Annotated in this window: 55 protein-coding genes, 3 tRNA genes and 2 pseudogenes (1 of these 60 running past the window's edge); 36 read left to right on the top strand and 24 right to left on the bottom strand. The window is 63.9% G+C overall.

Translation table 11 applies throughout. The features are described 5' to 3' along the window. Both AC54T3_RS02005 and AC54T3_RS02000 read left to right on the top strand, forming a co-directional pair. On the top strand, window positions 1-491 hold the 3' portion of the coding sequence (locus AC54T3_RS02005; RefSeq protein ID WP_496621881.1) for a hypothetical protein. 28 nt of this gene lie to the left of the window's left edge; 491 of the gene's 519 nt are visible here — the last part of the coding sequence; its start codon lies off the left edge, out of view; its stop codon occupies window positions 489-491. 30 nt (window positions 492-521) lie between these two features. After that, window positions 522-755 (top strand): hypothetical protein, encoded by a 234-nt coding sequence (locus AC54T3_RS02000; RefSeq protein ID WP_496621880.1) that lies wholly within the window; start codon window positions 522-524, stop codon window positions 753-755. Window positions 756-965: 210 nt separating this feature from the next. Here AC54T3_RS02000 and AC54T3_RS01995 read toward each other — a convergent pair whose 3' ends face one another. Further along, complete coding sequence (locus AC54T3_RS01995; RefSeq protein ID WP_496621879.1) at window positions 966-1,217, bottom strand: type II toxin-antitoxin system prevent-host-death family antitoxin; 252 nt, start codon at window positions 1,215-1,217, stop codon at window positions 966-968. A gap of 359 nt (window positions 1,218-1,576) precedes the next feature. Here AC54T3_RS01995 and AC54T3_RS01990 point away from each other — a divergent pair, with 359 nt between their 5' ends. The 15 genes and pseudogenes from AC54T3_RS01990 (at window position 1,577) to AC54T3_RS01920 (ending at window position 11,176) form a co-directional block, all read left to right on the top strand. Continuing rightward, complete coding sequence (locus AC54T3_RS01990; protein WP_496621877.1) at window positions 1,577-2,074, top strand: DUF3782 domain-containing protein; 498 nt, start codon at window positions 1,577-1,579, stop codon at window positions 2,072-2,074. A gap of 100 nt (window positions 2,075-2,174) precedes the next feature. Continuing rightward, a complete protein-coding gene (locus AC54T3_RS01985; protein ID WP_496621875.1) occupies window positions 2,175-2,828 on the top strand; it encodes an RpnC/YadD family protein in 654 nt (217 codons plus the stop codon). A gap of 18 nt (window positions 2,829-2,846) precedes the next feature. Beyond that, a complete protein-coding gene (locus tag AC54T3_RS01980) occupies window positions 2,847-3,158 on the top strand; it encodes a DUF4351 domain-containing protein (protein ID WP_496621873.1) in 312 nt (103 codons plus the stop codon). After that, a pseudogene (locus AC54T3_RS01975) lies at window positions 3,149-3,352 on the top strand (hypothetical protein); the annotation flags it as partial. The gene AC54T3_RS01980 and the pseudogene AC54T3_RS01975, both read left to right, overlap by 10 nt. A gap of 129 nt (window positions 3,353-3,481) precedes the next feature. After that, window positions 3,482-3,658 (top strand): hypothetical protein, encoded by a 177-nt coding sequence (locus AC54T3_RS01970; RefSeq protein WP_496621872.1) that lies wholly within the window; start codon window positions 3,482-3,484, stop codon window positions 3,656-3,658. A 16-nt stretch (window positions 3,659-3,674) separates the two neighbouring features. Next, window positions 3,675-4,313, top strand: a complete 639-nt coding sequence (locus AC54T3_RS01965) for a DUF3782 domain-containing protein (protein WP_496621871.1) — start codon at window positions 3,675-3,677, stop codon at window positions 4,311-4,313. Between the two features lie 347 nt (window positions 4,314-4,660). Then, entirely contained in the window at window positions 4,661-5,173 is a 513-nt protein-coding gene (locus AC54T3_RS01960; protein WP_496621869.1) for an RpnC/YadD family protein, read from the top strand. 266 nt (window positions 5,174-5,439) lie between these two features. Then, window positions 5,440-5,838: a hypothetical protein gene (locus AC54T3_RS01955; RefSeq protein WP_496621868.1), complete on the top strand. Its 399-nt coding sequence runs from the start codon at window positions 5,440-5,442 to the stop codon at window positions 5,836-5,838. 94 nt (window positions 5,839-5,932) lie between these two features. Continuing rightward, a complete protein-coding gene (locus AC54T3_RS01950; RefSeq protein ID WP_496621866.1) occupies window positions 5,933-6,400 on the top strand; it encodes a hypothetical protein in 468 nt (155 codons plus the stop codon). Window positions 6,401-6,416: 16 nt separating this feature from the next. Then, entirely contained in the window at window positions 6,417-6,617 is a 201-nt protein-coding gene (locus AC54T3_RS01945; protein WP_496621865.1) for a hypothetical protein, read from the top strand. A gap of 61 nt (window positions 6,618-6,678) precedes the next feature. Beyond that, on the top strand, window positions 6,679-6,891 hold the full coding sequence (locus AC54T3_RS01940) for a hypothetical protein (protein WP_496621864.1): 213 nt from the start codon (window positions 6,679-6,681) through the stop codon (window positions 6,889-6,891). Between the two features lie 53 nt (window positions 6,892-6,944). Next, window positions 6,945-7,076 (top strand): hypothetical protein, encoded by a 132-nt coding sequence (locus tag AC54T3_RS01935; RefSeq protein ID WP_496621863.1) that lies wholly within the window; start codon window positions 6,945-6,947, stop codon window positions 7,074-7,076. A 41-nt stretch (window positions 7,077-7,117) separates the two neighbouring features. Beyond that, window positions 7,118-7,891 carry a SapC family protein gene (locus AC54T3_RS01930; RefSeq protein WP_496621862.1) on the top strand — a complete coding sequence of 258 codons (774 nt, stop codon included), beginning with the start codon at window positions 7,118-7,120 and terminating at the stop codon, window positions 7,889-7,891. Between the two features lie 86 nt (window positions 7,892-7,977). After that, on the top strand, window positions 7,978-9,753 hold the full coding sequence (locus tag AC54T3_RS01925) for a type I secretion system permease/ATPase (protein WP_496621860.1): 1,776 nt from the start codon (window positions 7,978-7,980) through the stop codon (window positions 9,751-9,753). Between the two features lie 79 nt (window positions 9,754-9,832). Continuing rightward, window positions 9,833-11,176: an HlyD family type I secretion periplasmic adaptor subunit gene (locus tag AC54T3_RS01920; RefSeq protein WP_496621858.1), complete on the top strand. Its 1,344-nt coding sequence runs from the start codon at window positions 9,833-9,835 to the stop codon at window positions 11,174-11,176. A gap of 193 nt (window positions 11,177-11,369) precedes the next feature. On the opposite strand, the gene AC54T3_RS01915 is transcribed toward AC54T3_RS01920, so the two are convergent. The 3 genes from AC54T3_RS01915 to AC54T3_RS01905 all read right to left on the bottom strand — a co-directional run bounded on the left by AC54T3_RS01915 (window position 11,370) and on the right by AC54T3_RS01905 (window position 12,884). Continuing rightward, window positions 11,370-11,445: transfer RNA gene (locus AC54T3_RS01915), tRNA-Phe, on the bottom strand. A 130-nt stretch (window positions 11,446-11,575) separates the two neighbouring features. Beyond that, window positions 11,576-12,778: an exo-beta-N-acetylmuramidase NamZ family protein gene (locus AC54T3_RS01910; RefSeq protein WP_496621856.1), complete on the bottom strand. Its 1,203-nt coding sequence runs from the start codon at window positions 12,776-12,778 to the stop codon at window positions 11,576-11,578. Window positions 12,779-12,797: 19 nt separating this feature from the next. Next, window positions 12,798-12,884, bottom strand: a tRNA-Leu gene (locus AC54T3_RS01905). Window positions 12,885-12,955: 71 nt separating this feature from the next. On the opposite strand from AC54T3_RS01905, the gene queA reads away from it, so the two are divergent. Then, window positions 12,956-13,996 (top strand): tRNA preQ1(34) S-adenosylmethionine ribosyltransferase-isomerase QueA, encoded by a 1,041-nt coding sequence (gene queA / locus AC54T3_RS01900; protein ID WP_496621854.1) that lies wholly within the window; start codon window positions 12,956-12,958, stop codon window positions 13,994-13,996. Window positions 13,997-14,163: 167 nt separating this feature from the next. Here the strand turns inward: queA and msrA are convergent, their stop codons facing one another. Beyond that, window positions 14,164-14,802 carry a peptide-methionine (S)-S-oxide reductase MsrA gene (gene msrA / locus AC54T3_RS01895; RefSeq protein ID WP_496621853.1) on the bottom strand — a complete coding sequence of 213 codons (639 nt, stop codon included), beginning with the start codon at window positions 14,800-14,802 and terminating at the stop codon, window positions 14,164-14,166. Window positions 14,803-15,085: 283 nt separating this feature from the next. Here msrA and AC54T3_RS01890 point away from each other — a divergent pair, with 283 nt between their 5' ends. The 6 genes from AC54T3_RS01890 to AC54T3_RS01865 all read left to right on the top strand — a co-directional run bounded on the left by AC54T3_RS01890 (window position 15,086) and on the right by AC54T3_RS01865 (window position 20,967). Then, window positions 15,086-15,856, top strand: a complete 771-nt coding sequence (locus AC54T3_RS01890) for an HAD family hydrolase (RefSeq protein WP_496621851.1) — start codon at window positions 15,086-15,088, stop codon at window positions 15,854-15,856. After that, complete coding sequence (tgt, locus tag AC54T3_RS01885; RefSeq protein ID WP_496621849.1) at window positions 15,853-16,959, top strand: tRNA guanosine(34) transglycosylase Tgt; 1,107 nt, start codon at window positions 15,853-15,855, stop codon at window positions 16,957-16,959. Before AC54T3_RS01890 ends, tgt begins: the two co-directional genes overlap by 4 nt. 58 nt (window positions 16,960-17,017) lie before the next feature. After that, window positions 17,018-17,347: a preprotein translocase subunit YajC gene (gene yajC, locus AC54T3_RS01880; RefSeq protein WP_496621847.1), complete on the top strand. Its 330-nt coding sequence runs from the start codon at window positions 17,018-17,020 to the stop codon at window positions 17,345-17,347. A 130-nt stretch (window positions 17,348-17,477) separates the two neighbouring features. Continuing rightward, window positions 17,478-19,331 (top strand): protein translocase subunit SecD, encoded by a 1,854-nt coding sequence (gene secD, locus AC54T3_RS01875; protein ID WP_496621846.1) that lies wholly within the window; start codon window positions 17,478-17,480, stop codon window positions 19,329-19,331. 22 nt (window positions 19,332-19,353) lie between these two features. Further along, window positions 19,354-20,301, top strand: coding sequence for a protein translocase subunit SecF (gene secF, locus AC54T3_RS01870; protein ID WP_496621844.1), 948 nt, complete (start codon window positions 19,354-19,356; stop codon window positions 20,299-20,301). A 69-nt stretch (window positions 20,302-20,370) separates the two neighbouring features. Continuing rightward, window positions 20,371-20,967 (top strand): 2OG-Fe(II) oxygenase family protein, encoded by a 597-nt coding sequence (locus tag AC54T3_RS01865; RefSeq protein WP_496621843.1) that lies wholly within the window; start codon window positions 20,371-20,373, stop codon window positions 20,965-20,967. Window position 20,968: 1 nt separating this feature from the next. Here the strand turns inward: AC54T3_RS01865 and mepA are convergent, their stop codons facing one another. From mepA to AC54T3_RS01845, 4 genes are all read right to left on the bottom strand, one after another. Beyond that, complete coding sequence (gene mepA / locus AC54T3_RS01860) at window positions 20,969-21,865, bottom strand: penicillin-insensitive murein endopeptidase (protein WP_496621842.1); 897 nt, start codon at window positions 21,863-21,865, stop codon at window positions 20,969-20,971. 116 nt (window positions 21,866-21,981) lie between these two features. Next, window positions 21,982-22,665: a hypothetical protein gene (locus tag AC54T3_RS01855; RefSeq protein WP_496621840.1), complete on the bottom strand. Its 684-nt coding sequence runs from the start codon at window positions 22,663-22,665 to the stop codon at window positions 21,982-21,984. A gap of 236 nt (window positions 22,666-22,901) precedes the next feature. After that, the gene (locus AC54T3_RS01850) at window positions 22,902-24,689 is read right to left on the bottom strand and encodes an SLC13 family permease (protein ID WP_496621839.1); all 1,788 of its coding nucleotides are present in this window, start codon (window positions 24,687-24,689) and stop codon (window positions 22,902-22,904) included. 35 nt (window positions 24,690-24,724) lie between these two features. Then, window positions 24,725-25,447: a hypothetical protein gene (locus tag AC54T3_RS01845; RefSeq protein WP_496621837.1), complete on the bottom strand. Its 723-nt coding sequence runs from the start codon at window positions 25,445-25,447 to the stop codon at window positions 24,725-24,727. 74 nt (window positions 25,448-25,521) lie between these two features. On the opposite strand from AC54T3_RS01845, the gene AC54T3_RS01840 reads away from it, so the two are divergent. Continuing rightward, on the top strand, window positions 25,522-26,196 hold the full coding sequence (locus AC54T3_RS01840; protein ID WP_496621836.1) for a Fe2+-dependent dioxygenase: 675 nt from the start codon (window positions 25,522-25,524) through the stop codon (window positions 26,194-26,196). 36 nt (window positions 26,197-26,232) lie between these two features. Here the strand turns inward: AC54T3_RS01840 and AC54T3_RS01835 are convergent, their stop codons facing one another. The 3 genes from AC54T3_RS01835 to AC54T3_RS01825 all read right to left on the bottom strand — a co-directional run bounded on the left by AC54T3_RS01835 (window position 26,233) and on the right by AC54T3_RS01825 (window position 27,755). Then, window positions 26,233-26,646, bottom strand: coding sequence for a SufE family protein (locus tag AC54T3_RS01835; protein WP_496621835.1), 414 nt, complete (start codon window positions 26,644-26,646; stop codon window positions 26,233-26,235). A gap of 20 nt (window positions 26,647-26,666) precedes the next feature. Then, complete coding sequence (locus AC54T3_RS01830) at window positions 26,667-26,993, bottom strand: HesB/IscA family protein (RefSeq protein WP_496621834.1); 327 nt, start codon at window positions 26,991-26,993, stop codon at window positions 26,667-26,669. Window positions 26,994-27,083: 90 nt separating this feature from the next. Beyond that, window positions 27,084-27,755 carry an LON peptidase substrate-binding domain-containing protein gene (locus AC54T3_RS01825; protein ID WP_496621833.1) on the bottom strand — a complete coding sequence of 224 codons (672 nt, stop codon included), beginning with the start codon at window positions 27,753-27,755 and terminating at the stop codon, window positions 27,084-27,086. Between the two features lie 168 nt (window positions 27,756-27,923). On the opposite strand from AC54T3_RS01825, the gene AC54T3_RS01820 reads away from it, so the two are divergent. Next, a tRNA-Leu gene (locus tag AC54T3_RS01820) sits at window positions 27,924-28,008 on the top strand. A gap of 588 nt (window positions 28,009-28,596) precedes the next feature. Here the strand turns inward: AC54T3_RS01820 and AC54T3_RS01815 are convergent. From AC54T3_RS01815 to ubiK, 5 genes are all read right to left on the bottom strand, one after another. Further along, a complete protein-coding gene (locus tag AC54T3_RS01815; protein WP_496621895.1) occupies window positions 28,597-31,113 on the bottom strand; it encodes a glycogen/starch/alpha-glucan phosphorylase in 2,517 nt (838 codons plus the stop codon). A 62-nt stretch (window positions 31,114-31,175) separates the two neighbouring features. Next, a complete protein-coding gene (locus AC54T3_RS01810) occupies window positions 31,176-31,739 on the bottom strand; it encodes a DUF2939 domain-containing protein (protein ID WP_496621832.1) in 564 nt (187 codons plus the stop codon). Then, window positions 31,739-33,685 (bottom strand): ATP-binding cassette domain-containing protein, encoded by a 1,947-nt coding sequence (locus tag AC54T3_RS01805; RefSeq protein WP_496621831.1) that lies wholly within the window; start codon window positions 33,683-33,685, stop codon window positions 31,739-31,741. The genes AC54T3_RS01810 and AC54T3_RS01805 overlap by 1 nt, the downstream gene beginning before the upstream one ends. A gap of 3 nt (window positions 33,686-33,688) precedes the next feature. Further along, window positions 33,689-35,218, bottom strand: coding sequence for a YifB family Mg chelatase-like AAA ATPase (locus tag AC54T3_RS01800; RefSeq protein WP_496621893.1), 1,530 nt, complete (start codon window positions 35,216-35,218; stop codon window positions 33,689-33,691). Between the two features lie 52 nt (window positions 35,219-35,270). Beyond that, a complete protein-coding gene (gene ubiK / locus AC54T3_RS01795; RefSeq protein WP_496621829.1) occupies window positions 35,271-35,597 on the bottom strand; it encodes a ubiquinone biosynthesis accessory factor UbiK in 327 nt (108 codons plus the stop codon). A 310-nt stretch (window positions 35,598-35,907) separates the two neighbouring features. On the opposite strand from ubiK, the gene AC54T3_RS01790 reads away from it, so the two are divergent. From AC54T3_RS01790 to AC54T3_RS01780, 3 genes are all read left to right on the top strand, one after another. Further along, on the top strand, window positions 35,908-36,669 hold the full coding sequence (locus AC54T3_RS01790; RefSeq protein ID WP_496621827.1) for a TorF family putative porin: 762 nt from the start codon (window positions 35,908-35,910) through the stop codon (window positions 36,667-36,669). Between the two features lie 83 nt (window positions 36,670-36,752). Continuing rightward, complete coding sequence (locus tag AC54T3_RS01785) at window positions 36,753-37,091, top strand: P-II family nitrogen regulator (RefSeq protein ID WP_200346057.1); 339 nt, start codon at window positions 36,753-36,755, stop codon at window positions 37,089-37,091. Between the two features lie 23 nt (window positions 37,092-37,114). Beyond that, window positions 37,115-38,380 carry an ammonium transporter gene (locus AC54T3_RS01780; RefSeq protein WP_496621826.1) on the top strand — a complete coding sequence of 422 codons (1,266 nt, stop codon included), beginning with the start codon at window positions 37,115-37,117 and terminating at the stop codon, window positions 38,378-38,380. Between the two features lie 69 nt (window positions 38,381-38,449). On the opposite strand, the gene speE is transcribed toward AC54T3_RS01780, so the two are convergent. From speE to AC54T3_RS01760, 4 genes are read right to left on the bottom strand one after another with little or no spacing between them, the layout of a single operon-like run. Further along, a complete protein-coding gene (speE, locus tag AC54T3_RS01775; protein ID WP_496621825.1) occupies window positions 38,450-39,322 on the bottom strand; it encodes a polyamine aminopropyltransferase in 873 nt (290 codons plus the stop codon). Window positions 39,323-39,358: 36 nt separating this feature from the next. After that, window positions 39,359-39,694, bottom strand: a complete 336-nt coding sequence (locus AC54T3_RS01770) for an ArsR/SmtB family transcription factor (protein ID WP_496621823.1) — start codon at window positions 39,692-39,694, stop codon at window positions 39,359-39,361. After that, window positions 39,684-40,589 (bottom strand): response regulator, encoded by a 906-nt coding sequence (locus AC54T3_RS01765; RefSeq protein ID WP_496621822.1) that lies wholly within the window; start codon window positions 40,587-40,589, stop codon window positions 39,684-39,686. The genes AC54T3_RS01770 and AC54T3_RS01765 overlap by 11 nt, the downstream gene beginning before the upstream one ends. Then, window positions 40,586-43,054, bottom strand: a complete 2,469-nt coding sequence (locus AC54T3_RS01760; protein WP_496621821.1) for an ATP-binding response regulator — start codon at window positions 43,052-43,054, stop codon at window positions 40,586-40,588. Before AC54T3_RS01760 ends, AC54T3_RS01765 begins: the two co-directional genes overlap by 4 nt. A gap of 11 nt (window positions 43,055-43,065) precedes the next feature. Here AC54T3_RS01760 and AC54T3_RS01755 point away from each other — a divergent pair. Both AC54T3_RS01755 and AC54T3_RS01750 read left to right on the top strand, forming a co-directional pair. Next, window positions 43,066-43,455, top strand: a pseudogene (locus AC54T3_RS01755) (6-pyruvoyl trahydropterin synthase family protein); the annotation flags it as partial. 131 nt (window positions 43,456-43,586) lie between these two features. Continuing rightward, window positions 43,587-44,018, top strand: a complete 432-nt coding sequence (locus tag AC54T3_RS01750; protein WP_496621819.1) for an acyl-CoA thioesterase — start codon at window positions 43,587-43,589, stop codon at window positions 44,016-44,018. 108 nt (window positions 44,019-44,126) lie between these two features. Here AC54T3_RS01750 and AC54T3_RS01745 read toward each other — a convergent pair whose 3' ends face one another. Then, complete coding sequence (locus AC54T3_RS01745; protein WP_496621817.1) at window positions 44,127-45,725, bottom strand: class I adenylate-forming enzyme family protein; 1,599 nt, start codon at window positions 45,723-45,725, stop codon at window positions 44,127-44,129. A gap of 265 nt (window positions 45,726-45,990) precedes the next feature. Between AC54T3_RS01745 and bchI the strand changes: the two genes are divergently transcribed. The 3 genes from bchI to bchO are packed head-to-tail and all read left to right on the top strand — an operon-like array spanning window position 45,991 to window position 49,758. Further along, window positions 45,991-47,019, top strand: a complete 1,029-nt coding sequence (bchI, locus tag AC54T3_RS01740) for a magnesium chelatase ATPase subunit I (RefSeq protein ID WP_496621816.1) — start codon at window positions 45,991-45,993, stop codon at window positions 47,017-47,019. Next, complete coding sequence (locus tag AC54T3_RS01735; protein ID WP_496621814.1) at window positions 47,016-48,812, top strand: magnesium chelatase subunit D; 1,797 nt, start codon at window positions 47,016-47,018, stop codon at window positions 48,810-48,812. Before bchI ends, AC54T3_RS01735 begins: the two co-directional genes overlap by 4 nt. A gap of 43 nt (window positions 48,813-48,855) precedes the next feature. After that, window positions 48,856-49,758: an alpha/beta fold hydrolase BchO gene (gene bchO, locus AC54T3_RS01730; protein ID WP_496621812.1), complete on the top strand. Its 903-nt coding sequence runs from the start codon at window positions 48,856-48,858 to the stop codon at window positions 49,756-49,758. A gap of 63 nt (window positions 49,759-49,821) precedes the next feature. Here the strand turns inward: bchO and AC54T3_RS01725 are convergent, their stop codons facing one another. Then, complete coding sequence (locus AC54T3_RS01725) at window positions 49,822-50,238, bottom strand: YajD family HNH nuclease (RefSeq protein WP_496621810.1); 417 nt, start codon at window positions 50,236-50,238, stop codon at window positions 49,822-49,824. A 145-nt stretch (window positions 50,239-50,383) separates the two neighbouring features. On the opposite strand from AC54T3_RS01725, the gene AC54T3_RS01720 reads away from it, so the two are divergent. Further along, window positions 50,384-51,994 carry a peptidoglycan D,D-transpeptidase FtsI family protein gene (locus AC54T3_RS01720; protein WP_496621809.1) on the top strand — a complete coding sequence of 537 codons (1,611 nt, stop codon included), beginning with the start codon at window positions 50,384-50,386 and terminating at the stop codon, window positions 51,992-51,994. Then, window positions 51,991-53,445: an FtsW/RodA/SpoVE family cell cycle protein gene (locus AC54T3_RS01715; RefSeq protein WP_496621808.1), complete on the top strand. Its 1,455-nt coding sequence runs from the start codon at window positions 51,991-51,993 to the stop codon at window positions 53,443-53,445. Before AC54T3_RS01720 ends, AC54T3_RS01715 begins: the two co-directional genes overlap by 4 nt. Here the strand turns inward: AC54T3_RS01715 and AC54T3_RS01710 are convergent. Beyond that, window positions 53,439-54,626 carry a pyridoxal phosphate-dependent aminotransferase gene (locus AC54T3_RS01710; protein ID WP_496621892.1) on the bottom strand — a complete coding sequence of 396 codons (1,188 nt, stop codon included), beginning with the start codon at window positions 54,624-54,626 and terminating at the stop codon, window positions 53,439-53,441. The two genes, AC54T3_RS01715 and AC54T3_RS01710, sit on opposite strands and share 7 nt — an antisense overlap. Window positions 54,627-54,650: the final 24 nt, after the last annotated feature.

Genomic DNA, 54,650 nt, shown 5'->3' with positions numbered 1-54,650 from the left:
GGCTGGCCGAGCTGGAAGCCAGCGATAATGTCTTCGCCCTCGTGGTCATGGCCCAGATCCGCGCCAAGGTCACCAAAGACGCCGAACAGCTCAAGGGCTGGAAGTTTCGCCTGATGCGTCTGATGTACGAGCGCGGCTATGAGCAGGCCGTCATTCTCGAATTATTCCGGTTGATCGACTGGATGGTCCGTCTACCGGAAGCGCTGGAAGCGGACTTTCGTCAACAACTCTATACCTTTGAGGAGCAACAACGTATGCCGTATGTGACCACCGTTGAACAAGCCGGGATCGATAAGGGCGTGCAGCAGGGTTTGCAGCAGGGCTTGCAGCAGGGCGAAGCGATCCTCTTACTCGAGCAGTTGGATGAGAAATTCGGACCTGAGGTCGTCGACGCCTATCGCGAGCGCATCACGGCGGCTGAGCCCGAGCAACTGGTGCAGTGGTCCAGGCGCATCCTCCGCGCCGAGACGCCCGAGACCATCTTCCACTGAGGCATAGAGGCGGGCGGGGGCTTGCAACACATGGCCAAGCACCACGACACCGGCGACAAGGCTCTGTTCCGCCACCCGGAGTTCGTCCAGCCGCTGATCGAAGGCTTCGCCCCAGCGGAGATTGCTGCGCTGGGTGTGATGGGGCTGTGGGTCATTGGTGTCGCCGACTATGCGTTGGATGTTGATCCGCAACGCTATGAGTGTGCATTTCCCATGGCCACCGCCATCACCATGACGATCAGTACATCATCCTTCACGCGATAGACGAGACGCCAGCCTTGTTTGCGCAGTTTAATCTTGTAGCAGCCCTGTAAGTTGCCATGTCACTCTGAACCTGGAACGTGTGGCTGCTCCAGACGTTTTTTGAGCGCTTTGCGAAATGGTTCCTTGACACTGCCATCGAGCGCCTCCCATTCGGCCAGTGCTTGCGGCACAAACTTGAGCCGGTACCGATTAGGCGCTTTCTGATCGATGTCAGATAGTGTCAATGTCGACCTCGATGGCATTGTCTTCGTCAGCCAGGCGGTGACGCACCAGTTCTACCAGGTCGCGGTCGACCAGTTCTTCTACCATGGCCTCGTAGAGCTTTGGCGTGATCATGTAGAAGGCCGGGCGGTTGTGATTCAGCACCGCCACAGGCCTCTCACCGGCGGTGCGCAGAACCTGTGCCGGGTTGCGTTTGAATTCGGACATGCTGATGGAGTAATCGGCGTAGATGGTGTCCATAGTCGGCTCCTGGATCGTATCGGCTATAAATATAGCGCCAAACCTGGCGCTTTTTCAAGTAAAATGGGTCATCAAGCGGGTCAGGCAGGGCAATCGGGATATGAGGGACAGACCACGTTAACGTGATGATGAGGTGTGCAAGGCGCTCGGCAAAGCGCGTCGCTCGCCACAGCGGGGCTGAGGCGGGGTGTCGCAGCGATGCCGGCGCGATGTGCTAGGCTCGCTGCGGTGAGCCTGCAGGCTAGATTGGTAGAGGAATCTCTATGACCCAAGCGAACCCAACATTTGAGGATGTCTGGCGGATGTTTCAGGAAACGGACCGCCTGATGAAAGAATCAAGGCAGGACACCGAGCGCCTGATGAAAGAGTCAAGACAGGAAACCGACCGAAGGTTTCAAGAAACCGATCGCCTGATTAAACAACTCTCCAAGAACCTGGGCGATATCGGTAATCGCCTCGGCGAGTTCGTCGAACACATGGTCGCCCCGGCGGTGGTGCGCCTGTTTCGCGACCAAGGCATCGATGTGCATGCCGTTTATCCTGGCATTGCCGCCAAGCGCGACGGCGTGGCGCTGGAGATCGATCTGCTGGTGGTCAACGATGGGGCGTTGATCGCCGTCGAATGCAAGAGCAAGCTCATCGAGGATCATGTTGATGCCCATCTGGTGCGTTTGGCCAAGCTCAAACAGGTGTTGCCGCTTTACACACAGCATCGTGTCATGGGGGCGGTGGCCGGGATGGTGGTCAGCGAGGAGGTGGCCGAGTACGCGATGGCGCAGAGTCTCTATGTGCTGAGCCAGAATGGCGAACAGGTCGACATCCACAGCTCCACAGGCTTTGAGCCCAGAGTGTGGTAGCGTCTCCGCCGCCCTAGGTGGGTCATTCCAGGTTTAAACGGGGACGTACCACGGTTTCGGGTCGTGACACCTCAGATGCTGAATCCGCTACACTCGTTGCATGCCAGCCGACAAACACACTGCCGAGACCGCGTCGCCCAAGCGCGACGACGACAGCCCTTGGAAAGAGGCCCTCGAGCGCTTCTTCCCGGAGTTCCTCGCCCTGCTGTTCCCAACCATCCATGCCGAGATCGACTGGTCGCAAGGCGTGCAGTTTCTCGACAAAGAGTTCCAGCGGATCGTACGCGAGGCCAAGACGACCCGGCGCTACGCCGACAAGCTGGTCGGTGTCACCCGGCGCGATGGCACGCCGGTGTGGGTGCTGATCCATGTCGAAGTGCAAGGCGAACCTGAAACCGCCTTCGCCGAGCGCATGTACACCTACCACTATAAAATCCGTGACACCTACCAGGTGCCGGTCGCCAGCCTGGCGGTCCTTGCCGATGCTGACCGAGGCTTCCGCCCAACACAGTACAGCGCCGCGATCTGGGACTGCCGGATCGAGTTCCAATTCCCAACGGTCAAACTGCTCGATTATGCGGAACCCGAGCGTTGGGCCGAGTTGGAAGCCAGCGATAATGTCTTCGCCCTGGTGGTCATGGCCCAGATCCGCGCCAAGGTCACCAAAGACGCCGAACAGCTCAAGGGCTGGAAATTCCGTCTGATCCGGCTGATGTACGAGCGTGGCTATGAGCAGGCCGTGATTCTCGAGTGATTCCGGTTGATCGACTGGATGGTCCGTCTACCGGAGGCGCTGGAAGCGGACTTTCGTCAACAACTCTATACCTTTGAGGAGCAACAACGCATGCCGTATGTGACCACCGTTGAACAGGCCGGGATCGATAAGGGCGTGCAGCAGGGCTTGCAGCAGGGCGTGCAGCAGGGCGAAGCCAGGACACTGCTGCGCCTGCTCGATCAGAAATTCGGTCCCGAAACGGCGCAAGTGCATCGCGAGCGCATTGAAAACGCCGAGCTTGAGCAACTCGACACTTGGTTGGGCTACAAGGAACTGTTCAGCTACCCGGAGACAGCCCCATGGCCCTAGCCCAAGAAGACCTGCAACAAATCGGCGACTACGTCAAAGACCACATCAGCGACTGGATCGCCGAGCAAAGCCTCGGCAAACCGACGCTGGTCTACGAGATCGAACTGCGCGAGCGCATGGTGCGCGTGGAAGAAGAACTCAAGCACCAACACGAGCTGATGCGCGAAGGGTTCGAGCAGGTCGAGAAGCCCTTCATTGCCACGATGGCGGGACTGAGCATCACGGCGATTCGGTTCCTCTAAACCCTGTCCGGCAGGCTAGACGTCAACGGGCAGAGGAATACCCATGACCCAAGCGAACCCAACGCTCGACGATGTCTGGCGATGTTTCAGGAAACGGTTCTGGAACACTGGGCACAGCGTGAGCGTCAGGAAGGCGAGCGGATCGGGATCCAGAAAACTGCTCAGCGGCACTTGTTTGATCCTCTGCCAGAGCACCAGCGCGTGTTGCTCAGCTCAGCATCGCTGTCGATGATCAGCGGGGCGAAGACCCTGACATAGGGCGTTTTTTGGTTTGTTGCCAGGCAACATCAGTCAACATAAGAGCGTCATCATGTCTGTCACCTACGAAGAAATCCTCAATCTGTTTCGGGAAAACGATGCCCAAATCAAGCAACTTGTGCGCTCGCAACAAGACACTGACCGCAAGTTTCAGGAGACCGACCGTAAGTTTCAGGAGACTGACCGCAGGCTTCAGGACACCGACCGTCTGGTCAAACAGCTCTCGAAGAACCTAGGCGATATTGGCAATCGCCTCGGCGAGTTCGTCGAGCACATGGTGGCACCTGCCGTGGTGCGCCTGTTCCGTCAACAGGGGCTCGATGTGCATGTCGTCTATCCTGGGGTCGCCGCCAAGCGCGACGGCGTGGCGCTGGAAATCGATCTGCTGGTGGTTAACGATGGGGCGTTAGTGGCGGTCGAATGCAAAAGTAAGTTGATCGAGGACCACATCGACGCCCATTTGAATCGTCTGGCAACGCTCAAGCGGGTCTTGCCGATCTACCAGGACTATCGAGTCATGGGTGCGGTGGCCGGGATGGTGGTCGGCGAGGAAGTAGCCCAGTACGCGGCGGCGCGGGGGCTCTATGTGCTGAGCCAAACGGGCGAACAGGTCGATGTGCGCAATCCTGAAGGGTTCGATCCGGCGGTGTGGTAGCCGGGTCGTGCATCAACGCATCAACTTGAGTGTGGCCCAAGTCGAGGCCTGACGCGCGGACAAGTGATGCTGTCCGATTGATCCGTCTGGCAGCTCCCAGCCATTCACGCCGAGATCGACTGGTCGCAAGGGATACGGTTTCTCGACAAGGAATTCCAGCGGATCGTGCGCGAGGCCAAGACGACCCGGCGCTACGCCGACAAGCTGGTCGGGGTCACCCGGCGCGATGGCACGCCGGTGTGGGTACTGATCCATGTCGAAGTGCAAGGCGAACCCGAAACCGCTTTCGCCCCCAGCACTTCAGCGCCGCACTCTGGGATTGCCGCGTTGACCTCCGCCGCTTTCCGATGGTCAAACTGCTGGACTATGCCGAGCCGGAGGCTTGGGCTGAGCTGGAAGCCAGCGACAACGTTTTCGCCCTGGTGGTCATGGCGCAGATCCGCGCCAAGGTCACCGATGATGCCGAGACGCTCAAAGGCTGGAAATTCCGCCTGATTCGGCTGATGTACGAGCGCGGCTATGAGCAGGCACGGATTCTGGAGCTGTTCCGGCTCATCGACTGGATGGTCCGCTTGCCCAAGGCGCTGGAGGCCGACTTTCGCCAAACACTCTATGCCTATGAGGAGCAACAGCGTATGCCGTATGTGACGACCGTCGAACAAGCGGGGATCGAGAAGGGTGTCCAACTGGGCGTGCAGCAGGGCGAAGCTCTCATCCTGCTGACTTTGCTACAAGAGAAATTCGGCCTAGACAGCGTCAATGCCTACCGCGAGCGCATCACCGCCGCCGAGCCTGAGCAACTGCTGCAGTGGTCGAAACGCATCCTCAGCGCCGAGACGCCGGAGACGATTTTCCACTGAGGCATCACTAGCGGATAAAGGGGCCATTAAGCTTGCACCTGCCGCGCGCCTACAAGCAGGATGCGCGGCATTGGAGGTTTCCAGAAGATGCCTATAGATTACAATAGGTTAGCATCACCTTAAAAGGGCTGGTCGCGCAGCCCGCACTTCGACTGGGACGCCCCTAGCGGCGCGATATCGCCGAGCGCGTTAATCGCCGCAGCGGGGCTGAGGCGGGCGGTGTAGGATAACGCGCCTTGCCCCGCAAGCAACATGGAGACACCACCATGGCCCTGGCCCAGGAAGACTTGCAACAAATCGGCGACTACGTCAAAGACCACATCAGCGACTGGATCGCCGAGCAAAGCCTTGACAAACCCACCGTGGTCTACGACATCGAACTGCGCGAGCGCATGGTGCGCGTTGAGGAAGAACTCAAGCACCAACGCGAGCTGATGCGTGAAGGTTTCGAGCAAGTGGAAAAACGCTTTGAGCAAGTCGATAAGCGCTTTGAGCAGGTTGACAAACGCTTTGAACAAGTCGACAAGCGCCTGGATCTCATGAAAACCGACATGGACAAGCGTTTCGATGAGATGCTCAAGCGTCACGACACCCATTTTCTGTGGCTGATCGCCTTCATCGCCACGATGGCGGGACTGAGCATTACGGCGATTCGGTTTCTCTAAACCGCGCCTTCGAGCCAGCCCATCAGGTCTGGCGCCAACGGCTCCACCCTCAACGACGGGCAGATTGCCCAGGTGAATCCGCTACACTCCCCGCATGCCAGCCGACAGCCACAGTACCGATCAGGCGTCACCCAAGCGCGACGATGACAGCCCTTGGAAGAAAGCCTTGGAGCGCTTCTTCCCGGAGTTCCTGGCGCTGCTGTTCCCAGCCGTGCATGCCGAGATCGACTGGTCCAAAGGGGTGCAATTCCTCGACAAGGAATTCCAGCAGCTGGTGCGCGAGGCCAAGACCACGCGGCGTTATGCCGACAAGCTGGTCGGTGTCACGCTGCGCGATAGCACCGCCGTCTGGGTGCTGATCCACGTCGAAGTCCAAGGCGAGCCCGAAACCGCCTTTGCCGAGCGCATGTACACCTATCACTACAAGATCCGCGACCGCTATCAGGTGCCGGTGGCGAGCCTCGCGGTGCTCGCCGATACGGGTCAGCGCTTTCGCCCGCAGCAGTACGGCACAGCACTCTGGGACTGCCGCGTTGACTTCCGCCAAACACTCTATGCCTAATGAGGAGCAACAGCGTATGCCGTATGTGACGACCGTCGAACAAGCGGGGATTCAGCAGGGCGAAGCCCTCATCCTGCTGGTTCTGCTACAAGAGAAATTCGGTCCAGACAGCGTTGACGCCTACCGCAAGCGCATCACCGCCGCCGAGCCTGAGCAACTGCTGCAGTGGTCGAAACGCATCCTCAGCGCCGAGACGCCGGAGACGATTTTCCACTGAGGCTTGGGGTCAGCACTGAGCCAGCACCGCCCCGAGGCGGCTCTGCCAACCCACCGCACCGATGGCCAAGCATCACGACACGGGCTACAAGGCGCTGTTCAGCCATCCCGAGTTCGTCCAACAGCTCATCGAGGGTTTCGCCCCAGCGGAGATCGCCGCGCTGATGGACTTCTCGACGCTCGAGAACCACAGCGACCACTACACCCGCTCTCTCGATGAGGTGTTCAAGGCGCTCGGCAAAGCCCGTCACTCGGATGCCAGGGCCATGTGCTAGGCTGTTTTTAGCGCTTTCCGAATTCCCTGAGCAATCGATGAGGAGACCCTGCCATGGCCTTGGCTGAGGAAGACATCGCCTTCATCAAGCGCCACCTTGGCGAGTGGCTCACACACTTCTTATGGCTTGTCGGGTTTATCGCGACGGGCGTGATGGTGGTCATCGGCGCGATGCGTTATCTCTAGAATTTGCCACAGCACATCTCTCTGCTCACCGGAGGCCCTTCATGAGCCGTTATCTCCCTCTCAGTCCTCAGCGTTTCGGCGAACTGCGGTGGCAACGCTTTCGCGATTATCGGCATACGCTCGGCGTACATCTCACGCCGGTCGCGGCGCCGGAGGTGAGCGCTGCCGCCGCGCATCTGCCGCTGGCCTTCGCGCGCGATGCCCAGGGCCAGCGCTTGCTGTGCGCGCTGAGCGGCCTGCGCGAGGGGGTCAATCATTGCCTGGACGCGCGCCAGGCCTGGTTGGCGGGCTACACGCCGGCCTTGCTGCGCGCTCATCCGTTCCGGCTGCTGCCGCCGCCGCCGGAGAAAGGCGAGGCGCATCAGCGCGTGCTCTGCGTGGATGTCGACAGCCCCTGGGTGGGGCCGGACGGGGATCAGGCGTTCCTCGACGGCGAGCGCATGAGCCCGGCGGTGGAGGAGATCTTCCAGTTCCTCGGCCAGCTCGCGCAGCACCTGGCACGCACCGAGCAGGCAGTGGCAGCCCTGGAGACGGCGGGCCTGCTCATTCCTTGGAAGATCGAGGACGAGCAGGGTCAGCCCCTGCGCGGGCTACAACGGGTCGACGAGACCGCGCTGGCCAAGCTCGGCGCCGAGACCCTGGCCGAGCTGCACCGCCAAGGTGCCCTGGCGCTGGCCTATGCGCAGATGATCAGCACTCATCAGCTGCCGGCGCTGCAAACGCGCGCGCGCCAGCTTGAGCACCAAGCCCCGCGCGAGGATCTTGGTGACTTCTTTGGCGGGCAGTCGGATCTGCAATTTGACTTCAATCAATGAGGAGCCGCCAGCCTCACCGCCTATGCGGGCTGGGCCTTGGTGTCGTAAACTAGGGGATTACCCAAAGCGATCGGGACGAGAACGCCGTGCGTACCCCCATTAAACCTCAGGACGAACTCAAAGCCGCGCTCAGGGCCAGCCGCGGCTCGTTTCTGTATGCCGGCCTCTTCAGCATGTTCATCAACCTGCTCATGCTGGTGCCGGCGCTCTACATGCTCCAGGTCTACGACCGCGTGCTCGCCAGCAGCAGTGTCGAGACCCTGCTGATGCTGACCCTACTGGTGGTCGGCCTCTACGCCATCATGGGCGCGCTCGAGATGGTGCGCTCGCGCATCCTGGTGCGCGTCAGCAGCCGGCTCGATATGCACATGAACGAGCGCCTGTTCGCGGCGATGTTCGAGTCCGGCGTGCGCCAGGGCCGGCGCACCGGCGCGCAGCCGATTAACGATCTGACCACGTTGCGCCAATTCCTCACCGGCCGCGGGCTGTTCGCCTTTTTCGATGTGCCCTGGGTGCCGGTCTACATGGCGGTGCTGTTCCTGCTGCATCCGCTTATCGGCTGGGTTGCCGTCGGCGGCGCGGTGATCTTGATTGGGCTCGCCGTGGCCAATGAGTTGAGCACGCAGCGCCCGCTCGGCGAGGCCAACCGCATGGCGGTGGCCAATTCCAACTTCATCGAGGGCAATCTGCGCAACGGCGAGGCCATCGAGGCCATGGGTATGCTCGGCAACGTGCATCGGCGTTGGCTGAGCCGCCATTCCGAGGTCTTGCAGCTGCAGAGCCAAGCCAGTGACCGCGCCGGCACGCTGACCAACAGCAGTAAGGCGCTGCGCATCATGCTGCAGTCGCTGATCCTCGGCGTCGGCGCCTATCTGGCGATCCAGAACATCATCACCCCCGGTATGATGATCGCCGGCTCAATCCTCATGGGCCGCGCGCTCGCGCCGCTGGATATGCTGATCGGTTCCTGGCGCGGCTTCCTCAGCGCACGCAGTGCTTACGAGCGTCTGCGCGCGTTGCTCAATGATGTCCCGGAGCGGACCTTCGGCATGAGCCTGCCGGCACCGAGCGGGCGCGTCACCCTCGAAGAGGTCATCGCCGCCCCGCCGCAAGTGCGCGTACCTGTGCTGCGACGCATCAGCCTGGAGATCAACCCCGGCGAGAGCGTCGGCATCATCGGCCCGAGCGCGGCCGGCAAATCGACCCTGGCGCGCGTCATCCTTGGCGTCTGGCCAACCATGGGCGGCTATGTGCGCCTCGATGGCGCCGATATCTCGACCTGGAACCGCGAGGCGCTCGGCCCCTATATCGGCTATCTGCCACAGGATGTCGAACTGGTCGAGGGCTCGGTGAACGAGAACATCGCCCGTTTCGGGCAGGTCGATCCAAGTGCGGTGGTCAACGCCGCACAACGCGCCGGCGTACACGAGATGATCCTGCAGTTGCCGGAGGGCTACGACACCCAGATCGGCGCCGGCGGCATGGTACTCTCGGCTGGGCAGCGCCAGCGCGTCGGGCTCGCCCGCGCGCTCTATGGTCAGCCGGTGCTGGTGGTGCTCGACGAGCCCAACTCGAATCTGGATGATCAGGGCGAGGCGGCCCTGGTGAGCGCGATCACGGCGCTGAAAAAGGCGGGCAGCACCCTGCTGCTGATCACCCATCGCCCCAATGTTCTACACGCGGTCGAGAAGGTGATGGTCATCAGCGAGGGCACGGTCAAGGCCTTCGGCGGGCGCGACGAGGTGCTCGCGCAGTTCGCGCGGCCAAAGTCGGTGCCGCGCCAAGCGCCCGTGAATGCCCTGCGTGGGGGCGGCAGCGCGCCCCCAGCGGTCACCTCCTCGGCGAAGACCCCCTCCGCCTGACCGCTCTTTGAACGCGCGTCGTTCGCGCGCCCTTATCGCCATCCCCTTTACAACGCCCTTCTTGGGAGAATGAGTCACCTTGGAGATCACCGTCCCTTCGACCCGCGTCACCGAGCCGCAAACGCAAACCGTGCCCACCACCGACCGGGGCGCGCGCCTGCTCGGCCTGCTCATCCTGTTGATCGGGCTTGGCGGCTTCCTGATCTGGGCCGCGCTCGCTCCCATCAGTAGCGCCGCCGTGGCCCCAGGCGTAGTCACCGTGGAGGGCGCGCGCAAGACCGTGCAACATCTCGACGGCGGTATCGTCGCTGAAATCCTCGTGCGCGAAGGCGATAAGGTCGAGGCTGATCAGTTGCTGGTCCGCCTCGACGATCGCGAGACGCGCGCGCAGCTCGAGATGGAGCGCGGCCAGCTCATCGCCCTGGCGGCCGAGGAGGCGCGCCTGGTCGCCGAGCGTGACGGGCTGGAGCAGCCGACGTTCCCGGTGCGGCTGTTTGGCGGGATCGAACTCGATGATCCGCGCTTACTGATGGCGCAAGCCGGCCAGAAACGCGTGTTCGAGGCCCGGCGCCAGGCGCGCGAGGGCGAGATCAGCGTTCTCGAGCAGCGCATCGAGCAGTTGCGTGAGCGCATCGCCGGGGTCGAGGATGTGCTCAAGGCCAACGAGCGCCGCGCCAAGCTCTATCAGGAAGAGATCGACGCGCTGACCAGCCTGTTCGATCGCCAGCTCGGCGACAAGAGCCGGCTACGCGAGGCCGAACGTCAACAGGCCGAGCTGCTCGGCGAGCAGGCCGAACGCCGTTCGACCATCGCCTCGACCCGCGTGCAGATCGGCGAGACCGAACTCGAGATCGCGCAGATCAAGCGCCGCTTCGTCAGCGAGGTGGTGGAGCAGTTGCGCGAGGTCGAGACCGAACTCAGCGACCGCGAGGAGCGCCTGCGCGCGCTCTCCGCGCGGCTCGAGCGCACCGAGGTGCGCTCGCCTGCGAGCGGGGCCGTGGTCGATCTGCAGACGCACACCGTCGGCGGCGTCTTACGCCCCGGCGATAAGGTGCTTGACCTGATCCCAGCCGACGAGCCGTTGCTGATCGAGGCCCGCGTATCGCCGACGGATATCGACCAGGTCTTTCCCGGCCTCGAGGCCGATATCCGCTTCACTGCCTTCAATGCCAGCACCACGCCAACCGTGCTCGGGCAGGTGCTGACCGTGTCCGCCGATCGCATGACCGATCAGAAAACCGATCAGGATTATTTCCTCGCCCGCGTGCGGGTGCCGCCCGAGTCGCTTGAACAGCTTGAGGATAAGACCCTGCTGCCCGGCATGCCAGCGACGGTGATGATCAAGACCGGCGAGCGGACCTTCTTCGAGTATCTGATTCGCCCGATCAGCGATCGGATCAGTGTTGCTTTTCGCGAGGATTAGGCCGTGAAAATTAGGCTGGGGCTGGCGATCGATCCTATGCCTAACGGGAGGCGAGTGCGTCTATTCAGTGGATGAATAGCAGGACGACGCGAGAGAGGAGTTTCAGCCGGCCCACGCGATGCGAGATGCCGTGCAGGTAGAGAAGATCACACCGGACATGGTCATCTTGAGGTAACGATAAGGGCGCCAAAGATGGTGCCCAGGGACAGAATCGAACTGCCGACACGGGGATTTTCAGTCCCCTGCTCTACCGACTGAGCTACCTGGGCGAAGCCCCTTATTAGACCCTTTTGAGAGGGGAGTGTCAAGACCTCGCTTGCCGTCTTGCAAGCTGATGGCCGTATACCGCAGAGCAAAGGCCCAGACGTCATGGGATAGATAGCCAGTCCCCGGGCGTTCTCAATACAGCAAGAACGGGGCGCGTTCTTCGAGCCAGCGCTGCTCATCGCGGACCAGCGGTTCGTCAAGGTCAGCCGGCTCGGTCGTCGCGTCGTCGACCCACTCGCGCAACGCGGTGCCGCCGCTTAGCAGGTCGATGGCGAGGCGCTCGGTCTCGTATTCGTAGGGGAAGTCGCGCCAGAGCGGGTAATCCGGGTACTCGGTGCGGAGGGCCTTGAGAAAGAGCGCGACTAGCCGGTACGGACGGAACTGCTGGTGGTTGTAGTGGACGCTGTCGGTATGGATCTGGAGTCCATGGCAGAGCTGACCCTGATGCTTGTGGAAACAGGGCTCGAAGCCGCAGCAGCGGATCAGCGCGCCTTGCATCCAGTCCGAGGCGAGGCTCTCCATGCGCCGCATCAGCCGACAGATATCGAGATCGGGCGCGCCGATGACTTCCAGCGGCGTGGTCGTGCCGCGCCCCTCGGAGAGCCTGGTGCCTTCGATCAGCACGGTGCCGGGGAAACAGCGCGCCATGTTGAGGCTCGAGGCATTCGGGCTCGGGTTGACCCAGGCCAGCTCGTCGCGCGGCCAGCCCCAGCCGGGGGCGCTGTTGGGGTCGTAGCCTTCCATCGCGATCACCTCGCACTCGAGATCGAGCCCCTGGTGGGCAATCAACCAGCGCGCCAGCTCGCCGAAGCTGAGCCCATGGCGCATCGGCAGCGGCGCGACGCCGACGAAGCTCTGCCAATCGTCCTCGAGCAGGCTGCCCTCGACCGGGCGGCCGATGGGGTTGGGGCGGTCGAGGATCCAGACCGCCTTGCCGCGCTTGGCGCAGGCATCGAGCACATAGGCGAGGGTGGTCACATAGGTGTAGATGCGGGTGCCGGTGTCCTGCAGATCGACCAGCAGGGTATCAAACTGGTCGAGCATGGCGTCAGTGGGGTAACGCACCGGGCCGTAGAGGCTGAACACCGGGATCTGGTGGATCGGGTCGACATAATCGTCGGACTCGATCATGTTGTCCTGCTTGTCGCCGCGCATCCCGTGCTGGGGGCCGAAGGCGGCGGTGATCCGCAGGCCGCTGAGCGACATCAGCGCATCGAGACTCTGGCGCCCCACATGGTTGACCGAGGCGGGATGGCCGAGCAGGGCGACGCGCCGCCCGGCGAGAGGTCGCCGGAGGTGGCCGTCGGCGAGGAGGCGGTCGATGCCTAGGCGCATGCGTCGTCACTGAACAGGTTGGTACCGGGGACGAGACTCGAACTCGTAAGGTGTTACCACCGGTGGATTTTGAGTCCACTGCGTCTACCAATTCCGCCACCCCGGCAGCTAACCTATAATTATAGCCTCAGCGTGCCAAAACGGTACAGTCATCTCTTAAGGTTCTTGCACGGATTCATGCGCCGCTCCGATTTCCATTTTGACCTGCCGGACGAGCTGATCGCCCAGCGTCCCCTGAGCGAGCGCGGCGCGAGCCGCCTGCTCGCACTCGATGGCTCAAGTGGCCGCCGCGACGACCTCGGCTTTCAGGATCTGCCGAGTCTACTGCGTCCCGGCGATCTGCTGGTCTTCAACGATACCCGGGTGATCCCGGCCCGGCTGCTCGCGCACAAATCGACCGGCGGCCGCGTCGAGGTGCTGATCGAGCGCATGCTTGACGCGCACGAGGCGCTCGCCCATGTACGTGCCAGCAAGACGCCGACAGCGGGCAGCGAACTGCGCTTGGCCGACGGCGAGCGGCTACTCATGGTGGCGCGCGAGGAGGGGCTGTTTCGGCTGCGGGCGCTGGATACAACGCTGCCGGAGCTGATGCGGCGCCATGGCCACATGCCGCTGCCGCCCTATATCCGACGCGCCGATGATGCCGCCGACAGCGAGCGTTATCAGACCGTCTATGCCGAGCGGGAGGGTGCAGTTGCCGCGCCGACGGCAGGCTTGCACTTCGATGCGGCGATGCTCGAGCAGCTCGCGCGGGCCGGCATCGCAACCGCCCGCGTCACCCTGCATGTCGGCGCCGGCACCTTCCAGCCGGTGCGCGAGGAGGATCTGGATCAGCACCGCATGCACGCCGAATGGCTGGAGGTGAGCGAGACAGCGGTCGCGCAGATCGAGGCGACACACGCCGCCGGCGGGCGCATCATCGCCGTTGGGACCACGACGGTGCGCAGTCTCGAGACGGCGGCGGCGGCGACCACGGCCGGTGCGGCATCGGTTCTAGCGCCTTATCGCGGCGAGAGCCGGCTGTTCATTCGCCCACCCTATGCATTCCAAGTGGTCGACGCGATGATCACCAACTTCCATCTGTCGGGCTCGACGCTGTTGATGCTGGTCTCTGCCTTCGCTGGTCACGAGGCGATCATGGCCGCTTACCGTCATGCGGTCGCCCAGCGTTATCGCTTCTTCAGCTACGGCGATGCGATGTTCTTGACGCGGCAATGACGGGGAACAAACGAGCGGATAAAAAAAAGCGCGGCGGGCGCCGCGCTCTAAAAATTACCACCAAAGGAGGATGGAGGAGTGCACCAGAGGACTGCGAACCTCTAGTGCATCGCTAGTTTCTTAAATACTAATCTGGTTGTCAACCCCGCCCGCTGCATCGCTACCACCTATACCGGATAACGCACACCGCAGCCGCCGTGACCGCAGTAGCCGCCCGGGTTCTTGGCCAGATACTGCTGATGGTAGTCCTCGGCGTAGTAGAAGGTTGGCGCGGAGAGGATCTCGGTGGTGATGGTCGCGCGCCGATTGGCCTGCTCCAACGCCTGCTGATACTGGCTCAGGCTGTTCCGAGCGGCCTCCAACGGCGCCGCGTCGAACGCATAGATGCCAGAGCGGTATTGGGTACCGACATCATTGCCCTGGCGCATGCCCTGGGTCGGGTCGTGGCCTTCCCAGAAGGTCTTCAGCAACTGCTCGAACGCCATTCGCGCCGGGTCGTACACCACCAGCACCACCTCGTTGTGGCCGGTGTAGCCGGAGCAGACCTCTTCGTAGGTGGGATTCGGGGTCAGGCCGCCGGCGTAGCCGACTGCGGTGCTATAGACCCCGGGCAGGCTCCAAAAGGTCTTTTCAGCGCCCCAAAAGCAGCCCATGCCAAACAGCACCTCTTGCATGCCGGCTGGAAACGGTGGCTGCAGTGGATGGCCGAGTACCGCGTGCCGGTTCGTCACCGGCATCGGTTGCTCGCGGCCGGGCAGGGCTTCCTTGGCGGTCGGCAGCTCGGTTTTCTTGCGGAACAGGAACATGGCGATGGCCTCGGTCGGTATGATTGAGCGATAGCAGGACGCCGCGAAGGACGCGAGCTAAGGCTGTCTGAGGTTTGGGCTGACCCGCTCAAGCCAAGCGGATCCGCAGGTTAATAACAGCTTCGTTCGTCATCGTTGGGCATCGTTTTCGGCATTCTCATCGTGGCGCCGCCGCGCCCTGCTCCAGCACTGATATTGGCTCCCGCACGGGCATTTATATCGACTCCCGCATCGGCCCAACATTGGCCCAACATTGGCCCAACAAGAGACCCTCATCCTCAGCATGTCCGCCTGGCAGCATCTTCGCCTCATCACTATCGATCTCGACGACACCGTCTGGCCTTGCGCCCCGGTCATCCAAGCGGCCGAGGCCGCGCACTATGCCTGGCTCGCCGCTCAAGCGCCGAGGTTGGCCGAGCGCCATACCGTCGAAAGCCTGCGCGCCCATCGCCAGGCGCTGATGCGCGAGCGTCCCGAGCTTGCTCACGACGTCACCGCGCTGCGCCAGACCGCCTTGCGGAGCCTGCTGATGGAGTTCGCGTATTCCGAGCACCAGGCCGCCGAGCTGGCCCAGGGCGCGATGGCCGCTTTTCGCCTAGCGCGCAACCGCGTCGAGCCCTATGCCGATGTCGCCCCGGTGCTGGTGCGCTTGCGCCGGCATTGCCGGCTGGTGGCGGTGACCAACGGCAATGCCGAGGTACAGCAGACCCCGCTGCGCGCTGCCTTTGATCGCTGTCTGACCGCAGCCGAGGCGGGCGCGGCCAAGCCGGACCCGGCGATCTTTGAGCTGGCCATGGACTGGGCCGATGCCACGCCGGCGCAAACCCTGCACATCGGCGATGATCCCGCGCTTGATGTCGAGGCCGCGCGCGCGCTCGGCCTGGCCGCAGTCTGGGTCAATCGCGCGAATCACCGCTGGCCGGCCGACCTCGTGCCGCCACTGCACGAGGTCGCGGACCTGCACACGTTGGAAGCCTGGCTCGGCCTGGGAGAGCCAAGCACAGAGTTTGTGGACGAGTCGAGCAACCAACCCAACGGGGAGGCAAGGCCATGAGCCTCGATTTCCAGCGCTTGGCCAACGACGGCCTGGCCCGACGCGGCCGCTTGACCCTGTCGCGCGGCAGCATCGAGACCCCCGCCTTCATGCCAGTCGGCACCTATGGCACCGTCAAGGGCATGACGCCAGAGGAGCTGCGCGCGATCGGCGCCGAGATCATCCTCGGCAACACCTTCCATCTCATGCTGCGCCCCGGCACCGCGATCATCGAGCAGCTCGGGGGCCTGCATCGCTTCATGCACTGGGATGGGCCGATCCTGACCGATTCCGGTGGCTTTCAGGTCTTCAGCCTCGGTGAGCTGCGCAAGATCAGCGAGCAGGGGGTGCATTTCCGCTCGCCAGTCGATGGCAGCCCGGTGTTCCTGGGGCCGGAGGAGTCGATGGCGGTACAGCGCGCGCTCGGCGCGGACATCGTGATGATCTTCGACGAGTGCACGCCCTACCCAGCGAGCGATGAGGAGGTGCGCCGCTCGATGGAGCTGTCGCTGCGCTGGGCCGCGCGCTGCAGGCAGGCGCATGGCGACAATCCAGCGGCGCTGTTCGGCATCGTCCAGGGCGGCATGTCGCCGGCCATGCGCTCGGTGTCCTTGGCCGGCCTGCTCGAGATCGGTTTCGATGGCTACGCGGTCGGCGGGCTCTCGGTCGGTGAGCCGCCGGCGGAGCGATTGCGGGTGCTCGATCATCTCGCCGACGAGCTACCGGCGGAGCATCCGCGCTATCTGATGGGCGTCGGCAAGCCAACCGACATCGTCGAGGCGGTCGCGCGCGGGATCGATCTGTTCGACTGCGTGATGCCGACGCGCAACGCGCGCAATGGCCATCTATTCGTGCGCGGCGGCGTGTTGCGCCTTCGCAACGCGCGCTACAAGAACGACGACAGCCCGCTCGATCCGCGCTGCGGCTGCTACACCTGCCAGCACTACAGCCGCGCCTATCTGCATCATCTGGAGCGCTGCAACGAGATCCTGGGCGCGCGCCTCAATACCATCCACAATCTGGCCTTCTATCAAGACCTGATGCGCGCCTTGCGAGAGGCCATTGCCGAGGATCGCTTTCAAGCCTTCGCGGCACGGTTCTCCACCGAAGAGGATATGCCATAATACCGGGCTCGATCACCGCTGAAACGCGCATCGACAGCGCGACCTATGAGGAACCCTGATGAGCTTTTTCATCTCCGATGCCCTGGCCCAGGCCGAGGGCGCTCCCGCCGGCGACCCGTTGCTCGGGCTGCTCTTCCCGATCGGTCTGATCGTCATCCTCTACTTCCTGATGATTCGCCCGCAGATCAAACGCCAAAAGGAGCACAAGCGCCTGGTTGAAGGACTCGGTAAGGGCGATGAAGTCATCACCATGGGTGGCGTGGCCGGACGCATCACCGACCTCGGCGACAACTTCGCGCAGGTTGAAGTCGCCGATAACGTTGTCATCAAGGTCCGCCGCCAAGCCGTCGAGGCCGTCCTGCCAAAGGGCTCGCTGAAGGACCTCTGATCGGCCTTCGAGGCTTGATCGGGCTTCAACGCTGAGCTGCCCTCGCGGCTCAGCGTGAAGCCGCTGCGACTGCCGTTGCGACTCAACTCGATCCGTGCCGCCGAATCCCGCCACTGAAAGACGCTTCCTTATGAATCAGTATCCCCTCTGGAAGAATCTGCTGATCCTCGCCGTGATCCTGTTCGGTCTGGTGCTAGCCTTGCCGAACCTGTTCCCGCAGGATCCAGCCATCGAGATCCGGGCCTCGGAAGGCGAGGTTGACTCAGCCACTCGGGCCGAGATCGCGGCGGCGATGGAAAACGCCGGCGTGCCGGTGAAGGCGATCGAGGAACGCGAGGGCGGCAAGGCGCTGATCCGCTTTGAGTCACCAGACGCCCAGTTGCGCGGCCAGGCGACCCTGGAGCGCACTCTCGGCGATGGCTATCAGCATGCGCTCACCCAATCGCCCGACCTGCCCGGCTTGGTCGAGGCGCTGGGCCTGCAGCCCATGTTCCTCGGACTCGATCTGCGTGGCGGTATCCATGTGTTGATTGATGTCGATATGGACGCTGCGGTGACCCTGGCAGTGGAACGCTTGACCGGCGACATCCGCACCCTGCTGCGCAATGAGCGTATCCGCTATCTGACCGTCGGCCATGAGGACGGACGCATCGAGGTCCGCTTCCGCGACGCGTCGGTGCGCGATGAGGCGGCGAAGCTGATTCGGAACGAGTTTCGCGATCTCGAGGTCACGACGGGGAGCCAAGGTGGCGACGCCTACCTCTATGGCAGCCTGCCGCCGGCCAAGCAGGAGGAGATCAAGCGCTTCGCCCTAGAGCAGAACATCACCACCCTGCGCAACCGGGTCAACGCCCTCGGCGTCGCCGAACCGATTATCCAGCGCCAGGGCGAGCGTCGCATCATCGTCCAGCTGCCGGGCGCGCAAGACCCAGCGCGGCTGAAAGACCTGCTCGGCGCCACGGCGACCCTCGAATACCGCTTGGTCGACACCGAGCACGATGTGCAGGACGCGCTCGACGGCCGGGTGCCGGTCGGCGCCGCGCTCTACTACGAGCGCACTGGCCAGCCGATCCTGCTCAAGCGCCGGGTCATCGTCACCGGCGACCAAATCACCAGTGCTGCGGCCGGCTTCGACCAGCAGAGCGGTTCGCCGATGGTCAGCGTCAGCCTCGATGGGCAGGGCGCGCGGCAGATGCGCCGCATGACCACCGAGAACGTCGGCAAGCCGATGGCGGTGGTCTTTATCGAATCGCGCACCGTCACCCGCTTGGTCGACGGCGAGCCGGTGAAGGAGCGTGTGCGCAGCGAGGAGGTCATCAGCGTCGCCAATATCCTTGAGCCCTTCGGTCGGCGCTTCCAGACCACCGGCCTGGATAGCTCCGAGGAGGCGCATAACCTCGCGCTGCTGCTGCGCGCCGGCGCGCTGGCGGCACCGATCGAGATCGTCGAGGAGCGCACCATCGGCCCCAGCCTGGGCCAGGACAATATCGATCAGGGCATGCGCTCGGTGCTGATCGGGCTGGCGCTGGTGGTGATCTTCATGGCGCTCTACTACCGCGTCTTCGGGCTGGTCGCCGATCTGGTGCTGGTGGTCAACCTGGTGCTGATCATCGCCGTGCTCTCGCTCTTGCAAGCGACGCTGACCATGCCCGGTATCGCCGGCATCGTGCTGACGGTGGGCATGGCGGTCGATGCCAATGTGCTGATCTTCGAGCGCATCCGCGAGGAGATCCGCAACGGCAGCACACCGCAGGCAAGCATCCACGCCGGTTATGACAAGGCGCTCTCGACCATCGTCGATGCCAATGTCACCACGCTGATCGCCGCGATCGTGCTATTCAGCTTCGGCACCGGGCCGGTCAAGGGCTTCGCGGTCACGCTGTTCATCGGCATCCTGACCTCGATGTTCACCGCCATCCTCGGCTCTCGGGCGTTGATCAACCTGATCTACGGCGGCCGCCGCGTGAAGCAGCTGGCCATCTGATTTTCTTCGCAGAGCATTACTCATGGCCCACGCCCAGATCCTGAAAGACTCCAACATCGACTTCCTCGGCAAGCGGCGCATCGCGGCGATCGTCTCCGGGGCAATCATGGTCATCTGCCTGCTGTCGATCCTGTTGCGCGGTTTCAACTTCGGCCTCGACTTCACCGGCGGGACTGTCATCGAACTCGGCTATGAGCAGCCAGTCGAGGTGTCCGAGATCACCGCGACGCTGGCCGAGGAGGGCATCATTGATGCCACCGTCCAATACTTCGGCTCGAACCGCGACATCCTGATCCGCATCGCGCCGCAAGAAGGCGAAGAGGCCAGTTCCGAACTCAGTGATCGGGTGTTCCGGCTCCTCAGCGCGCAGGCCGAGACCGGTCTCGAGCTGCGGCGGGTCGAGTTCGTCGGGCCACAGGTCGGCGAGGAGCTGCGCGAGCAAGGCGGCCTGGCAGTGCTGTTCGCGCTGATCGGCATCCTGGTCTACGTCGCGTTGCGCTTCGAGTGGCGCTTCGCGGTCGGCGCGGTCGCAGCCCTGATGCACGATGTGCTGTTCACGATCGGGATGTTCTCGATCTTCTACATCCCGTTCGATCTGACCGTGCTGGCGGCCGTGCTGGCGGTGATCGGCTACTCGCTCAACGACACCATCGTCATCTTCGACCGCATCCGCGAGAACTTCCGCAAGATGCGCAAGGGCACGGTGATCGAGATCAGCAATCGCTCGGTCAATCAGACGCTCTCACGCACCATCATCACCTCCGGCACCACGCTCTTGGTGCTGCTGGCGCTCTACTTCCTCGGTGGGGAAGCCATCGCTGGCTTCTCGCTGGCGCTGATCATCGGCGTGCTGGTCGGAACCTATTCGACTATCTACATCGCCACCGCAGCGGCAGTGTGGCTCGGTATCAGTCGGGCCGACCTGCTGCCGCCGGAGAAGGAGGGCAAGCTGGTGGATGATCGCCCATGAGTACCTTGGCTGCGAGCACAGCACCTCCGAGCACGGCGTCTAAGCCGACAGCCGAGGGGGAGAGCGACGGTGTTTGGCGCTAACGCACTGCGCAGCCTGCGCGAGGTCACGCCGGGCAGCTTCATCTTCGAGCGCCCGGCGGCGTTGCCGCCGGCCTTCTGCGAGGAGGTCATTGCCCGCTTCGAGGCCCATCCGGAGCAGCAATACGCGGGCCGTATCGGTCAGCTCCGCGAGGAAAACGCCTCGGTGAAGAAGACCACCGATCTGGTGGTCAGCAACAAGGACGACTGGAAGGATGTCGACCGGATGTTGTTTCGCTCACTCGGCGCGGCCATGCTTGAGCTACGCGAGGCCTTCCCCTACTTCAAGGGGCCGTTCAAGGACATCGGCTACCAGGTCCAGCGCTATCGGCCCGGCGAGTATTACCACTGGCACATCGACGGCGGCAGCCACGAACTCAGCCAGCGTCAGTTGGTGGCGCTCTGGTATCTGAACGACGTGCCGGGGCCGGGCGGCGCGACCGATTTCCTGTTCCAGCAGGTCAGCGTGCGGCCGGAGCGCGGCAAACTGGTGCTGTTCCCGCCGTTCTGGACCCATGAGCATCGCGCTGCGGAGCTGCGCGACGGGCTCAAGTACATCGCCACCACCTGGGTGGTCTTTGCCTAACTCAAGAACCAAGCACCTGGCTGCAGGCGGCTGGTGGTTGTGGGCGAGGTGTCGGTTTACCCGATGAGCCCCGCTTCGGCGAGCGCGCTTCCTCGCTGAACCACCAGGCGAGTTCGGAGCCGCAGCCACTGCCGGGCGCGATTGGTGCCTGCTGCTGGCAGGTTGGGCTGTCCGCCGGGCATTTTAGGCGCACATGCATGTGCGCGTCATGTTCCCACCAGGGTCGAATCTTCCGCAGCCAGGGCGCATTCGCCTCACTGCGGCAGAGGGCGCGCTTGATGCCAGGATTGACCAGAATCCGGTCGACATCCGGATGTTCCGCCGCGCGTTGGATCAGAAAGCGCTGATCGGCTCCCCAGCGCACGTTGGGCTGGAGCCGATGACGGTCGAGCATGCTGGGTGGGTCATGGGCCTCCGGGGTGTCGCGCCAGGCCTGACGCGGCGACTCAGCCAATGTGAGCCAGATATCGACATCCAGCCCATTCTGATGGCTGACGTGCGACGACGCCATGCGTCCGCCACGCGGCTGCGCCAGATCGCCGACCATGATCAGCTGACCGCCGGTACGCGCGGCAACTGCGGCGCCGAGTTCGCGCACCAGCGCGATCGTCCGTGCATGTCCGTAGTAACGGTTGCGATGGCGGCGGATGCTGACAAAGCCCTCGCCGCTGGCCGGTAAGCCCAGGGCACCGCGCACGCAGCCGTTCGAGGGACCGCCAATCGCCTCGGGGCGACCTTTGGCAACGGTCTCGATCCGCGACCAAGGGGTCTCGGCGGCAACGACCGGATTGAACGTGAGCAGCGCGAGCAGGCCAATCATGAGCGTCTGCCCGAAACCCTGGTGCTTGCCGGAAAGCGGGCGAAACGGCCTGGGCCAAGCCTTTGTCGGCGGGTTCATCAGCAGCTCCCGTCTGGATGCGACATCCGTTGGCGAGGGAAAGGCTGAGTATAACGCTTAAGTGCTCGTTTGCGGCGTGGCGCTCCCTGTGGAGGAGCGCCTCACCACAGCGCTGATCAACCCTCCTTGCGCTTATCGCCGATGCGCTTGGAGAGCACCATGCCCCGCATCGAGAGCAGCACAAAGGTGCTGGCGATGAAGCCGGCGACGGCGACACCAATGCTGATCGAGAGCGCTTTGCTCTGGGCGCCATCGATGCCGAAGGTTTCGCCGATGTAGATCAGCATCGCGTTATCGGCCGGCGCGGCCAGCAGATAGGCGCAGAACACCATGAACAGGCTGAAGAAGAACAGCTTGAGGTCCATGTGGATGGCGGCCAGCAGGGTGGCGAAGGCGATCAGGTAGATGACGATCGAGGTGTACTGCTGAGCGTCGATCGCCTCGCGCATTCCTTGACTGTTGGCGGCATAGAGCAGACCAAAGACGGCTCCCCAGTGCACGACTTGTTTGAACAGGTACCAAGCCCGCAACTCGTTCGAGAGATAGGACTGACTCCAACCTGAGATCAACGAGATCAGGGCGATGACCGGGATGAAGTATTCCCAGTACTCGATGGTGCCGGCCATGTCATTCTGACTCAGCCAGAACAACACCACGGCGGTGACGAACAGGATGATTTGCGGCAGTAGGGCGAGGAAGAACGGGCTTTGGTAGCGTTTGCGCTTCGGCTTGTCCTTCGTCTTGACTTTTGACTTGGCTTTGGCGGGCGCTGCACTGGAAACGGCGGTGGCTTCGGACACGACGAGTCCTCCAACTGGACCTGTGGTGAAGGGGACCGACGGCCACAACCGTCGAGGTACAGGGCGACCTCGACACAACGCCGCGCAAGAACCGACATCGTGATCGCGACGCGGGACCGTCGGAAGTGACAATCTCGCCCTAAGTGTAAACCCTTTTTGCCATGTGTGTAGTTGGATTGACACAAAAATTCACTTCTTGGTGTCAATTTAAGTAGACAATTTCGGTAGACCCGCGCCTAGAACGGCCAGATGAGCGGCACCAGAGCCACCGTCAGGGCGCCGATCAGCAGGGTGAGCGGGATGCCGATGCGCAGAAAATCGACGGCGCGATAGCCGCCGACGTTGAACACCATCAGGTTGGTCTGATAGCCGATCGGGGTCGCGAAGCTGGCCGAAGCGCCAACCATCAGCGTCACCAGAAAGGGCAACAGGCTCACATCCATCAGTCGCGCGCTGTCGAGGGCCACTGGAAACAGGAGGACCGCAGCAACATTGTTGGTGGCCAAGGCGGTGAGAACGGCGGCGGCGACGAATAACAGGCCCAGCGCCAGCCAGGGCAGGCCGCCGGCGAGCCCGATCAGCGAGCTTGCGAGCAAGGCCGCAGCGCCGGTCTTCTCGAGAGCGGCACCGATGCCGAACGAGGTCGCGATCACGATCAACACCTGCCAGTCCGGCGCGCGTCGTGCGACGCGATCGGGCGTGCAGCGGGTCAGGATCATCGCGCCGGCGGCGAGCAGCGCGGCCTCGAGCATGCTCAGCAGCCCGACGGCGACCACCGCGACCATGGCCACGACGATGGCAATGGCGATCGGTGCGCGCTCGTGGCGCAACGGATGCTCGTCGCCGAACTGGCTCACGACCAGGAAATCCTTCGAGTTACGCTGTTGCAGCACGAAGTCTGGACGCGTCTCGAGCAGCAGGGTGTCGCCGGCCCGCAGCACGATATCGCCGATCTTGCGCCGCACGCGCTCGCCGTTGCGCGAGAGCGCAATGATCACCGCGTTGTAATAGCCTCGGAATTGGCCCTGACGCACGCTCGAGCCCACCAAAGGACATTTGTTGGACAGGACCGCCTCCACGAAACAACGCTCTTGGCGCGGCCCGCCGAGCTTGTAGACCTGATTGGTGGCCGGCACCAGGCCACGAATCCGATGCAGATCGAGCACCGAATCAAGGATGCCGGCGAACACCAGGCGATCACCCGCCGCGAGCAGCACCTGTGGCGAGACCGCCGGCATGATCTGGCCATCGCGCTCGATCTCGGCGAGGAACAGACCGGGCAGTTGCCGCAGACCAGCGGCCTCGATGCTCTTGCCGGCAAGCGGGCTGTCCGCGCTCACCATCATCTCGGTGGTATAGCGGCGCACGTCCTCGAAGCGTTCGGCGGCCGCAGCGCGTGTCGGCAACAACCAGCGCGCACCAAGCATGATGAATATCAGGGTTGCGATCACCAGCGGCACGCCGATCCAGGCCAGCTCGAACAGCCCGAAGCCCGCTCCCTGAATCTGTTCGCTGTAGAGCCCGTTGACCACTAGGTTGGTACTGGTGCCGATCAGCGTGCAGGTGCCACCGACGATACTGGCGAAGCTCAGCGGGATCAGCAGCCGGGAGAGCGGCAGACGATGCCGGCGCGCCCACTCGCTGACCGCCGGGATGAAGATCGCAACCACGGCGGTGTTATTCAGGAAGGCGCTGAGGCCCGCTGTGGGCAGCATCACGCGCAGGCGCGCGTCGGCCTCGCCCTTGGGTCGGCCGAGCAACGACTGTCCGATCCAGCTCACGGCGCCGGTCTCCTTGAGCCCGGAGACCACCATGTAGAGTACGGCGACGGTGAGCATGCCTGGATTGGCGAAACCGGCCAGGGCTTCGACCGGGGTGAGCACGCCGGTGACGAGCAGGACAGTGAGCGCGCCCGAGGTGATGACATCGGGCGCGAGGCGGGTCGCGAGGAAGAGGACGAAGGAGAGACCAGTTAGCCCGAGGCTGAGCCAGCCTTGCCAGCCAAGGGCGAGCAATGTCTCCATGCGAGTGGGCGATCAGGCGATTCGGCCGGCTGTGATCAGGACCGTTGCAGGCCCTCGTAGCGTGCCTTGAAGCTCTCCTGGCGCAAGCGTTCGGCCTCGGCCTCGGTGGCGATCAGCGGCGAATCCCGCCAACCGCCGCTGGCGTGATCGAAGACCGAGAACCGATACGCCTTGCCGACCTTGAAGACCTGGGTCACGTCGTGCCCGGCCTGCGCGAGCGCCTGCATCTTGTCGAGGCCGGCGGGCAACCCGGCCTGATCGTGCTCCGCTTGATCGCGCCCGGCCTCGCCCCCGCTGTCGCCACTGTTACCGCTATCAGGGGCAGTGGCGCTTGTCGCCACGCTGGCGGTTGGCTCGTTGGCTGCCCCCTTGGATAGCTGGCTGGATAGCTGACCAGCCCCCTCCGCAGCCACCGCATCGCCCTGGCTTGCTGTCTCCTTGAAGCGGAATTGGTTGTTCTGCACCTCACCCTGCACATCCAGCTCGACGCTCTCGACATCCGGTAACCGGGTCAGAATATAACCGGCCATCAGCATACCCAGCTTCTCGTTCTCCTTCTCAAGCGCGGTTAGGAGCTTGTCGGCGATGATCTGGCAGCGCTGTAGGCGATTCGGCGACTCGACCCACTCGCGACTCATCTGCCAGCCTTGATCCAAATCGCGGTCCAACTGCGTGAAGAAGTCGCCGCCGCGCTCGAGCACGGGGTCCGGGACATTCAGGGTGTAGACTTGCTCGTCGATGATGGCCTTGAGGATCATCCGGCCCTCCGCTCGTTGCTTGATCGCGATGGATGCGCTGATTCTATCCGACCCACTGGCTGAACGTTCATCCCATGCTACTCAGGATTCCCGCTCTACTGAATGCCGCCCAGGTCCAGAAGGTGCGCGAGCTGCTGGCCAACGCCGAGTTCGTCGATGGCAAGCTCAGCGCCGGCTTCGCCGCTTCCCAGGTCAAGCACAACGAGGAGATGCGCCAGGAGCCCGAGCGCATGCGCCTGCTGGTACGCATCCTGATGGCCAGTCTCGGCCACAACGAGCGCTTTCGCTTCGGCGTGCTGCCGCACCGCGTCGCCGACCCGATCTTTGCCCGCTATCGGCCCGGTATGACCTATGGCGATCATGTCGATGATCCGATCATGGGTAGCAGCGGGCCGCGCTTTCGCAGCGATGTCTCGATGACGTTGTTCCTGAATGAGCCGGATGCCTATAACGGCGGCGAGCTGCTGATGCACACCCCGTTCGGCGATCAGCGCGTCAAGCTGCCCGCTGGCGATGCCGTCCTCTATCCATCCTCGAGCCTGCATCAGGTCGCCGAAGTGACGCGCGGCGAGCGCCTGGTGGCGCTGACATGGATTCAAAGCTATGTGCGCGACCCGGCCCAGCGCGAATTGCTCTACGAACTCAATCAGGCGCGCGAGCTGCTGTTGAAGGAGGCACCGGGGGCCGAGCATACCGGGCGCGTCGACCGCAGTTACGCCAACCTGGTACGGATGTGGAGCGAGCTTTGACCGCCTCCCCGACGCTGTGGCCCCTGATGCTGTGCCTCAGGCCGCCGCCCGCGCGGCCTGCGCCTTCATCTTATTGACGATCGCGTAGACACCGACATGTCGGTTCGGGCTCAGGTGCTCTTCGAGCTGCAGGCCCGCGAACAGCGCATCGACATCCAGCGCCTCGATCTCGGCTGCAGTCTTGCCCGAGAACAGACCGACCAGGAGCGCGACCACGCCCTTGATGATCGCGGTATCGCAATCGCCCTCGAAGCGCAGCCGCTCACCCTCGGGCTTGGCCACTACATGCACGGTACTCATGCACTCCATCACCCGGTTGGCATCGGTCTTATCGGCCGGGTCCATGGCCGGCAGGCGCTCACCGATCTCGACCAGGTACTGATAGCGCTGATCCCAGTCGCCCAGCAGATCGAAGGTCTCGATGATGTCTTGGATCGATTCGTCGGCCATGGATGGTCCTTGGTATCGGGTCAGACGCTGAACGACTCGCCACAGCCGCATTCGTCCTTGATGTTGGGGTTGCGGAACTCAAAGCCCTCGTTGAGCAGGCTGGATTTGACGAAGTCGACCTCCATGCCATCGAGGCGCGGCAGGCTAGCCTCGTCGACCACGACCTTCACGCCATGGCTCTCGAAGATATGGTCGCCATCGGCGCAGTCGTCGGCATAATCGACCACATAGGCGAAGCCAGTACAGCCGCTCTTCTTGGTACCGAGGCGCAGCCCGACGCCATGGCCGCGTTGTTGGAGCATCTTATTGACGTGGCTCGCGGCCGCGTCGGTCAAAGTCACTGCCATTGATGGAGTCCTCATGTTCATGGATAGCGCTGTCCTAGCTAGTGCCCCTCGCGCGGGCGAATTTCAAGGGCTCGCGCGCCGTTGTCTCGCTCAGTGGCGCAGCTCGTTCCCCAGCCGGGCCGCGTGCGCGGACATCTCCATCAGTCCGCGCATCAGCGAAGCGCGCGCACCGAGCTGGACCGTCTCGATCAAGGCCTGCTTGTCCTCGGCCTCGAGTGGCAGATGGGCGCAGAGGAGATTGATCAGGTCGGCATCGGCCATCTTACCGATGTCATCCCAGGGGATCTCAACGCTGCGCTGCTCGCAGAAGGTGCGCAGCGAGCCCATGAAACGGTCGCGCTCGCTCAGGCTCGCCTCATCGTCCTCAAGGTCCAGCGCGAACCCTTGCCACTCCGGCCTGACGCGGCGGAAGTCTTCTTGCGTCGGCAACTCCTCCAGAACCCTGAAACGACAGAGCCCGGTCAGAACCAGCACGATGCGCCCGTCGTTGGTCTCGCTGTAGGAGGTGATGCGCCCAGCGCAGCCGACCCGATGGATGTCGAGCGGATCATTCACCGCCTGCGCGTCCGCTGCCGGCGCGCGCGGCTGCACCATGCCGAGCAGATGATCGCTCGCCAAGGCGGCCTGCACCATTGCCAAATAGCGCGGCTCGAAGATATTCAGCGGCAGTTGCACGCCCGGCATCACCACGGCGCCGCTGAGCGGGAAGATCGGCAGCACGTCGGGCAGATCGGGGAAACGCTGTAGAAAGGGGCTACGCATCGGGCGATTCTCCGGTGGTCGGTGGTCGCGGATTCTGTGGGCTGGCGCCTAATATAAGGGCGGATGAGGTCGTGTCCAAAATGCGCGCTCGCGCAAGAAGACGCGGCTGGCAAGCACGCTCACCAGGGCTCGCCGAAAGCGCCTTGACCCGTCATAATGCAAGACCCTGCCCGGATGGTGAAATTGGTAGACACAAGGGACTTAAAATCCCTCGGCTTCGGTCGTGCCGGTTCGAGTCCGGCTCCGGGCACCAGCTTTCCTATCAAAGCGTTAGCGCCGTCAATGCGTAAAGCCGCCAAGCAGCGGCTTTGGGCTAGTTGACGGCTCGTGACAGCTGCCGCCCGGCCTGCGCTTCTGACGCTGTTCCAATCGCAGACCACGCAACACCCCGAACGAACCGCCCGAGCGCGTTAATGCGCTGCTCGCCATAAAGCGACGCGAGCGTCTTCCTCGATCATCATCCAAGAGTGATCATATCCTGTTGACATCCAGCGGCATAAGCTGTGGATAACTTGTCGACGGATTCTCGCGTGTTTCTGCCCACAAGTTATCCACAGGTAATCCGCCCTTAACACACAGCCTTATGATTTCTTCATCCGTTTGAAATTATTATAATTTTTACACAAAAGACAGGTTATCCACAGCCTTTACTATTACAACTAAATTAATAAATCAAATTTATAAATAACAATAATAATCAACACCAAAACGGATTAGGCGCAGGGGGTTGACTCGCGGCCGATGCCGTTAGAGCCGGACGCCGCGCGCGGCATAGCTGGCTGCGCGCTCGAACGCTAGCCTGTGAGGTTGGGTTCGAACGCGCGTTCGTCGGCGGAGGCGTTTACCTCTCGCTGAATGGCGTCGGTGGGATGGGTGTCAGCGTCCAGATGTCCTGGTTGTACTGGGCGATGGTGCGGTCGGACGAGAAATGCCCACTGTGCGCGCTGTTGAGAATGCTCATCTTGAGCCAGCGCGGACGGTCCATAAAGGCATCGGCGGCTTGCTGCTGGGCTTGGCGATAGCTGTCGAAATCCGCAGCCGTGAGCCAGGGGTCGTTGGGGTTGCGGATGCCGTGGATGATCGGGTCGAAGATGCCCGGCTCGAACTGATTGAAGTGGCCGCATTCGAGCAGGGCCATGACCTCGCGCAGGGCCTCGTCATGGGCGATGATGCCATTGGGGTCATAGTGATCGCGGGTGCGCGTGACCTCTTCTGCGGTGAGCCCGAAGAGGAAGAAGTTCTCATCGCCGACGCGCTCGCGGATCTCGATGTTGGCGCCATCCAGGGTGCCGATGGTCACCGCGCCATTCATCATGAACTTCATGTTGCCGGTGCCGGAGGCCTCCTTGCCGGCGGTCGAGATTTGCTCGGAAAGATCGGTGCCCGGCGCCAGGATCTCCATCACCGAGACACGGTAATCGGGGATGAAGGCTACGCGCAGCTGCTCGGTGACCTGACGATCGGCATTGACCACCTTGGCGACGTTATTGACCAGCTTGATGATCAGCTTCGCGATCTCATAGCCGGGCGCGGCCTTGCCGCCGATCAGCACGCAGCGCGGCGCGCCGATCTCGCCGTCGCCATGTTTGATCCGGTGATAGAGGTGGATCACATGCAGGATGTTGAGGAGTTGGCGCTTGTATTCATGGATGCGCTTGACCTGGACATCGAACATGAATTCGACCGGGAAGTCGATCCGGCAGGTGGAGCCCACCATCTCCGCCAAGCGCGTCTTATTGGCGATTTTGATCTCATCCCAGCGTTGCTGGAAGTCGGTATCCTCGGCCTTGGGCGCGAGCTGCTCAAGGAGTGACAGATCGTTGACCCAATCCTGACCCACCGTGTCATCGAGCAGCTCGCGGAGCCCCGGATTGCACATCGCCAGCCAACGCCGTGGTGTGACCCCATTGGTTTTGTTGTTGAACTTGGCCGGCCACAGCTCGAACCAGTCGCGGAACAGGCCCTGTTTGAGCAGTTCGGAGTGCAGCGCGGCGACGCCATTGACCGAAAAGCTGCCGACGATGGCCAGGAAGGCCATCCGCACCTGCGGATCATCGCTTTCCTCGATCAACGACATGCGCCGCTGCCGCTCCATATCGCCCGGCCAGCGCGAGGCGACCTCGGAGAGGAAACGGGCGTTGATCTCGTAGATGATCTCGAGGATGCGCGGCAACAGTTGCTGGAACAGGCGCACCGGCCAGCGCTCGAGTGCTTCTGGGAGCAGGGTATGGTTGGTGTAGGCCATGGTGCGGGTAGTGATCTCCCAGGCCTGCTCCCACTCCAGATGGTGCAGATCGACGAGCTGGCGCATCAGCTCCGGCACCGAGACCGCCGGATGGGTATCGTTGAGCTGGAAGCAGTTCTTGTCGGCGAACGCGCTGAAGTCGTTGCCGTGTAGGCGCTGCCATTCACGGATCACGTCCTTGATGCTGGCGCAGGCAAGTAAGTATTGCTGGCGCAGGCGCAGCTCCTTGCCGTTCTCGCTGGCATCGTTCGGATAGAGCACCATGGTGATGTGCTCGGCGGCGTTCTTGGCGGCGACCGACTCTGGATAACTGCCGGCGTTGAATTCGCCGAGGTCGAAGACATCGGTGGCGGTCGCCGACCAGAGCCGCAGGGTATTGATGGTGTCGTTCTTATAGCCGGGGATCGGGATATCGTAGGGCACCGCCAGCACATCGTGAGTGTTGACCCAGCGCTGCACCGAGCGGCCCTGGTCGTCCTGGTGCGTCTCGGTGTGACCGCCGAAGGGGATGCGCTGCGTGTACTCGGGACGCTCCAGCTCCCAGGGCGTGCCATCGCGCAGCCAGTGATCTGGCTCCTCGAGCTGGCGACCGTTCTCGATCAGCTGCCGAAACATGCCGAAGTCATAGCGCAGGCCATAACCCTTGACCGGCAACTGCAGCGTCGCGCAACTGTCGAGGAAGCAGGCGGCTAGGCGCCCCAGGCCGCCGTTGCCCAGCCCAGCGTCCATCTCGGCGGATTCGATCTCCTCGTAGAGTAGGCCCATCTCGTAGAGGGTTTGGTGTGCCTCGTCGGTGATGCCGAGGTTGAGTAGCGCGTTGCTCAGCGAGCGTCCCATCAGAAACTCGAGCGAGAGGTAGTAGGTGCGCTTGCAGTTGGCCTGGTCATGCGCGTGTCGAGTGCGCTTCCAGCGCTCCATCAAGCGGTCGCGCAGCGTGATGGCCAAGGCCTTGTAGGGGTAGTAGGCGGAGCGGCAGTCGCGATCACGACCCAGGGTATGCGCGTAGTAGTGTTGAAAGTCACGGCCGAGGCTGTCGGCATCCATGCCCAGGGGGTCGAGCTTGAACAGTTGGTCGTTGGGTGAGCTGTCGGTGAGGTCTTTGAACGGGGACATCATGAGTTCCTGCGCTGAATGAAAGAGATTGGTTTGAAGCCTGGCCCGGTCGCGGCGGTGCGTCAATAGGAGATAGCCGTGACGCGCCAATCCAGCCAGCCCCGCTCGAGCCGCAGCTGCACCGGTGGGGCAGGCGTTGCCGATGCCTCCTCGGCCTGGGTGACGGGCTGCCCGATGCGCACGCGAAAGCTGGTCGGGCTATCGTAGAAGGCGTAGCTGATGGCGGGCCAGAATCCGCTTCGGTCCTCGGCATGCGTGAGTAGCCGTTCGCGCACCCAGGTCAAGGTTATCGCTTGGGGCAGGGCGTGGAGGCCCTCGCGGCGGATGGTCGTTTGTACCCAGTCGATGAAGGCGTCGGAGACCTCGCCGATCGCGCTTGGGCGATCCTTATCGAGCCGGCTCAGGATCTGCTCGCGCACGGCGTCGAGATCGACCAGACTGCCGAGCGCCGAGGTCGGTCCATTCACGGTGGTGCGATCGAGCCGCCAGAGGCTGATAAAGGGCGAGACCAGATAAAGGCTGGCGATGATCAGCAAGCCAACCGCGACCCAGCGAACTCTTGCCGGCAGCCAGGGTCGGCGGTGCGGCAACGCCGGGCGCAGCGGTGCCTGACTGCTGGCGGGCATTAGCGCTGGGGTGCCTGGAGCCGTTCGAGTTCTTCGCCCGTGCTGATCCAGGCCTGCTCGATCTCGCTCAGTTCGGCGTCGACCTGGCGCTTGGTGTCCATCAACGTGAGCAGGCGCGCTTTGGCGTCTGGCTCATAGAGGCTGTTGTCGGTCAACTGTTGGTCGAGCTGCTCGCCTTGTTCGCTGAGTGTCTCCAGGCGCTGCTCGAGCCGTTTGAGCCGCTGCCGCAGGGGTTGTAGCCGGGCGCGTTCCTCGGCCTCGCGGCGGCGCAGATCCTTCTTCGAGACGACCGCATTGGGCTCGGTGTTGGGGGTTGCTCGAGCGTCGCCCTCCACGCCGGCGCTGGCCGACTGTCGGCGTTGGCTCGCGCGCTGGTTTGCGCGTTGGCTGATCCAGGTCGGGTAGTCGTCGAGATCGCCGTCGAACAGCTGGACGCTCCCGTCATCGACCAACAGCAGCTCATCACAGGTGATGCGCAGCAGATGGCGATCGTGCGAGACCAGCACCACGGCGCCCTCGTAGTCCTGTAGCGCCTCGCTCAAGGCGTGGCGCATGTCGAGATCGAGGTGATTGGTCGGCTCGTCGAGCAACAGCAGATTCGGGCGTTGGTAGACGATCAGCGCGAGCGCGAGCCGGGCCTTCTCGCCACCGGAGAACGGCGCGACGGAGTCGGTGGCCTGATCGCCGCTGAAGCCGAAGCCGCCGAGAAAGTCGCGCAGTGATTGTTCCGAGGCGACTGGATCGAGCGCGGTCAGATGCCGTAACGGCGATTCATCCGGATGGAGCTGGTCCATCTGATGTTGCGCGAAGTAGCCGATGCGCAGCCCCTGGGCCTCAAGACGACTGCCTGTGAGGGCCGGTCGCTCGCCCGCCAGCGTCTTGATCAGGGTCGACTTACCGGCGCCATTCGGGCCGAGCAGGGCGAGCCGGTCACCGGGTCGGAAGATCAGCGAGACCGCCTCGAGGATCGGGACACCATCATAGCCAACTGCGAGATCCTCGAGCCGCAATAGCGGGTTGGGTTGGCTCTCGGCATTGCGAAAACGGAACCGGAACGGCGTGTCCACATGCGCCGGTGCGATCAGTTCGAGGCGTTCGAGGGCCTTCAGCCGGCTCTGCGCCTGGCGCGCCTTGTTGGCTTGGACGCGGAAGCGATCGATGAAGGAGCGCACATGGGCGATCTCGCGCTGCTGGCGCTCGAAGGCGGCCTGCTGCTGCGCCAGTTGCTCGGCACGCTGGCGCTCGAAGGCGGAATAACCGCCGCTGTAGGTGCGCAGTTGGAGCCGCTCGAGGTGGCAGATGCTGGTCGCCACCGCATCGAGCACGTCGCGATCGTGCGAGATCAGCACCAGGGTGCCGGGGTAGGCGCGCAGCCAGCCCTCGAGCCAGATCACCGCGTCTAGATCGAGGTGGTTGGTGGGCTCATCGAGCAGCAGCAGGTCGGATCGGCACATGAGCGCGCGCGCCAGCGCCAAGCGCATGCGCCAGCCCCCGGACCAGGCATCGAGCGCTCGCCGTTCGTCGCCGACCGCGAAGCCGAGGCCGTGCATGAGCTGCGCCGCGCGGCTCTCGGCCTCCCAGGCGCCGACCGATTCGAGGCGCCCGAGCAGCTCGCCTTGGCGCAGGCCGTCGTCGGCCTGCTCGGCCTCGCTCAGGGCCGCTTGCAGTTGCCTGAGTTCGGTGTCGCCATCGATGACGAACTCGATCGCCTCGCGCGCGCCCGAGGGGGTGTGTTGGGCCACATGCGCGACCTCCCAGCCGGCGGGGATGGAGACGCTGCCGGCGTCGGGTGTCAGCTCGTCGCGCAGCAGCGCGAGCAGGCTCGATTTACCGCAGCCGTTGGCGCCGACTAGGCCGAGTTTCTGACCCGGATGCAGGCGCAGATCTGCGTCCTCGAGCAGGAGCTTGGTCCCGCGTCGCAGGCTGACCCCTCGCAATTCCAGCATGTGTTAGCCGAGTCCTCCTGCTGCTTGCCCGCGATCCAGGCGTCGGTAACCAATGGCCTCGCCGAGATGCACCGGCGTGATTCGTTCGCGATGATCGAGGTCGGCAATGGTGCGAGCGACCTTCAAGATTCGATGATAGGCCCGGGCGGAGAGCGCCAGTTGTTGCATGGCGCGCTGCATCAGCTGCCGACCGTCGTTGCCGAGTGGGCAGTCGCGCTCGATCTCGCGCGGCTCCAGGGCGCTGTTCGGTTTACCGGCGCGTGTTTCGGCCAGCGCGCGGGCCGCCGCGACCCGCTGTTTGACCGTCGCGCTCGACTCCGCCGGGGCTTGCGCATCGGCATGCAGCTGCTCGGCGGGTAGGCGCGGCACCTCCACGTGCAGGTCGATGCGATCAAGCAGCGGGCCGGAGAGGCGCGCGCGATAGCGGCTGACTTGCTCCTGGGTACAACGGCAGCGGCCACTGGGATCGCCGAAATAGCCGCAGGGGCACGGATTCATGGCCCCGACGAGCTGGAAACGGGCCGGGAACTCGGCGCTGCGCGCCGCGCGCGAGATATGGATCTGGCCGGATTCGAGCGGCTCGCGCAGGACCTCCAGCACGCGCCGATCGAATTCCGGCAGCTCGTCCAGGAACAGCACCCCATGATGCGCGAGCGAGATTTCGCCGGGACGCGGATTGGCGCCGCCGCCGACCAAGGCGATACCGGAGGCGGTATGGTGCGGCGAGCGAAACGGGCGCTGGCGCCAGTGCAAGGGGATCGCCGGCGCGAGCTGGCTGACCGAGTGCACGGCGGCGACCTCGACCGCCTCGGCCTCGCTCAGGGGCGGCAGGATGCCGGGCAGGCGCGCGGCCAGCATCGACTTGCCGGTGCCCGGCGGGCCGAGCAGGAGCAGACTGTGCGCGCCGGCGGCGGCGATCTCGAGCGCCCGCTTGGCCTGGGGCTGACCGCGCACCTCGGCCAGATCCGGGACGTTGTCTGGCGCCGGCGGTGGCGCGTCGGGCTGATGGACAGCCAGCGCGTTGAGCCCGTTTAGGTGCTCGCAGACATCGAGCAACCGATCGGCGGGTAGGATCTGGAGACCGCTGACCAGCGCCGCTTCGGCCGCGTTCGCGCGTGGCAGCACCAGCGCGCGCCTCGCGTCACGGGCCGCGAGCGCCGCCGGCAGGACGGCGTTGATCGGGCGTAGCTCGCCACTCAGGGCCAGTTCGCCGACGAATTCGTGCGTGCTCAGTTGCGCGCTCTGGATCTGCCCGGATGCGCCGAGGATGCCGAGGGCGATCGGCAGGTCGAAGCGCCCGCCTTCCTTGGGGAGATCGGCGGGGGCCAGGTTGATGGTGACGCGCCCGGCGGGGAAGTCGAATTGGCTATTGGCGAGCGCGCCGCGGACCCGGTCCTTGCTCTCGCGCACCGCAAGCTCGGGGAGGCCGACGATCGACAGCGACGGCAAGCCGACGCCGGCATGCACCTCGACGGTGACCGGTGGCGCCTCGATGCCGACGCGGGCGCGACTATGCAGAACCGAGAGACCCAAGGCGAGATCCTGAGTGGACGAGCGCGATGCGGCGAGCGCTGGCGCCCGTGGCTCAGGCGCTGGGCTCTTCGAACTCGGCGCTTCCAGCCCCAGCGCCTCCAGCACGGTCGGCCGCCGCCACCGAGGCCGAGTTCGGCACGCACAGGGCCTCAAGCGCGGCGACCCGCTGCTCGAGCGCGGTGAGCTTGGCGCGCGAGCGTGCGAGCACGGCGGCTTGGACGTCGAATTCCTCGCGCGTCACCAGGTCGAGCCGGGCGAGCCCGGCCTCCAGCGTTGCGCGAAAGTTGCGGTTGAGATCTTCTTGCAACACCTGAAAGCCCTTGGGGGCCTGATCCGCCAGGCGGCGTACAAGGTCGTCAATCTGTTTGGGGTCCAGCATCGAGGATCACCGTTAAGCGTGGGAAGAGGTTGAAACCATTATAGGGCGATGGCGATCGAGGCGCCCGCCTCAAAGTTTGCACAGTCATGGTGCAAGGGTTCCAGCATGCTCGGCGAGCGATGCACCTAATAGGTGCAAGGCCAGGTGGTTATTTTGCGACATTATAGCCAAAACCGTAGCCTTTTGCGCACAATGGAGGATAGGCATGATATCTGCTTAGCGGTATGGGACCGTGATTTTGCGTTGGCAGGATCACCGCGCAGGGCGGCTGTTTCGCCCGTCAACGATCGAACTGAGGTAACTTTGCATCATGAACATACAGAGACTCGGAATCGCCGCCGCCTCTGGTGCGCTTCTTTCCACCGCGCTGATTATTTCCTCCCCGGTCGCGGCTCAAGAGCCTTGGTCTTTTAGCGCAAATATCGGCGCTGTCTCGAACTATATCTGGCGCGGTGTGACCCAGACCGGCGATCAGGCCGCGATCCAGGGCGGCCTCGATGTCGCACACGAGAGTGGCTTTTATGCCGGGACCTGGGCTTCAAATATCGACTGGGGTTCACCTGATCCGACCTATGAACTCGACCTCTATGCGGGTTTCGGCGGTGCCATTAACGATGATGTGAGTTATGACATCGGCGCGATCTACTACGCCTATCCAGATGGTCGAGACTCCGATTTCGCGGAACTCTCGCTCAGCGGCTCGTTTAAGTGGTTCACGCTTGGCTTGGCTTACACCGTCTCCGGCGAGAACGACGATGGTCTGTACGACGATGGCGATCTCTACTATTTCGGCGGTGCCGACTTCGCTCTACCCTACGATTTTGGGTTTAGTCTGCATGCCGGTTACTACGATTTCCGCCACGATGAGGGGGAAGTGCTCAAGGTTGCCGCTAATGGCAACCCCTATCTCGGTACGGAAAGCTACGACTACTGGCATTTCGGCGCTTCAATTAGTCGTGAAGCCGGAGAGTTTGGTACGTTCAGCTTCAATTGGGACCAGAACAATGGGGAATCGGGCTTGGGTTACGACAACGACCCGAAGTTCTGGGTGAGCTGGGCCAAGGAGTTCTGAGGGCTTAGCGTCTCGATTTGCCATCATATACAAGCGGTTGGCCTGAATGAAGCCGGCCGCTTTCAATCCCACGGAGCACATTCATGAAGTTGGTTGCTGCCATCATCAAACCCTTCAAGCTTGATGACGTGCGCGAGGCGCTGGCCGATATCGGCGTCTCGGGTATCACCGTCATCGAGGTGAAGGGCTTCGGTCGCCAGAAGGGCCATACCGAACTCTATCGCGGCGCCGAGTACGTCGTCGATTTCCTCCCCAAGATCAAGGTCGAGATCGCGATCGATGACAGCTTGGTCGATCAGGTCATCGAGGCGATCAGCAACGCCGCTCGCACCGGCAAGATCGGCGACGGCAAGATCTTCGTCAGCGACGTCGATCAGGTCATTCGTATCCGCACCGGCGAGACCGGTCCGGACGCACTCTAACTCGGCAACGGAGGAATGTAACAATGGAAGAACCGATCATCCAGCTCGCCTATGCGTTGGATACATTCTACTTCCTGGTCTCGGGCGCCTTGGTCATGTGGATGGCCGCCGGCTTTTCGATGCTTGAGGCCGGTCTGGTGCGGGCGAAGAATACCGCCGAGATCCTGACCAAGAACGTCGCCCTGTTTGCGATTGCCAGCATTATGTACATGCTCATCGGTTACGGTCTCATGTACCCGAGCGATGGCAATGGCATCTTTCCGGACATCAACTGGGCCTTCATGTTTGGAGGTGATAATGCCGTCGACGAAGTGATCGGCAGTGATGGCGAGACCTACTACTCGGGGATGTCCGATTTCTTCTTCCAGGTCGTGTTCGTGGCCACCGCGATGTCGATCGTCTCGGGAGCTGTGGCCGAGCGCATGAAGCTCTGGGCCTTCTTGCTATTCGCGGTCTTCATGACCGGGTTCATCTATCCGCTCGAGGGATATTGGACCTGGGGCGGTGGCTGGCTCAGCGAACTCGGTTTCAGCGACTTCGCCGGCTCTGGCATCGTCCACTTGGCGGGTGCCTCGGCGGCGCTTGCCGGCGTGCTCCTGCTTGGCGCGCGTAAGGGTAAGTACGGTAAGGACGGGTCGATCAACGCCATCCCCGGCGCCAACATGCCCTTGGCGACGCTCGGTACCTTCATCCTCTGGCTCGGTTGGTTTGGCTTCAACGGTGGCTCCGAACTCAAGGTCTCGGATATCGACTCGGCAAACAATGTCGCTGCGGTCTTCGTCAACACCAACATGGCGGCGGCGGGTGGCCTGGTCTTCGCACTGATCACCGCGCGGCTGGTCTTCGGTAAAGCGGACTTGACCATGGCCCTCAATGGCGCCCTGGCTGGCTTGGTGGCGATCACGGCCGAGCCGCTCGCGCCGACCCCATTGGCCGCGACCCTGATTGGTGGCGTCGGTGGCGTCGTCGTGGTGTTCGCGATCATCGCCTTGGATAAGCTGCGCATCGATGATCCGGTTGGCGCGATCTCGGTCCATGGCGTGATCGGCATGTGGGGCCTGCTGGCGGTTCCGATCACCAATTCTGATGCGGGTATCTTGCCGCAACTGATCGGTCTTGCCGCGATCTTCGCCTGGGTCTTCATCGCTTCCATCATCGTCTGGCTGCTGATCAAGCTGACCATGGGCATCCGCGTCAGCGAAGAGGAAGAGTACGAAGGTGTCGATGTCGGCGAATGCGGACTCGAGGCCTACCCGGAATTCGTTGGCTCTCGCGGTGGCGGAATCTGACGGATAGCGCGGCTGCGCAATCGACCTTGCAGCGGGGCCTTCGGGCCCCGTGTTGCGTTTAGGGCGACCTCAGGAGGCGTTGTAGCCGCTCGCCGCGAACGCACGCTTGAAGAATGCCGGCTGGGCTAGCGCCGCGCGATGGATCTCGGCGGTGTAATACTGGCTCTGGAAGGTCGGCGTTGCTGCTGCCTCAGCGCGGAAGGCCGGCAGCTTGCCATCGCGACTCGCCATGGTGGCGCTCCACCAGCCCGACGGATAGATCGCCTGCGGGAAGAACAGGGTGGCGTGATCCTCGAACCCGGCGGCACGCGTATCGGCATAAATGCCCTGGATGATATCCATGTGATACAGCGGCGATTCGCTCTGCTGTACCAGCAGACCGCCCGCAGCGAGGGCGCGATGGCAGTCACGATAGAAGGCGGTGGTAAACAGGCCTTCGGCGGGCCCGACCGGATCGGTGCTGTCGATGATGATCACATCGAGCGACTGCGCGGGCGCCTGTTGCATCCAGCGAATCCCGTCCTCGAACAAGAGGGTGGCGCGCGGATCGTGGTTCGACTCGGTCAACTCCGGAAAGAAGGTCTCGGCAACGCGGGTGACGCGCTCATCGATATCGATCTGCACTGCAGACTCGACCTCGGCGTGGCGCAGGATCTCGCGCAGGGTGCCGCAGTCGCCGCCGCCGATGATCGCGACCCGCTTGGGGTTGGGATGGGTGAACAGCACGGGATGCGCGAGCATCTCGTGATAGAGGAAGTTCTCCCGGCTCGAGAGCATCGTGAAGCCGTCGATGACCATCAGATGACCGAAGGTCTCGGTGGCGTAGACCTCGATGGTCTGAAACGGGGTCTGTTCGCGATGCACCCGGCCTGTCACACGGAGTGAAAAGGCGCTGCCAGCGGCATCGGCGATCTCGGTAAACCAGTCGTTTTCGTCAAGCATGCGCGAGTGATCAGGGTTCCGTCTTGAGTAGGCTGTTTAGCGGGGATAACGATCGTCGAGATTGGCCGGACAGAGCACGTCGCGCATGATGCCGATCAGCTCCAGCAGTTGATCGTTACGGATGCGATAGAAGATCCGATTGGCCTCCTTGCGCGCGACGACGATGTTCTTGTTGCGCAACTGCTCTAGGTGCTGGGAGATGTTGCTCTGCGAGGTGCCGGTGCGTTCGACGATCTCGCCGACCGAGAGTTCGTTTCGACCGAGCGAACAGAGGATCTTCCAACGCAAGGGATGCGCCATGGCCTTCAGGGCCATCGCCGTGAGGGTCGTATCTTCGGGGTCGGCATGTTCGGCTGGCAGTTCATTCGTCATGGTCAGCCTCCATCGTCCTGTCAGTGTTGGTGGTCGCGCTCGCTTCCATGACATCGTCGTTTTGGATACGCCTGTACCCGCTCATGTCCTTTGCGATGCAGATGATATCCGTTATTGTCCCATCAGTATCTTTTATTGCAGTGCGAGAAAACAAGATCGGCACGCGTCGTCCATCGCTGGCGATGAAGCGCGCATCGATCTTGGCCAGCGCGCCAGTGCGGATCAGCGCCTCGAGCCAGGTGCCCATGAAGGCGCCGGCCTCTGCGTCGCCCTCTTCCTCGAACACATCGCCGATCGAGAGCCCGAGCAGATCGGACTCGGGATAGCCCAGCATCCGGCAGGCGGCCGGATTGGTGATCTTGATCTCGCCCTCGGGCGTGAGCACCAGCAGCGCCTCGCCTATGTACGCAAGGATGTTGGCGAGGTACTGCCGGGCCTCGGCCAGTTCGGCGGTGCGCTCGGCGACCTTGATCTCCAGCTCGCGGTTGAGCGAGCGTTCCTTCTCGATCAGTCTGAAATAGGTGCTGATCTTGTTGATCAGGAGGTTGTCGTCGATCGGTTTGAGCAGATAATCGACGGCCCCGACCGCAAACCCGCGTCGTTGGAATTCCTCGGCCTTGAAGGCGGCGGTGAGGAAGATGATCGGGATATCGCGCGAGCGGCGCCGCAGCTTGAGCAATGAGGCGGTCTGAAAGCCGTCCATCTCCGGCATCTGCACATCGAGGATGATCAGATCGATGTCGTGATGGCTGAGCGTGAGATCAATCGCTTCGCGGCCGGAAGAGGCCTCGAGTACCGTTGCTTTCAGATGCTTTTCGATCAGCGTGCGCAGTGTATAGAGGTTATGCGCGTGATCGTCGACGATGAGTAGCTTGTAATCGACTCCGCCCATCATGCCGTCTCCTCGAGATCCTCGTTTTCCCTGGGGTTGTCCCGGGGGTCGGCACCAAGGCCGGCCCCGGGCCGTAACGAAGAGTGGATGAGATTCGCCAAGGCGGCTGGTTCGATCGGCTTGTTCAGGAAACAGCACGCCCCGGCCTCGAGACAGCGCCCTTGCGCGGCTGAATCCAGAGCGCCGAGTACAACGATCGGCAGCTCGGTCAGCCACGCCGTCCGCCGAAGGTGGGTGATCGTATCACAGGCATCCTCGGCATCAAGGCATGCGAGCAGTAGCATCGAACAATCGTGCTCCTCGGAGAGGGTTTCCAAGGCTTCCTCCTCGTCGGCGGCGGTTTGTACCTGAAGTCCAAGGGCTTCGAGTTCAGCCGTGACCGCGACCAGGCTCTGCACATCGCGCTCGACGAGTAGGACCCAGGCATCGGAGTAGTCTCGCGTGGGGTCCGAGGATGCAGGGGGCGCGAGCGCTTCCTGCTCGTCAGCAGTGTCGATGCCAGGATAAGACCCAAGGGCCGCGCGCTGGGTTGCACTCGATGGATGAGACCACGCGGAGACCTCGGTTAGCGACGCCGCCTCTTGGGCCTGGATGACCTCGACTGCCGAACAGGTACTGGGATCGCGGAACAGAGGCAGATGAAGCGTGAAACAGGAGCCCTGCCCAGGGGGGCTGGTGACCTTGATCTGGCCGCCCAGCAGATGCGCCAGCTCCTTGCTGATCGAGAGCCCGAGGCCGGTGCCGCCGTAGCGCCGTCGGGTCGAGCCATCGGCTTGACGAAAGGCCTCGAAGATCACCTCCTCCTTACCCGCCGGGATGCCGATCCCGGTATCCCTGACCGCGAGCGTGAGCGGGTAGCGCTGGTCGCCGGCCTTGACGGTGATGGTGACCTGGCCGTGTGGAGTGAACTTGGCGGCGTTGGAGAGAAAGTTCTTCAGGATCTGGCGGATCTTGGCTTGATCGCTGTAGATCCGCGTCGGCGCCGAGGCGTTGAACTCGACCCGCAGCGCCAGGCCCTTGTCCGAGAAGATGGGGCTGAGCATGCCGACGAGTTCGTCGATCATGGGTCGGATCACCACCCACTCCAGATGCACGGTGACCGCTCCGGCCTCGATGCGCGAGATGTCGAGGACATTATCAATCATCGCCAACAGATCGCGGCCAGCCTCGTTGATGACCCTAGCCTGACGTCGCTGATCATCGTCCAAGCCCGATTCATCGGCGGCAAGCAGCTTCGAGAGCAACAGGATCGAGTTCAAGGGCGTGCGCAACTCGTGGCTGACATTGGCCAGAAACTCCGATTTGTACTGATTCGATTGCTCGAGCTGGCGCATGTGCTGGCGCTCGGCGCTCAGATGCTCGGCATGGCTGCGCGCCAACGCATTGAGCTGCTTGCCGAGTTCGCGCACCTCGCTCGGTCCGCGCCAGCGGAAGCGTTGCCGATGCTCTTCACGCAGGATGCCGCGCACACCGCTGGTCAGTTCCTGGCCGAAGCGCTCGGCGCGTGAAGCGAGCCAGCGCGCAATGATCAACACCACCAGGATCAGCACCAGCACGATGCTCAGCACGCGCGAGATCAGGGCGTTGCGGAAGCTGGCCAGCGGCGAGGGGTCGACCGGTCGTCCGACCCAGAGCGGACGCGCGTTCTCGGTCAGGAACATCGGCACCCACAGCAGCGGCGGCCCATGATCGCCTTTCCAGAGGGCGAGCTTGCCATCCTCGAAGATGGCGTCCAGGCCGGGAAAATCGGCGAATGCGAGCGCTTCTTCGCTAAAGGGCTCGCCGGGGCGCAGATAGCGACCATCGTCGGTGACCCACAGGGTGTCGCGATAGAAGTTGGCGAGCCCACCGACATCGATCGTCATCAACAGCAACCCCAGTGGCTTATGCTCGCCTTTGGGGTGCTGACCAACGGGGCTTGCGAGTTGCAGCGTCATCAGTTGCCGTGGATCCTCGCTCGCGGCGAAGGAATTGACCCGAATCCGGCTGACGATGACCTCGCCGGGCTTCAGTTTGAGCCCGGCGCTGGTGAAGCCACGGCTTGGCGGGTCGGGTGGGTGCTCGGTCGGGCGCCATTCCAGAGTCTTGACGTCACGCGCGAGCCAGAACCGCTCGTTGCCATCGCTGTCGACGAAAAGGATCTCGATCAGATCCGCCTGATCGTTGAGCATCTGATTGATCCAGCCCGTATAACGAGCGCGCGCGAGATCGATGGTCTCTTCATCGCCGGCCTCGCCAAGGAGGATGCCTGGCTCTGGCAGCTTGGCCAGCAGCCGAATCATCTCGTGCCGGCTGGCGAGATGTTGGTCGAGATCGCGGAAATCGGCGCGCAGGTTCTGCATGTAGGCCTTCTGGTAGAACATCGCGGTGCGATCCAACACCAGGGGCAGGTTGATCAGCACCGCAACGATCAACGGCACCAGGCCAAACCCGAGTAACAGCAGTAAGATGTAGTAACGAAGCTTCATGGTGATGAACGATGTATAGCCTGTGTGTCCGCGACCACATCATGATCGCGCACAGTTTTCGCGGCGAGGTCTTCGGCCCGGCGCAGCAACTGCATGGCGCCACCTATGTGGTCGATTGCGAGCTGCGGCGCCTGACGTTGGATGCCGATGGCCTGGTGGTCGATATCGGTCAGGCGTCGATGATCTTGCGCGAAGTGCTCGTTGAGTTCGACTACCGCAACCTGGACGAGCATCCGGCGTTCAAGGGTCGCAATACGACCACCGAGTTCCTTGCGGGGGCCATCTTCGAGCGGATGGCGGCGCGCATCGCGGCCGGCGATCTTGGCGAGGCCGCCAAGGGCTTGACCAGGATGCGCATCCAGTTGAGCGAATCGCATATTGCCTGGGCTGCCTACGAGGCCGAGCTGCCAGCCTCTGGTGCCACCTCTGTGACGGATCAGGCTGCGGGTCAAGGTCAGGTGGCGGGCCAGGGCTCGGCCCTGGATCAAGCGCTGGCATCAAGCCTCACGCAGGGCACATGACAACGCCCCACATGACAGCGCCGATCATCGAGCATCGGTTCCGCGTCGCGCTGCATGATACCGATGCCGCTGGCGTGCTGTTCTTCGCGCATCTGTTCCGCCACGCCCATGATGCCTATGAGGCGATGATGGCGCGCATCGGCTGGCCGCTCGATGGCCTGATTCGCGGGCGCCAGCTCGGTCTACCCTTGGTGCACGTCGAGGCCAATTTTCGGCGCCCGATGCACCACGGCGATGAGGTCGCTATCAGGATCGAACGCGCCGAACTCGCCGAGCAAGGCTTCAGCCTGGCCTATGGGTTTTTCATCGGCGAGCGTGAGGTGGCGACGGCGCTGAGCGTGCATGCGGCGATCGATCCCAGGGTTGGCAAGCGCCAACCGCTCCCATCCGAACTCGCGCACGCCCTCGCCGTGCTGCCCCCGCGCTCAGAATCCGACGCCTGAGCGCCTGAGATCTATGTTGCGCGGTTGGTGGTTCGATCATCGTATTGCGGGCATGCCAACCATCATCGGCAGCGCGGGCGGTGATGGCGCCGAAACAGCCTTTGTCCTTCAGCCGGACTGAGCGATCTCGGCGGCGCGGGCGGCGATGGAGCGCCGGTCGCGCTTGCCGGAGCCGAGCATCGGCAGGGATTCAAGGCGCGCGAGGCCTCGTGGTCGCTGGTGCGAAGGCAGATTGGCGCGACACCAGGCCTCGAGCTGTGATGGTTCGATCCGGCCGCTATAGAGCGCGACCAGTCGATGACCCCAGGTCGGGTCAGGCACGCCGACGACGGCGACCTCGGTGATCTGATCGAGCTGCGCGATCTCACGCTCGATCTCGGCCGGCAGCACATTGATGCCGGCGATGAGCACTACATCGTCCGCGCGGCCCAGCACCTGCAAACCGCCACTTGGCAGTCGGCAGGCGAGGTCCGAGGTCCGCAGCCAGCCGTCCTCGAGGCCATCACCGGGCCTGCGCGCCGGATTGGCATAGCCGAGCATCAGCATGGGCGCTCGAAGGCGAAGCGGCTGGGCGTGCCGCGCGGCTGGTTGCTGGGATGGTGCTGCGCTGGCTTCCGCGCAGCTCGGGCAGCCGAGTTCGACACCGGCGAGCGGGATCAGGCCCTGCGGTGGCACGCCATCGGCACCGATCCAGCCGCCGGCGATCTGTGAGAAGGTCTCGCTCATGCCATAGCCGAGATAGAGCGGCCAGCCGTGATCGACCGCGCGCCGGGCGAGCCCAGCATCGAGCCCCTGTCCGCCCAGCAGCACGGCTCGCAGCGATGCCGGCGGCGTTGGATCGAAGCTCAGCAAGCGCTCCAATTGAGCGGGCACAAGCGAGAGATGCGTGATGCCATCCTCCCGAAGCGCCGCGTGCACCGCGTCGGCCGCGAAGCGCGATTGCACCTGCAGCTCGGCGCCAGCAAGCGCGCAGCGATAGCCGATGGCCAGCCCGCCGACATGATGGCGGGGCAGCACGCAGAGCCAGCGATCGCCGCGCCTCAGCTCGAGGCGCGCATTCACGGCCTGGCAAGAGGTGAGGATCGTCGCCGCGCTCAACATCACGATCTTGGGCTCCGCGCTGCTGCCGCTGGTCTCGACCAGGAGAATCGGCGTGATCGCGGCTTCGGTCACGACGGCTGTGGTTGGCTCCGCCGTCGTTGTCATTCTCGTTGCCGCTACCGCTGCCGCTCGGGCTGCGGTGGGGTCTGCGACCGAGGTTGGGGCCTGGGCACGTCGGCTGTCGATCAGTTTGCCTGCTGAGCGGGTAGCCGACTCCGCATCGCCATCGCCTGCGGCGGGCCCCCACCACCATTCAGCGCCGGTCGCGCGGATCAGCGCCTCGCGCCGCGCGTCGGGAAGATCGGCTCGTATCGGCAGCATCGCCACCCCGAGTCGAGCCAGCGCCCATTGCATCAGCAGCGAATCGAGCACCGGGGTGGTTGGGCAAAGTACCAGCTCGCCCGCTGACACTCCGGCCTGTGTAAGCGCGCTCGCGCGTTGCTCGGTGAGCGTCGCAAGCTCGGCATAGGACCAACGCCGTTCGCCAATCCGCAACGCACTGGCATCGCCGAGCGCCCGCCGTCGCTCAATCAGCTGGCTCAGGTCGCCTGGTTCAGAATGACAGCTGCCAGCGTCGGTCTCAGCGTCGATCCCAGAAGCAATCATCGTGCTTGGTCGTCTCGGGAGAGGCATGAGGTGACTTGGCGCGACTGGGCGTCCGCTCCGTTGCAAGAGGTTTGTTGGCAGCGGCGCATGCGCTCGCTGTAAGATGCGCCACAAGATGCCGCGCTGAGCCAGCGCAAGCAAACGAACGGTTCGGCTTGACCGACAAGAATCCCCGACGCTAGGGTCTTGCCGCACTCGCGTTTGCGCGAGACCAGCTACCGACCAGGGCTACCTATCAGGCCCACCCAATTAGGTTCAAACAACTATGCCGCTTGCCTTCCCCTTTTCCGCCATTGTCGCCCAAGAGGAGATGAAGCTCGCGATCCTGATCGCGGCAACGGATCAGAGTATCGGTGGCGTGCTCGCGTTCGGCGATCGCGGTACGGGTAAATCGACGGCGATTCGCGCGCTCGCAGCCCTGCTGCCGACCATGCGCGTGATTGATCGCTGCATCTACAACTGTGACCCGGATGCCCCGGAATCGGGACTCTGCGAGCAGTGCCGGGGGCGCAAGGCCAACGGCAAGGTCAAGGTGCGCAAGACGCAGGTGCCGGTGGTCGACCTGCCGCTCGGTGCCACCGAGGACCGCGTCATCGGCGCGCTGGACCTGGAGAAGGCCCTGACGCGCGGCGAGAAGGCGTTCGAGCCGGGTTTGCTAGCGCGCGCGCACCGCGGTTTTCTCTATATCGACGAGGTCAACCTGCTCGAGGACCATCTCGTCGATTCGCTGCTCGATGTGGCCGCCAGTGGCGAGAATGTGGTCGAGCGTGAAGGCCTGAGCGTGCGCCATCCGGCCAAGTTCGTGCTGGTCGGCAGCGGCAACCCGGAAGAGGGTGAGCTGCGCCCGCAGTTGCTCGACCGCTTTGGCCTGTCGGTCGAGATCAGCACGCCGCAGGATCTGAAATCGCGCGTTCAGGTGGTGCGCCTGCGCGATGAGTTCGAGCGCGATCCGCCGGCCTTCATCGAGAAATACAAGCGTAAGGACGCCAAGGTGCGGCGCCAGATCATGAATGCCAAGGAGCGACTGCCCAATGTCGAGGTGCCGGATGCGGCACTCGAGCGCGCCTCCGAGCTGTGCATGAAGCTCGGCACCGACGGCCTGCGCGGCGAGCTGACGCTGATCCGCGCCGCGCGTGCCTTCGCCGCGCTCGAGGGTGACGACAGCGTGACCGATGAGCATCTGAAGCGGGTCGCGCCGCCGGCCCTGCGCCACCGGCTGCGCCGCAATGTGCTCGATGATGCCGGCTCCACCACCCGCGTCGAGCGCGCCATCGAAGAGCTGTTCGGGGAATGAGCGACGAGACCCAGCCCTCGCTGCCCGATCACAGTGCGCGCTGGGACGATGCTTGTCTCGCGGCCGCGCTGTTCGCGGTCGATCCGGCCGGTAGCGGCGGCATCTCGGTGCGGGCGCTGCCTGGGCCGGTGCGCGATCTCTGGATGGAGCTGCTGCGTGAGCTGCTGCCGCCGGAGCTGCCCTTTCGGCGCATCCCGCTGCATATCGCCGACGGCCGTCTGCTCGGTGGGCTCGACCTCGCCGCGACCTTGCACGCCGGGCGCCCGGTCGCCGAACGCGGACTCCTCGCCGAGGCCGATGGCGGTGTGGTGCAGTTGGCGATGGCCGAGCGCGTCGGTCGTTCCACCGCCGCCTATTTGAGCACGGCGCTCGATAACGGCGAGATCCAGGTCGAGCGCGACGGGATCACCGCACGGACCTCGGCGCGGGTCGGAGTGGTGGCGCTCGATGAGGGCGCGAACGACGAAGAGCAGGTGCCGCATACGTTGCTCGATCGCTTCGCCTTCCTGCTCGATCTCGGCGACATTCGTTACACCGAGGCGATCGCCTCTGACATCGACCCCAGCGAGATCCAGTCGGCGCGGCATCGGCTGTCGGAGATAGCCATCGATGACGAGGCCATCGAAGCGCTCTGTGGAACGGCGTTGGCGCTCGGCGTCGATTCGCTGCGCTCGTCGCTCGCCGCCTTCCGGGTGGCGCGCGCCTCGGCCGCGCTCGCCGGACGCGATCGGGTCGAGTCCGCCGATGTGAGCGCGGCGGCTCGATTGGTGCTGGCGCCGCGCGCGACCCGCATTCCGATGCCGGAGCAGCCGGACGAGGAGCAACAGGCCGAGGAGCCGCCGCCACCGCCGGAAGACAATCAGGACGAGCAACAGGATCAGGACCAGACACCACAGCAGGAGATGGACAAGCCGCTCGAGGAGCAGGTGCTAGAGTCCGCGCAGGCGGCCATTCCGCCAAATCTGTTGGCCATGTTGCAGATGGGCGCGATGCGCCAACGCTCGAACTCGAGCGGTAAGTCGGGGGCCATTCAGAGTGGCTCACTGCGTGGCCGACCGGCCGGCACTCGGCGCGGCGAGCCCGGCGCCGGCGCGCGGCTGAACGTGATCGATACGCTGCGCGTCGCGGCGCCCTGGCAGCGGTTGCGCCGCCAGGAGCGCGCCGAGAAGGGCGGCGCGTCCGAGGTGCTGGTCGAGGTGCGGCGCGATGATTTTCGCATCACCCGCTATCGCCAACGCTCGGAGACGACGACGATCTTCGTCGTCGATGCCTCGGGCTCGGCGGCGCTGCATCGCCTCGCCGAGGCCAAGGGCGCGGTCGAGTTGCTGCTGGCCGATTGCTATGTGCGTCGCGATCGCGTGGCGATGATTGCCTTCCGGGGTCCGGGCGCCGAGATCCTGCTGCCCCCGACGCGCTCGCTGGTGCGTGCCAAGCGCAGCCTGGCCAGTCTGCCCGGCGGTGGCGGCACGCCGCTGGCCTCTGGCATCGATGCTGCGCTGTCGCTCGCCGATGGGGTGACCCGACGCGGTGGCACGGCGGTGGTGATCCTGCTCACCGATGGCCGCGCGAACGTCAATCGTGATGGCATCGGTGGCCGTGCGCAGGCGGCCGAGGATGCGCAGGCCTCGGCGCGCGCCTTCCGGGTCGCCGAGCTGAAAGCGCTGGTGGTGGATATGTCACCGCGACCAAGGCCGGACGCCGAGAACCTGGCGCGCGAGATGGGCGCGGTCTATCTGCCGCTGCCGCATGCCGATGCGCGCGCGCTTTCCGGCGCGGTGCAGGCGGTCAGCTGATACACATGCCGCCGATGCACACGCCGCTGCGGACTGGGTACCCATGACCTCCGCTTCGGTGATGAACGACAGGCCGGTCTGGGAACGCGATGGGCACAGTTGGCCGAATCGCGACTACAGTCGCTTCGTCGAGGCCGGCGGGCTGCGTTGGCACATCCAGGAGGCCGGCAGCGGCCCGCCGTTGCTGTTGATTCACGGCACCGGCGCGGCCTCGCACTCTTGGGGTGGGCTGTTGCCATTGCTCGCCACGCGGTATCAGGTACTCGCGCTCGACCTTCCCGGTCATAGCTTTACCTCGGCGCCAGCGCCGAAGCAGTTGTCATTGCCGGGCATGGCCGCAGCCATTGGCGCCTTGACCAAGCAGATCGGCTTCGCGCCCGAGATCGCCGTCGGTCATTCGGCTGGCGCGGCGATCTTGGCGCGCCTGTGCCTGGATGGCGGCATCGAACCTAGGCTGTTGATCAGCCTCAGCGGTGCATTGCTGCCCTTGCGTGGGTTTGCCGGGAAATGGTTTTCGCCGGCGGCCAAGCTCTTTGCCCGCAGCTCGATTGTGCCGCGCTTCTTCGCCCAGGGCGCACGCAAGGATCCGCGCAGTGTCAAGCGCATGGTCGATGGCACCGGCTCGCGCCTGAGCCCGGAGGGGGTTGCGCTGTATCGGCTGCTGATCGCCTACCCTGGGCATCTGGCGGCGGCACTCAACATGATGGCCAACTGGGATCTCGAGCCCCTGGTGCGCGAGCTGCCGCAGCTACGGCCGACGTTGGTGTTGGTGGGCTTCGAGGAGGATCGCATGGTGCCGCCGAGCGAGGCCGAGCGCGCGCAGCGGTTGCTTCCGGCGGCGCGGCTGCGGCGGCTCCCGGGGCTTGGTCATCTTGGGCACGAAGAGAGCCCGTCCGTGGTCTTCGAGCTGATCGTCCGGGAGGTGGAGGCCCTGAGTTGCGGCTAACGCCGCGTTGCGAGCCCGACTCCCGATTCCCCGCTTTCGGCTTTCGCGCTTCGGCGGTGCGCGTCAATCCTTCTTCAGCAGATCGGCCAGACCGGCAAAGGGATTATGAGTGCTGGGCGCAGTGGTGCGTCCACCGGTGGCGCTGGTGTCACGCCCGGCCGCGACGGCGGCTAGATGCTCCTCGTACTTCTGATGCTCGTTGTCGTGACAGTAGAGGCAGAGCAGCTCCCAGTTGCTGCCGTCGGGCGGATTGTTGTCGTGGTCCATGTCCTTATGATGCACGGTCAGCTCGCGCAGGTTACTGCGGTCGAATTCACGCGCGCAGCGCCCGCACACCCAGGGGTAGAGCTTGAGCGCCTGCTCGCGATAGCCGGCGGCGCGCTCGTCCATCGCGCGGCGGGCGCTAGCGACGACGCGGTCGAGCTTGCTGCCATCAATAGTCTGGCCGGTGCGGCCGTGGCGGGGCTGGTCTTTGGACATCTTGGACTCCGCTGGGTTGGGCGGGCGATTCGCCGGCTTATCTGCATCATCGGACCCTGGGGCTTGCGGCGCTGGTACCAGCGAGCCGTGACGGCGCCGGGTCATCGAGCAGATTGTAGCCGGAAGATCGATCCCGTTCTCGGGTATGCTTGCGCCTGACATGGAGCTGCTCAACGACCTGTTTCGCTCGCCGTCCTGGGAGGCCATGCGCGTCGGCCTGCATCTGGCCTTTGCGCTCGCGTTGCTGTTCTGGCTCTGGCAGGCCTTTCGGCTGCGCGCGGCCGTGCCGCTGCGGCATTTGGCGCGGCCGCGCGCTTGGCTGTTGCCGGCGGTGGGTGTGCTGACGTTGGCCTTGGTGGCCATCCTGGCCTATCAGGCGACCTGGCAGCTCGGTGGGATGGCACGACCGCAGTTCATCGCCTTCATGCAGTCGCATGACCGACGACAGTTCAATCCCGCGCACTGGATTCAACGCGGCCGTATCCTCGATCGACGCGGTCGGGTCTTGGCCGAGAGTCGCAATCGTGACGGCGCCGCCGAGCGTGTCTATCCCTATGGGCCGGTCTTCGCGCATGCCGTGGGTTATGCCGATCCGCGCTTTGGGCTGAGCGGTATCGAGGCTATCGCCAACCACGCGCTGAATGGAGCGACGCTAAAGAGCCTCGGCGACTGGGGCGAGCTTGGACGCCAGGTGTTGACCCAGAGCAAGCGCCCGCGTGGCCAGGATCTGGTCACTACTCTGGATGCCGAGCTGCAGCAGCTGGCGGTCGAGCGGATCGCGGCGGCCAAGCCCGTCGGGCGCGGCGCCGTGGTGATACTCCGGCCCGCCGATGGCGCCGTGCTGGTGCTGGCGAGCGTGCCCGGCTTCGATCCCAATCGGCTGCAACCGACTGTGTTCACTGGCGCTGATGCGACCAACCCGCTGATGAATCGGGCCACTCAGGGCCAGTATCCGCCAGGTTCCAGCTTCAAGGTGGTGCTCGCCGCGCAGGCCTTGGAGACGGGCTTTCGTGGCCGTTTGGACTGTCCCGCCGAGGGTTACACCACCTCGAGTCGCTATCGGCCGATCCGGGATCACGAATACTACGAGGCGAAGCGCGCCGGTCGGGCCTGGGCCGGACATGGCTCGCTTGATCTCTCCACGGCGCTGGCCAAGTCCTCGAATGTCTTCTTCGCCCAGCTGGGCATCCTGGGCGGCCACCGGGCCTTTGCAACGACCGGTCAGCGGTTCTCCTTCAACCGCTCGATCGCCTTTGTTGGTGGTCCCTCGGGGACGCTGCGGCTACAGTCCGCACGGCTTGAGCCGATCCCCGAGCGCGATCGTTACGGATTGGCGCAGGCGGCGATTGGTCAGGGTCGGGTCACGGCAACGCCAGCATACATGGCGCTGATTGCGGCGGCGATCGCCAACGAGGGTGTGGCGATGCGCCCGCGTCTGCTGCGCGATAGCCCGCCTGAGACGCTGACACGCTTCATGAGCGCCGATACCGCGCGTCGGCTCCGGGTGATGTTGCGGGGCGCGGTGAGCGAGGGCACCGGTCGCGGGATTGAGACCGTTGGGCTTGAGATCGCCGGCAAAACCGGCACCGCCGAGAATCCGCAAGGTGCTTCACATAGCTGGTTCATCGGTTTTGCACCGGTATCGGCGCCGCAGCTTGCGTTCGCGGTGTTGGTCGAGCATGGCGGATACGGCTCGACGGTCGCGGCGCCCATCGCGCGCGATCTGCTGCTCAAGGCCGCAGAGCAAGGCCTATGATGAGCCGCGCTACACCAACAAACCTTGAGGATTTCTGGCTGCTACGCGCACCAGAGCGTCAACTGCTGCTGTGGGCGCTGTTGATCGCGCTCCTTGGGTATCTGATGTTGCTTGGCGCGCAGACCAAGGAGGGGCTGGATGTGCGGCTCAGCGCCCTGATCCCCTTGCTCGTGTTCATGGGCGCCTTCGTCAGTGCTCATCTGAGCTTGGTGCTGGCGCGCTTCCGTGGCGATCAGCTGCTGCTTCCCGTCACGGCGTTACTGAGCGCGATCGGCTTGTTGGCTCAAGTGCGGACCGGACTCTTCGGCGCTGGAGCGCTGAACGGGTCCAAGCTTGCATTGCTGCCGCTTGGGGTCGCACTGATGTTGACTATCGCGATTGCTGGCCGCCAAGGCCGCTATCGGCTTGCCGCGCGCGCGACCTGGGTCTGGGGCGGATTCTCGTTGCTACTCATGGCGCTGGTGCTGGTGACGGGGCAACGCTATCGCGGTGCGGTGTACGCTCTCGGCTTCATCACGCCGACCGAGCTGCTGAAGCTGACCATGGTGCTATTCACCGCCGCCTTCATCGATCAACACCTCAAGCAGCTCAGCCGCTGGCGCGGTCTGTTGCCCCCGCTGCGTCCGCACTGGCCGCTGCTGCTGGTCTGGGGCGCGTTGCTACCGATGCTGCTGCTGCAGCGTGACCTCGGGCTGGTGTTGATCCTGGGTCTGACGCTGATCGCGGTCTTGGCGGCGGGCACCCGACAGCCCGGTTACCTGCTCTATGGCTTGGTGCTGGGTGGTGCGGCTGGCGCGGTCCTGATCCGCTTTTTCAGCCACGGCCTGCGTCGCGTCGAGGTTTGGATGAACCCCTTTGCCGACCCGACCGGGGCCGGTTGGCAGGTACTGCAAGGCCTGTCCGGGATGTACGCGGGCGGACTCTGGGGCGAGGGCTTCAGCGAGGCGCGCCCGCGCTATACACCGATTGCGGAGTCGGACCTGATCTATGCGGTCTGGGCTGAAGAGCTTGGCTTTGCCGGCAGCCTGCTGTTGTTGCTGTTGTTCGCGGTGCTGCTGACGCGTCTGCTGACCTTGGCCGCGCGGGCGCGCACGCCCTTCGGGCTGATGGCGGCAACTGGTGTGGCCACTGTGCTGAGCGTGCAGACGTTGCTGAACATCGGCGGCGTCACCAAGGCCCTGCCGCTCACCGGGATCACCTTGCCGCTGATCAGTCATGGCGGCAGTAGCCTGCTGACCGTCTTCGCGAGCCTGGGCCTGGTACTCGCGATCTCCGATGGCGAGCCGGTTAAGTCGCGCGCGAAGACATCGGCGCCCAAGACATCCAAAGCCACCAAAGCCACCAAAGCCACCAAAGCCACCAAAGCCGCCAATATGCCGGATGTCTATCGGGTCGGCTATGGTCTCAGGCGCAAGGGCGGGGTCAAGCCGGTGAAATCATCACCTCAGTGATCGTCGAGCAGCGCGACAAGGGCGTTGAGCAGCGCGGCGTTTTCGTCTGGCGTGCCGACGGTGATGCGCAGGCAGTCGGCGAGCAGGGGATGGGTGCCGTCGAGGTGCTTGATCAGGATGCCGCGCTCGCGCAGGCCGGTGAAGAGCGCGCCCGCTCGACCAGGCCGGGTGCGAACCAGGATGAAGTTAGCATCGCTTGGGAACGGCTTGAGTCGGCCTTGGCCCCCGTCGAGTTCGGCGAGGGCGCTGGCGAGTCGGCCGCGCTCGCTGCGGATTATCTCGGTCTGTGCGTCGAGGACATCGCGATGGCGCAGCGCGAAGGTGGCGCTGGCCTGACTCAGGCAATTGATGTTGTAGGGCAGGCGCACCTTGTCGATCTGCTCGATCCAGCCTGCCGGTCCGGCCAGATAGCCGAGCCGCAGTCCGGCCAGGCCCATCTTCGAGACGGTGCGCATGACCAGTAGATTCGGCCAGTCGCCGAGCCGTGGCAGGAAGCTGGCGTCGGTGAAGGGCGCATAGGCCTCATCGACGATGACCAGGCCGGGGCTGGCGGCGATGATCCGCTCGATCACCGCCGGATCGAAGAGGTTGCCGGTCGGATTGTTCGGATAGGCGATGAAGGTCAGCAACGGCCGGTGGTGCCCGATCGCAGCCAGGGTAGCGTCCAGATCGAGCGCGAAATCAGCCGCGCTCAGCGGGACGCCGACATACTCAAGTCCGACAAAGCGCGCAATCATCCGGTACATCACGAAGCCGGGATCAAGCGAGAGCAGGGTCGGGCGGCCCGAGGCCGCCTTAGCCAAGGTCCCAGCCGGCGCCTCACCCAACGCTTCTCCATCGGCCTCAGCAGCATCCGCGCGCGTCTGTTTACCGGGTGCGGCCACCGCGAGCGCCAGCATCTGGATCAGCTCATCGGAGCCGTTGCCGAGCAGCAGGCCCATCTCGGGCGGGATCGCCATCGCCTCGCGCAGCGCCGCTTGCAGATCGCGGGCCTGTGGATCTGGATAGCGGTTTAGCTCGGCCTCGCGCAATGCGGCGAGCCAGTCATCGCGCAGCGCCTCGGGCCAGCGGTAAGGATTCTCCATCGCGTCGAGCTTGATCAGGCCGGTGGCATCCGGCACATGATACGCCTTGAGCGCTTGGATCTCGGGGCGGATCAGCGTCTCGATCAGGTGACTCATGGCCGTTGGTCGTGCCGCTTGTGC

It is taken from the genome of Halochromatium sp. NSM3, assembly GCF_059621085.1.
This window is presented reverse-complemented; position numbering and strand designations above follow the sequence as displayed.

Excerpts from the sequence above, each read along its gene's own strand:
- speE (WP_496621825.1), bottom strand. The coding sequence starts at position 39,322 with ATGCTTGACGAAAACGACTGGTTTACCGAGATCGCCGATGCCGCTGGC.
- AC54T3_RS01850 (WP_496621839.1), bottom strand. The coding sequence starts at position 24,689 with ATGGAGACATTGCTCGCCCTTGGCTGGCAAGGCTGGCTCAGCCTCGGG.
- AC54T3_RS01935 (WP_496621863.1), top strand. The coding sequence starts at position 6,945 with ATGGCCTTGGCTGAGGAAGACATCGCCTTCATCAAGCGCCACCTTGGC.
- secF (WP_496621844.1), top strand. The coding sequence starts at position 19,354 with ATGGCCCACGCCCAGATCCTGAAAGACTCCAACATCGACTTCCTCGGC.
- AC54T3_RS01940 (WP_496621864.1), top strand. The coding sequence starts at position 6,679 with ATGGCCAAGCATCACGACACGGGCTACAAGGCGCTGTTCAGCCATCCC.
- queA (WP_496621854.1), top strand. The coding sequence starts at position 12,956 with ATGCGCCGCTCCGATTTCCATTTTGACCTGCCGGACGAGCTGATCGCC.
- AC54T3_RS01980 (WP_496621873.1), top strand. The coding sequence starts at position 2,847 with ATGGTCCGTCTACCGGAGGCGCTGGAAGCGGACTTTCGTCAACAACTC.
- AC54T3_RS01960 (WP_496621869.1), top strand. The coding sequence starts at position 4,661 with ATGGTCAAACTGCTGGACTATGCCGAGCCGGAGGCTTGGGCTGAGCTG.
- yajC (WP_496621847.1), top strand. The coding sequence starts at position 17,018 with ATGAGCTTTTTCATCTCCGATGCCCTGGCCCAGGCCGAGGGCGCTCCC.
- AC54T3_RS01750 (WP_496621819.1), top strand. The coding sequence starts at position 43,587 with ATGACAGCGCCGATCATCGAGCATCGGTTCCGCGTCGCGCTGCATGAT.
- AC54T3_RS01985 (WP_496621875.1), top strand. The coding sequence starts at position 2,175 with ATGCCAGCCGACAAACACACTGCCGAGACCGCGTCGCCCAAGCGCGAC.
- AC54T3_RS01955 (WP_496621868.1), top strand. The coding sequence starts at position 5,440 with ATGGCCCTGGCCCAGGAAGACTTGCAACAAATCGGCGACTACGTCAAA.
- AC54T3_RS02000 (WP_496621880.1), top strand. The coding sequence starts at position 522 with ATGGCCAAGCACCACGACACCGGCGACAAGGCTCTGTTCCGCCACCCG.
- bchO (WP_496621812.1), top strand. The coding sequence starts at position 48,856 with ATGACCTCCGCTTCGGTGATGAACGACAGGCCGGTCTGGGAACGCGAT.
- mepA (WP_496621842.1), bottom strand. The coding sequence starts at position 21,865 with ATGAACCCGCCGACAAAGGCTTGGCCCAGGCCGTTTCGCCCGCTTTCC.
- AC54T3_RS01785 (WP_200346057.1), top strand. The coding sequence starts at position 36,753 with ATGAAGTTGGTTGCTGCCATCATCAAACCCTTCAAGCTTGATGACGTG.
- AC54T3_RS01735 (WP_496621814.1), top strand. The coding sequence starts at position 47,016 with ATGAGCGACGAGACCCAGCCCTCGCTGCCCGATCACAGTGCGCGCTGG.
- AC54T3_RS01810 (WP_496621832.1), bottom strand. The coding sequence starts at position 31,739 with ATGCCCGCCAGCAGTCAGGCACCGCTGCGCCCGGCGTTGCCGCACCGC.
- AC54T3_RS01910 (WP_496621856.1), bottom strand. The coding sequence starts at position 12,778 with ATGCGCCTAGGCATCGACCGCCTCCTCGCCGACGGCCACCTCCGGCGA.
- AC54T3_RS01930 (WP_496621862.1), top strand. The coding sequence starts at position 7,118 with ATGAGCCGTTATCTCCCTCTCAGTCCTCAGCGTTTCGGCGAACTGCGG.
- AC54T3_RS01720 (WP_496621809.1), top strand. The coding sequence starts at position 50,384 with ATGCTTGCGCCTGACATGGAGCTGCTCAACGACCTGTTTCGCTCGCCG.
- AC54T3_RS01830 (WP_496621834.1), bottom strand. The coding sequence starts at position 26,993 with ATGGCAGTGACTTTGACCGACGCGGCCGCGAGCCACGTCAATAAGATG.
- AC54T3_RS01780 (WP_496621826.1), top strand. The coding sequence starts at position 37,115 with ATGGAAGAACCGATCATCCAGCTCGCCTATGCGTTGGATACATTCTAC.
- AC54T3_RS01990 (WP_496621877.1), top strand. The coding sequence starts at position 1,577 with ATGAAAGAGTCAAGACAGGAAACCGACCGAAGGTTTCAAGAAACCGAT.
- AC54T3_RS01815 (WP_496621895.1), bottom strand. The coding sequence starts at position 31,113 with ATGTCCCCGTTCAAAGACCTCACCGACAGCTCACCCAACGACCAACTG.
- AC54T3_RS01765 (WP_496621822.1), bottom strand. The coding sequence starts at position 40,589 with ATGATGGGCGGAGTCGATTACAAGCTACTCATCGTCGACGATCACGCG.
- AC54T3_RS01845 (WP_496621837.1), bottom strand. The coding sequence starts at position 25,447 with ATGATCCTCAAGGCCATCATCGACGAGCAAGTCTACACCCTGAATGTC.
- ubiK (WP_496621829.1), bottom strand. The coding sequence starts at position 35,597 with ATGCTGGACCCCAAACAGATTGACGACCTTGTACGCCGCCTGGCGGAT.
- bchI (WP_496621816.1), top strand. The coding sequence starts at position 45,991 with ATGCCGCTTGCCTTCCCCTTTTCCGCCATTGTCGCCCAAGAGGAGATG.
- AC54T3_RS01995 (WP_496621879.1), bottom strand. The coding sequence starts at position 1,217 with ATGGACACCATCTACGCCGATTACTCCATCAGCATGTCCGAATTCAAA.
- msrA (WP_496621853.1), bottom strand. The coding sequence starts at position 14,802 with ATGTTCCTGTTCCGCAAGAAAACCGAGCTGCCGACCGCCAAGGAAGCC.
- AC54T3_RS01725 (WP_496621810.1), bottom strand. The coding sequence starts at position 50,238 with ATGTCCAAAGACCAGCCCCGCCACGGCCGCACCGGCCAGACTATTGAT.
- AC54T3_RS01715 (WP_496621808.1), top strand. The coding sequence starts at position 51,991 with ATGATGAGCCGCGCTACACCAACAAACCTTGAGGATTTCTGGCTGCTA.
- AC54T3_RS01950 (WP_496621866.1), top strand. The coding sequence starts at position 5,933 with ATGCCAGCCGACAGCCACAGTACCGATCAGGCGTCACCCAAGCGCGAC.
- AC54T3_RS01840 (WP_496621836.1), top strand. The coding sequence starts at position 25,522 with ATGCTACTCAGGATTCCCGCTCTACTGAATGCCGCCCAGGTCCAGAAG.
- secD (WP_496621846.1), top strand. The coding sequence starts at position 17,478 with ATGAATCAGTATCCCCTCTGGAAGAATCTGCTGATCCTCGCCGTGATC.
- AC54T3_RS01805 (WP_496621831.1), bottom strand. The coding sequence starts at position 33,685 with ATGCTGGAATTGCGAGGGGTCAGCCTGCGACGCGGGACCAAGCTCCTG.
- AC54T3_RS01970 (WP_496621872.1), top strand. The coding sequence starts at position 3,482 with ATGTTTCAGGAAACGGTTCTGGAACACTGGGCACAGCGTGAGCGTCAG.
- AC54T3_RS01835 (WP_496621835.1), bottom strand. The coding sequence starts at position 26,646 with ATGGCCGACGAATCGATCCAAGACATCATCGAGACCTTCGATCTGCTG.
- AC54T3_RS01825 (WP_496621833.1), bottom strand. The coding sequence starts at position 27,755 with ATGCGTAGCCCCTTTCTACAGCGTTTCCCCGATCTGCCCGACGTGCTG.
- AC54T3_RS01790 (WP_496621827.1), top strand. The coding sequence starts at position 35,908 with ATGAACATACAGAGACTCGGAATCGCCGCCGCCTCTGGTGCGCTTCTT.
- AC54T3_RS01770 (WP_496621823.1), bottom strand. The coding sequence starts at position 39,694 with ATGACGAATGAACTGCCAGCCGAACATGCCGACCCCGAAGATACGACC.
- AC54T3_RS01945 (WP_496621865.1), top strand. The coding sequence starts at position 6,417 with ATGCCGTATGTGACGACCGTCGAACAAGCGGGGATTCAGCAGGGCGAA.
- AC54T3_RS01710 (WP_496621892.1), bottom strand. The coding sequence starts at position 54,626 with ATGAGTCACCTGATCGAGACGCTGATCCGCCCCGAGATCCAAGCGCTC.
- AC54T3_RS01760 (WP_496621821.1), bottom strand. The coding sequence starts at position 43,054 with ATGAAGCTTCGTTACTACATCTTACTGCTGTTACTCGGGTTTGGCCTG.
- tgt (WP_496621849.1), top strand. The coding sequence starts at position 15,853 with ATGAGCCTCGATTTCCAGCGCTTGGCCAACGACGGCCTGGCCCGACGC.
- AC54T3_RS01890 (WP_496621851.1), top strand. The coding sequence starts at position 15,086 with ATGTCCGCCTGGCAGCATCTTCGCCTCATCACTATCGATCTCGACGAC.
- AC54T3_RS01745 (WP_496621817.1), bottom strand. The coding sequence starts at position 45,725 with ATGATTGCTTCTGGGATCGACGCTGAGACCGACGCTGGCAGCTGTCAT.